The organism is Delftia sp. WSY_10 (assembly GCF_043104705.1).
In the GTDB taxonomy this organism is placed as follows: Bacteria; Pseudomonadota; Gammaproteobacteria; order Burkholderiales; family Burkholderiaceae_C; genus Comamonas; species Comamonas tsuruhatensis.
Map to the genome: position 1 here is coordinate 619,951 of NZ_JBICKY010000012.1, position 55,558 is coordinate 675,508.

Genomic DNA, 55,558 nt, shown 5'->3' on the forward strand with positions numbered 1-55,558 from the left:
CGATCTTCGCAGAAAGCTAAGGTCACGCGGTCCGCAACAACAGCGCGCGGGTCTGCCCGGGACACGCAGCGCAACGGGAGGAACCGTGCACGCTTTTCTTCACAGACCCCTTCGACGCCTCCGGCTTCTGGCAGTGCCTGGCGCGCTGTGCAGCCTGCTGGCACTCAATGGCCAGGCCGCGACCATCGTGGTCAATACCACGGACAACACGCCCGGTGCAGCGGACTGCAGCCTGAATGAGGCATTGACCAGTGCCCAGATGGATGACGGCAGTTGGGGCAACGGCGCATGCATATCGGGCAATGGCGCGGACACCATCGTATTCGACCCGGCCGTCTTTCCGGCAGGCAGCCTCACCGCCATTGCATTGGCAGGCCATTCCATCGACCTCAACTTCAGCACCTCGGACATCACGATCGACGGGGACCAGCGGGTGGCGCTCGATGGGGGCAATGCCTCCCGCCTGGTGTCGGCCCAGGGCAGCGGTGTCCAGCTCACGCTGCGCGGCCTGACACTGCGCGGCGGGCAGACTGCCGCCGGTGAAGACGGCGGCGCCATCTACCTGGACAACGGCGTCACCCTGCGCCTGGAGCGCAGCGTGGTGCAGGACAGCACGGCCGGCATCAACGGCGGGGGACTGTACAGCCGCGACAGCACGGTGACCATCGTGGACAGTGTGTTCAGCGGCAACCAGGCAGGGGGACAGGGCGGTGCCATCTACAGCACGGGCAGCGGCTCGCTGACGGTGGAGCGCAGCCGCCTGTCCGGCAACACGGCCCGCACGCTGGGCGGGGGCCTGCGCAGCGGGGTGCCGACCACCATGACCGACAGCACCGTCACCGGCAACGTGCTGGTGTCTCCGGGCTCGGGTGCCGGCGTCTCGTTCACGCTCACCCGCCCCCGCACACTCCACGGCAACCAGATCACGAACAACGCGCCCGGCAACAACTGTGGCGGCGAAACGTTCACGGGGACGGGCAACCGCTACTGGCCGGCCAGCGATACCAGTTGCCCGGCGGCGGCAGGTGCCATCGCCAAAGCGCCGCAGGCCATCACCTTCACCACGGCACCACCGGTCGGCGCACGGGTGGGGGATACCTATGACGTGGCCGCCGTCGGAGGCGCCTCGGGAAACCCCGTCATGTTCGCCGTGGATGCATTGACCGCGGCGATCTGCAGCGCCTCCGGCAGCACCATCCGCTTCCAGGCCGCAGGGACATGCACGATCAACGCCAGCCAGCTCGGCGATGTGGACCATGACGCGGCTCCGCAGGCGGTGCAGATGGCGGCGGTGGGACAGGGCCCCTCCCGTGTCACGCTGACCTCCAGCGCCAATCCCTCGCGCTCCGGGCAGTCGCTGTCCTTCTCCGTGGTGGTCGCACCCGATGTCTCCCTGGGCACCGCCGCCGTCCCCACGGGAACGGTCGAAATCCTGGCTGGCGGCCTATCGCTGGGCACGGCGGGTTTGTCCAATGCCAGGGCCATCATCGCCACCACCCAACTGACGGTGGCCGGCCCGCATGCCATCGTGGCCCGGTACGGCGGCGATGCGAACTATCTCGCCGCGGACAGCGGCGCATGGACCCAGACCGTGGAGCCCGCAGCTCCGGCCCCGGCCGCAACCACCCCCGTGCCCGCGCTGGGCCCCTGGGGAGTGCTGCTGTGCGCCGTGCTGACGGGATGGGCAGGACTGCGGCTGCGCCGCGTGCACGGCACCTGATGCGGCACCTGATGCCACCGCCTGCCCGCAGGCCTCAGGCCGAATGCATCCAGCGCTGGTGCAGCCACCGAGCCGCATGGTCCAGCGCATAGCCCAGGGCGCCGATCAGCACCACGGCAGCCATCAGCTCCGAATACGCCAGGCGGTCGCGCGTGTCGAGGATGAAGTAGCCCAGGCCGGCCGACACGCCCAGCATTTCCGCGGGCACCAGCACGATCCAGATGATGCCGATGGCCAGGCGCACGCCCGTGAGGATCTGGGCCGTGATGCCGGGCAGCACCACGCGCAGCACGGTCTCGGTGCGCGTGGCCGACAGGCTGCGCGCCAGCAGCAGCCAGTTGCGGTCCAGCTGGGCCACGCCGGCCGCCGTGCTCAGCAGGATGGGCCAGACGGCGGCGAAGGCCAGCAGGAAGTACACGGGCGCGTCGCCCACGCCCAGCACCATCACGGCAATGGGCATCCACGACAGCGGCGAGATCATGCGCAGGAACTGGAACACGGGCGAGAACGCCTGCGAGAACCCGCGCGACAGGCCCACCAGCACGCCCAGCGGCACGCCGACCACAAAGGCCAGCAGCAGGCCCACGGCCACGCGCTGCAGGCTCAGCAGGGTGTGCATCCAGATGTCGGCGCCCGTCAGCAGCTGGCCCAGCGCCTGCAGCGAAGGCCAGGGCGCGAAGGCCGCAGCCACGGGCGTGCTGCGCGCCAGCAGCGCGCCGCCCACCCACCACAGGGCCAGGACCAGGGCCGCGCCCAGCAGCGGCAATCCAATACGTCGCAACACCTGGATCACACCACGATGGTTTCGCGGCGCGAGAAATCGGCCGGAACGCCGAAGACCTGCGGGCCGCCCACGGCCTGGATGGCCTTGCGCACGAAGCGGTCGTCCACCAGGTCGGTGGCCGCGAACCTGGGCTCCAGCTTGTCGAGGAAGCGCGTGTCGCCCTCGACCTTGGTGGCCTTGATGGCGCGCACCAGCTGCTCGGTGTACGAGGGATAGGGATAGGGCTGGAAGTCGATGCGCCGCTGGTGCCAGCCCTTGTTGACGACCACGCCGCTGGCCTCGTAGCTGGCGTAGTCGGTGGCGGCCAGCACCTTGGACAGCGTCTGCTGCGGATGCGGCGTGTAGCGGCGCTCGCCGGTGCTCGACAGCAGGCGCGCGGCGGCCAGGCGGTTGTCGCGCGTCCACAGCTGGGCCTTGACCACGGCATTGGTCACGCGCTGGGCCCATTCGGGCTTGTCGGCGATATCGCGCTCGGCCAGGAAGGTGACGCAGCAGGCGTGGTCCTTCCAGACATCGCCCGAGAAGCGCAGCATCTTGCCCACGCCCGCGATCTCGGCGGCGGCATTGAAGGGCTCGGCCACGATGAAGCCAGCAATCGACTTGCCGGCCAGGGCCGAGACCATTTCGGCCGGTGCCAGCACGACGAGGTTGACCTCGTTGGCCGCAATGGCGCCGCCGCGCGCCCGCGTCACGGCCGTGAGGCCGGCCTTGCGCAGCACGTCCTGCAGCAGGATGTTGTGGATGGAGTACCAGAACGGGATCGCAACGGTCTTGCCGCCCAGGTCCTGCACCTTCTGGATCTCGGGCAGCACGGTCAGGCCCGAGCCGTTGACGTGGTTCCAGGCCACGATCTTGGCGGGGAACTTGGCGCCGTAGCGCACCCACAGCGTGGAGGGCGTGAGCAGGTGGATGACGTTGACCTGGCCCGAGACGAAGGCCTCGACGATCTGGGCCCAGGAGCGGAACAGGCGCGGCGCCTCGGCCTTGAGGCCTTCGGCCTCGAACAGGCCGTTGCCGTGGGCCACCAGCAGCGGCGTGGCGTCGGTGATGGGCAGGTAGCCGATCTTCACGGGCTGGTCATCGCCCTTGAAGGCCTGGGCGCGCGCATCGCCTGCGGCCAGCAGCGGCGCGGCCACCGAGGCCGTGGCCAGCGCGCCCAGGCGCAGCATGTCGCGCCGCGTGAGGCCGCAGCCGCAGTCCGACGAAGCGCAGATGTGGGTGTAGGAAGGGTGGTCCTGGAAGCTCATGCGAAAGACCTTTCAGAAGAGCATGGTTGAAGTCGAAGAGATGGCGGATCTGCAGGCGGATCGGCAGGCGGGCAGGCAGGCAGGCGAGCCGGATCAGGCCTGGGCCGCATGGCGCACGCCGTGCAGGGCCGAGAGGATGTCCAGCCGCAGCGCGGTCACGGCGGCGGCCTGGTCCTCGCGCGGGCGCGCTATGTCCACGCGCCATTCGCGCACGATGTGGCCGGGCCGCCCGCCCATCAGCAGGATGCGGTCGCCCACGAGGATGGCCTCGTCGATGTCATGCGTGACCAGCAGCGCCGCCGTGTGCCAGCGGTGGACCACGTCCACCATCAGCTCCTGCATCTCGGCGCGCGTGATGGCGTCCAGGGCCGAGAACGGCTCGTCGGCCAGCAGCAGCTGCGGCTCGCGCGCCAGGGCGCGCGCCAGGGCCACGCGCTGGGCCATGCCGCCCGACAGCTGCGAGGGATAGAGCGCGCCGCTGCCGCCCAGGCCCACGGCCTGCAGCGCCTGCTCCACGCGCTGGCGGCGGGCCTCGGCCTCCAGCTTCGGCTGGCGCTCGAAGTCCAGGCCGAAGCCCACGTTGCGCCGCGCGTCCAGCCAGGGCAGCAGGCTGGGCTGCTGGAACACGAAGCCCGCGCGCGGGTGCGGCGCGGTCAGCGGCTGGCCGAGGAACTGGAGCTCGCCCCGGCTCCAGGCGCCGCCGTCCGGCGATTCGAGGCCGCCGAGCACGCGCAGCAGCGAGGACTTGCCGCAGCCGCTGCCGCCGAGCAGGCAGACGATCTCGCGCGGGGCAATGCTCAGGGAGATGTCCTCGAACACGGCCTTGCCGGGCGCATAGCCAAAGCCCGCGCCGCGTGCCTGCAGCACGGGCGCGGGAGCGTCAGGGGAGAAAGCTTCCGTCTGGGTCATGAACTGGTGGTTGCCAGGGCCGCGCCAGCCAGCGCGCCCTGTAGCTGCGTGACGCTGGGCGTCACGATGGGGATGAAGGCCGCCTCGCGCCAACGGCGCGCAAATCCCAGCGGCTGGTCGCGATGATAAGCGCGCCCGCCGCTGGCGTGCAGCTCCAGCTGCAGGGACTGCTGCACGATGTCGTTCAATTCCAGGCGCAGGCGGAACAGGGCTTGAGGTCGGTCAAGAAAACGCCCGTCGGACAGGCCCGCATGCAGCGTGGCCGTGGCCAGTTCCAGCGCGTGGCGCTGCTGCTGCAGCGGGCCGCCCAGCACATCGCGCCCGGCGCCGGCACGGGCCGAGGCCGCCGCCAGCGAGGCGCGCGCCAGCCCGATGCACAGCCCCAGCTGCAGGCCCATGAAGGCGGGCCGCACGCGTGGCAGGAAATGGTTGGCGTCGGCATGGATCACATCGGCCGGACCGATCTGCAGCCCCTCGATGGACAGCGCCGCCGTATGGCTGCCGCGCAGCGCGATCAGGTCCAGGTCGGCGCTGCGCTGCAGGCCCGCCGCATCGCCGGGCAGCGCGGCCACGAAGGGCTTTGCACCGTCGCTGCGCGAGACGGCAACGGCCACCACGAAGCGACCCGGCGGCACCAGGTTGGTGGCCCAGGGCACGCGCCCGCGCAGTGCAAGGCCGTCGGCGTTGCCGGAGCCGACGGGCGTGGCCTCGACCTGCAGGGCCTCGATGCCGCCCAGGTACTTCATGGCGTTGGACAGGCCCGTGGCGCCCGCCTGCGTGCCCTGCAGCAGGCCCGGCAGCCAGCGCTGGCGCAGCGCCGCGTTGGGCGACTGCAGCAGGTATTCGACAAAGGCGCGCTGCGCCCAGAACACGAAGCCCGCCGTCAGCGAATGCCCGGCCACACCGGCAATGGCCTCCAGCGCATCGCCCAGGCTGCCGCCCTGCCCGCCCTCGGCCACGGGCACGCCCAGGCCGAACAGGCCGTGCTGCGCCAGCCGGGGCAGCACTTCGTGCGCATGCGCAGGGCCTTCGTCCAGGGAGTCGGCATGGGCGTCCAGCCACTGCCGCAGCGAATCAGCCAGCATGTGCGCTCTCCTGCGGTTGTCGGAACTGTTCGGGCAGATAGGGCTGCAGCTGCGAGTTGACGGGGCTTTGGGCCAGGCTGTTGGCAAAGTTGCACAGCGTGGCCAGGCTGATGCCCAGCACCACCTCCAGCGCCTGCTGCTCGCTCAGGCCGGCCGCATGGAAGGCGGCCAGGGCCTCGTCGGCGACGGCGCCGCGCGTGGCGATCACGGCTTCGGCAAAGCGGCGCACGGCGTCCAGGCGGGGCTGGCCCGTGTCCCGGCCGTCCTGCAGCGCCACCACCTCGGCCTGGGTCAGGCTGGCCTGCTTGAAGGCCAGCTTGGTGTGGCCGGCCACGCAGAAGTCGCAGCCATGGATGCGCGCCGCCGTGATCTGCACCACCTCGCGCTCGGCCAGCGTGAGCTGGGCGCGCGCGTTGATCTGGCCCACGGTCACATAGGTCTCCAGCGCCTGGGGCGAGTTGGCCAGGATGGCGATCAGGTTGGGCAGGAATCCGTTGCCGGCCAGGGCGCGCTCCACGAAGGGGCGGCTGGCTTCAGGGGCGGTTTGCGGGGTGTGCAGGGTCAGGCGTGCCATGGTGTTTTGCAGGAATGAAGGAATGCCTTCATGATCGGCCGCGCCCCCCTTGCCATCAATGCCGCCGCGTCGCGGATTTATGCCCGAACGTGTCAACCCGCAGGCAGATGCGGCGGGCCCGGATGGCGGCTCAGCAGCAGCGTGCCTGCGCGCGCTGCCAGGCGCCGGGCTGCTCGCCCATCACGCGCTTGAAGGCGCGCGAGAAAGCCGCGTAGGACTCGTAGCCCACGGCCTCGGCCACCTGGCCTATCGCCTCGCCCTGGGCCAGCCGGCGCGCGGCCAGCTGCATGCGCAGCAGCAGCAGGAATTGCTGGGGCGGCTGGCCGCAGGCCTCGGCGAACTGCCGAAAGAACGTGGCGCGCGACAGGCACACGCGCGCGGCCATGTCGGCCACGCTCCAGTTGCGGGCCGGCTCGCGCAGCAGCTCGGCCACCAGCGGCGCAAAGCCCGGCCGGCGCAGCAGGCTCCAGATGCCGCGCGCCCGCGCATCGCCATGCGCGAGCTGGCGCAGGCCGTAGAAGAACAGCAGGCCCACCAGCCGGTCCATCACGGCCGAGGGCTCGGTGCCCGTGCGCAGCGCCTCGGCGCGCATCAGGTCGAACAGCATGGAGGCGCCGCTCATCGCATGGTCGTCGCCGCGCAGCACCAGATGGTCGGGGAAGGCATCGACCAGCAGGCCGCGCATGGGCCCCTCGAAGGTGAAGAAGCCGCAGGCCAGCGCCGTCTCTCCGATGCCGGCACCGCCAGTGGCGGGGCGCATGGCCTGCGGAGCGCAGGCCATGTCCGGGTCGGCATAGGGCGAGATGAAATGCGGCACGTCGCGCGAGAGGAACACGCCGTCGCGCGGCTGCAGCTCCACCGAGGGCTGGCCCGGCAGGTGCAGCCAGCAGCGCCCGTCCAGGATCAGGTGAAAGCTGGCCCGCGCGCGCCCCGCCGTGGAGGCCCGCCAGCGCCCGCAGTACTGCCCCACATGGAACACGCTGGCGCGCCATTGCAGGCCGTTGAGCAGGCCGTCGATGACGCGATCGACCTGCGCTTCGGCCGCGCTGTCGGGGACTGGGTCGGGTAGCACGGTGGTACAGGCAAGGCAGTGGAGGGAATGCGGCCGGCCAGTATCGCCACGATGCAGGCGCGGGGGAACGAATCTTTGGGCATATGCTTGTGCCGCAATCGATATCTGGATCTGCATCAAGTCCGCGCGGCCCGACCTTGGTCCGGTCGTGCCTCAGCGCTGGAAGCCCGAAGGCGGCACTCCGAAATGCCTTTTGAACATGGCCGTGAACGCGCTCTGGCTGGCGTAGCCGCAATCGAGGGCGATGTCGATGATGCGCTCGCCCGCCGCAATGCGGCCCAGCGCGAACATCAGCCGCGCCTGCTCGCGCCACTGGGCGAAGGGCATGCCGGTTTCCTTCACGAACAGGCGCTGCAGCGTCTTGGCGCTCACGCCCAGGCGCTGCGCCCAGTGTTCGGCGGTGGCGGTGTCGGCAGGCTCGCGCATCAGGGCCTCGCAGACCTGGCGCAGCCGCGCATCGGCGGACAGGGGCAGGTGCAGGGGCAGGACCTCGGCGGCGCGCAGTTCATCGACCAGCAGGTGCATCAGGCGCTCGTCGCGGCTGCCTTCGGCATAGTCCAGCGGCACGCCGACGGCGGCCACCACCAGCTCGCGCAACAGGGGCGACACATTGACCACGCAGGTGCGCGCGGGCAGGTCCGCAAAGGCCGAGGCGTCGATGTAGGCCGTGCGCATCTTCACGTCGCCCGACATGCGCACATCGTGCTCGGCGTCGGCCTCTATCCACAGCCCCCGGTTGGGCGGCACCAGCCAGGAGCCGGAATGCAGCTGCACCGACATCACGCCTTCGATCGCATACAGCAGCTGGCCGCGCGGGTGGGAGTGCCAGCCCGTGCTGGTGCCATGCGCCCAGTTGGCCTCCATGGCAGCCATGGGGCGCCCGGTCTGGTGGTACTTGAGGTATATGCGCGGCAGTTCTGCGGCCATGGGGCTTCCCGTCCTGTGCGGTTCTATGCGGCTCTCTGTCCCGATCTCGACAATTGAAGTCAGTATAGAGAGAGACAGACGGGCACCAAACGCCTATCTTCGGTCCCACGGCCCATTGACCTTCGTCAACGCCGGACCCTGACCGTGCCGCCCTGCGGGGCCCTTTCCTCCATGACAAGCAACACCACCACTCTTGGCGCCCCGGGCGAGCTGGGCGCGCCTGCAACGCACGCCCATCCAGCACCCAGCCATGCCGCGCAGGGCTTTTTGCTGCGCATCGTCGGCGCCGCCGCCTTTGCCCACCTGCTCAACGACCTGATCCAGGCCGTGCTGCCGGCCGTCTATCCCATGCTCAAGACGGAGTTCTCGCTGAGCTTCGCGCAGATCGGCTGGATCTCCCTGGTCTACCAGGTCACGGCCTCGCTGCTGCAGCCCTGGATCGGCCTGTACACCGACAAGCATCCCAAGCCCTACCTGCTGCCGCTGGGCATGGTGGTGACGCTGGTGGGCGTGGGCCTGCTGGCCCTGTCCACCAGCTACCCCATGCTGCTGGCCGCCGCGTCGCTGATCGGCGTGGGCTCGTCCACCTTCCACCCCGAGGCCTCGCGCGTGGCGCGGCTGGCCTCGGGCGGGCGCTTCGGCACGGCGCAATCGACCTTCCAGGTGGGCGGCAACACGGGCTCGGCCATCGGCCCGCTGATGGTGGCGGCCATCGTCATTCCGTTTGGCCAGCATGCGATCGCCTGGTTCATGCTGGTGGCGCTGCTGGCCATCTGGGTGCTGCTGCGCATCACGCACTGGCGCCTGCACCATGCGCCGGCCAAGGTGGTGGCGGCCGGCCAGCATGCGCTGACGGCGCTGAACCGCTCGCAGGTCATCCGCGCGGTGACCGTGATCTGCGTGCTGATGTTCGCCAAGTTCGTCTACATCGCGGCCTTTGCCAACTACTTCACCTTCTATCTGATCGAGCGTTTTGCCCTGCCCGTGCAGCAGTCGCAGCTGTACCTGTTCGCCTTCCTGGCGGCCGTGGCGGCGGGCACCTTCGCGGGCGGCCCGGTGGGCGACCGCATAGGGCGCAAGGCCGTGATCTGGGTGTCCTTCCTGGGCGTGGCGCCGTTTGCGCTGCTGCTGCCGCATGCCGACCTGTTCTGGACGGCCGTGCTGTCCATCGTCATCGGCCTGGTCATGTCCTCGGCCTTTGCGGCGCTGGTGGTCTATGCGCAGGAGGCCGTGCCCGGCCGCGTGGGCCTGGTCTCGGGGCTGATGTTTGGCCTCATGTTCGGCATCGGCGGCCTGGGGGCCGCCGGCATGGGCAACCTGGCCGACACCCACGGCATCGTCTGGGTGTACCGCCTGGTGGCCTACCTGCCGCTGCTGGGGCTGGCAACGGCCTTTCTGCCGGAAACGCGGGCCCGGCGACGCTGAGGCGCAGCCTCAATCCGGCTGTATGCCCGCCTGCCGGATCACGGCGGACCAGCGCGCCACCTCCTCGGCGATCTGGGCTCGCGCCTCGGCAGGCGTGGTGAACGTGGGCATGGCGCCCTGTGCGACCAGGGCGTCCTTCACTTCCTGCTGCCCCATCACCTCCTTGAGCGCGCCGCTGAGCCGGGCGACGATGGGCGCGGGCGTGCCCGCAGGCGCCAGCAGGCCGAACATCGACGTCACCTCGAAGCCCGACAGCCCGGCCTCGGCCGTGGTGGGAATGTCGGCAATGGAGGGCACGCGCTGCGCCGTGGTCACGGCCAGGCCGCGCAGCCGCCCGCCCTTGATGAAGCCCTGCGTGGCGGGCAGGGTGTCGAACACCACATCCACCTGGCCGCCCATCAAATCGTTGAGCGCGGGCGTGCTGCCCTTGTAGGGCACATGCGTCAGCGGCACGCCGGCCTGCCGCTTGAACAGCTCGGCCGCCAGATGCTGGGGTGAGCCATTGCCCGAGGAGCCGTAGTTCAGCCCGCCCGGCTTCGCTTTGGCCAGCGCGATGAACTCCGCCAGATTGGCCGACGTCACCGACGGCCCCACGGTGATCACCAGCGGCACGCGGCCCACCACGGCTATGGGCGCGAAGCTCTTGTCCATGGTGAAGCCCGCCGTGGCAGGCATGAGCACGCTGTTGATGGAATGGCTGGTCAGCGCGCCCAGCAGCAGCGTATAGCCATCGGGCCTTTCCTTGGCCACGGCTGCGGCGCCCAGGTTGCCGGCCGCGCCGGCCCGGTTCTCCACCACCACGGGCTGGCCCAGCGCCAGCGAGAGCCTTTGCCCCACCACGCGGCCGATCACGTCGGTGGCGCCCCCGGGCGTGTACGGAACGACCAGCTTGATGGGCCGGGCCGGATAGGCGCCGTCGGCCAGCGCGGGCGTGGCCAGGCCTGGGCCCAGCGCCAGCGCGGCCAGCAGCGCCGCAGCCAGGGCGGCGCGCCGGTTGGGCGCATGAATGCGACGGATGCGGGATGCAGCAACAACCATGGGTGTCTCCTCCTTTTGTCTTGTGTCGGAAAAACATGCCCGGCACGCACTCCGGGCACGGCTGCATGGTTGGCCAGATAGATTATTAATAATATAGGTGATAACGACGATAATAATCCGTGGCATCCGCCGCTATCCTGCCCCACGACAAGGCAGCGCCTGCCTTCCGACCCCGCCAAGACCCTCTGCAAAGCACCCCACCCATGACCGACCCCAAGACTCCCGATGGCGCTCCAGGCCATGACATCGCCCCCGCCGATGCGGCCACGGGCATCTCCAAGGGCCTGACCAACTACGGCGACCGCGGCTTTTCGCTGTTCCTGCGCAAGGCCTTCATCAAGGGCGCGGGCTACACGGACTCGGCGCTGCAGCGGCCCGTCATAGGCATCACCAACACGGGCAGCAGCTACAACCCCTGCCACGGCAATGCGCCCCAGCTCATCGAGGCAGTCAAGCGCGGCATCCTCATGGCGGGCGGCCTGCCCATGGACTTCCCCACCATCTCGGTGCACGAAAGCTTCTCGGCGCCGACCAGCATGTACCTGCGCAACCTCATGTCCATGGACACCGAGGAGATGATCCGCGCCCAGCCCATGGACGCCATCGTGCTCATCGGCGGCTGCGACAAGACGGTGCCGGCCCAGTTGATGGGAGCGGCCTCGGCGGGCATTCCGGCCATCCAGCTGATCACCGGGTCGATGCTCACCGGCTCGCACCGCAGCGAGCGCGTGGGCGCCTGCACGGACTGCCGCCGCTACTGGGGCAAGTTCCGCGCCGAAGAGATCGACGCCGAAGAGATCGCCGATGTGAACAACCAGCTGGTGGCCAGCGTGGGTACCTGCTCGGTCATGGGCACGGCCAGCACCATGGCCTGCATTGCCGAGGCGCTGGGCATGACCGTGCCCGGCGGCGCCTCGCCCCCCGCCGTCACGGCCGACCGCATCCGCATTGCCGAGCAGACCGGCACCGAGGCCGTGCGCATGGCGCGCGAGCGCCTGACCATCGACAAAATCCTCACGCCCGCCGCCTTCGAAAACGCCATGCGCGTGCTGCTGGCCATCGGCGGCTCCACCAACGGCATCGTCCACCTGGCCGCCATTGCGGGGCGCATGGGCTATGACATCGACCTCAAGGCCCTGGACCGCATGGGCCGCGACACGCCCGTGCTGCTGGACCTCAAGCCCTCGGGCGATCACTACATGGAGGACTTCCACCACGCGGGCGGCATGGCCACGCTGCTGCGCGAGCTCAAGCCCCTGCTGAACCTGGACGCCCTCACCGTCACCGGCCGCACGCTGGGCGAAGAGATCGATCGCGCCGGCCCCGGCTTTGCGCAGGACGTGGTGCGCCCGCGCTCCAACCCCATCTACCCGCAGGGCGGCATCGCCGTGCTGCAGGGCAACCTGGCGCCGGACGGCGCCATCATCAAGCAGTCGGCCGCCCATCCCAGGCTCATGGAGCACGAAGGCCGCGCCGTGGTCTTCGAGAACGCGGCCGACCTGGCCCACCGCATCGACAGCGACGACCTGGACGTGACGGCCGACGACATCCTCGTGCTCAAGAACATCGGCCCCAAGGGCGCGCCCGGCATGCCCGAGGCCGGCTACATCCCCATCCCGCGCAAGCTGGCGCGGGCCGGCGTCAAGGACATCGTGCGCATCTCCGACGGGCGCATGAGCGGCACGGCCTTCGGCACCATCGTGCTGCACGTCACGCCCGAATCGGCCGTGGGAGGGCCGCTGGCCCATGTGAGGAATGGCGACCGCATCACGCTATCGGTGGCGCGCCGCGAGCTGACGCTGCAGGTCGGCGACGAGGAACTGGCCCGCCGCGCCCGCGAGCAGCCGGTGGCCGTGCCCACGGCCGAGCGCGGCTACCGCAAGCTCTTCCTCACCACCGTGAACCAGGCCGACCAGGGCGTGGACTTCGACTTCCTGCGCTGCGCCACCGAACGCGGCACCATTCCCGGCCCGCGTGAATAGTCGGCGCAGGCGGTCAATTCGGACAAAATGGCGTCTTTGTCCCAACCGCTTGTCTTGATGGTCGTTGCCGCCCCATTGCCGATTTCCCTGGATGCAGAACCCGCGCCGGCACCGGACGCCCTGGGCGCCATGGTGGCCGCGCTGGAAGAGGACGTGGTCTTCGGCCGGCTGCACCCGCGCGAGCGCCTGGTGGAGGACGACCTCATGGCCCGCTTCGACGTCAAGCGCCATGTGGCCCGCGAGGCCCTGGCCGCGCTGGACCGCATGGGCCTCATCGAGCGCCGCAAGAACGTGGGCGCCCTGGTGCGCTCCTTCTCCACCCAGGAAGTGCAGGAGCTGTACGAGCTGCGCGGCATGCTCGAAGTGGAGGCCGCGCGCAAGATCCCCCTGCCCGTTCCCCCCGAAAGCCTGGACCGCCTGACCGCCATCCAGCAGCAGCACGACGCCGCCGTGGCCGAAGGCAACGCGCGCCTGGTGTTCCGCATCAACCTGGCCTTTCACCAGGAACTGTTTGCGCTGGCGGGCAACGACACGCTGCACAAGGCCATCACCGAATACGCGCGCCAGACCCACCCCATCCGCTTCGCCTCCCTGGTCTCGGCCGACTACCGCGAGCGCGCACGCCAGGAACACTGGCAGATGATCGAAGCCCTGCACGCCCAGGACCGCGACGCCCTGGTGCGCCTGTGCGCCGAGCACCTGCTGCCCTCGCGCGATGCGTATCTGAATGCGCAGTTGCAGCGGTTGTAGGCGAAGTCACCCAGGAGCGACGCGGGCAGCGTCACGCGCCGTTGCCGCCGCTGCGCTCGGCAGCCAGACGCTCCCGCAACTGGCCGAGGGTGACGGTGCTGGAGGGATCAGCCCTCAAGGCGTCATAAGCAGGGCCTACCTCCAGGTGCAGCCAGCTATCCAGGCCGCGATCCTTGTCCATCAGCGCTTTCAACCCCGCGCAGATCACCTCGCTTTCGCTGGCGTACTCACCGGCCCTGACTTTGGCCCTGACCGCATCGGCGATGTCATTGGGCAAGGTGATGCTCATTTGCTGAGTGGTCTGCATGGGAGGCTCCCTGTAGGCAAGTGAGTGATCCTACTTTCATGTGGCAATCCAGTCGCCGACCCCGCCTCAGCTTGCACTCGCCCCCAACCTCCCCCGGTACGCCGCAGGCGTCTCCCCGAACGTGCGCCGGAACAAGCCGATGAAGGCGCTGGCCGTGGCGTAGCCCAGGTCCAGCGCGATGTTCGTTACAGGCGCGCCGGCGGCCAGCATCTCCAGCGAGCGCATCAGCCGCGCGCGCTGGCGCCAGGCGGTGAAGCTGAAGCCCGTCTCCGACACAAAGCGCCGGCTCAGCGTGCGCGAGCTGACCGCGGCCCAGCGCGCCCAGGCCTCCAGGTCGCGGGCATCGGCCGGGTCGGCGATCAGTGCGCGGGCGATGCGCTGCAGGCGCGGGTCGGCGGGCAGGGGCAGGCCCAGGGGCTCCACGGGCAGGGTGCGGATCTCGTCCAGGATCACCGCCATCACATGGGCGCGGGCCTGGTCCGCCGAAGGGCCTGGTTGCACGGGCTGCGTTGTGGGCACGCCTTGCTGCCATCCCCAGCCGGCGGCGCGCAGCACGGCCTCGCGCAGCAGGCCCGAGGTGCGGATGGCGCAGGGCCGCTGCGGCAGGTCGGCGCAGGCCGGCTCCGCCACGTAGACGCTCCAGCCGTGGAAGGGACCATGGGAGCGGCCCGAATGCAGCTGGTGCGGCGGCAGCCACACGGCATGGATGGCGGGCACCACCCAGACCGCGTCTTCCACGCCCACCGACAGCAGCCCGCGCAGCGAGCCGAACAGCTGGCCGCGCGCGTGGCGGTGCGGCTCGGAGGCCAGCTCCTCGTCCTGGTTGCCCACGGCCGCGATCAGCACGGGGCCATCGGCACGGTTCACATGGCTGACCAGTTCAAGAATGGCATCGGGCATGGCGTCTTCGAGCTATTTGTTGGCTGATCCAGTCTACAGCCGCCAACGCCTTTGTTCTTACGCTTGTGCCATGCACACAGACAACACCGCCCTTGCAGACCCGCCAGGCCCGGCCATCGACCTGGATTCGCTCTACGCCGCCCCGGCAGAAAGAATCCAGAAGGCCGTGCGCGACCGCCTGTCCGACTTCCACGAGGCCTATCTGCGCCAGGCCAGCTTCTTTTGCCTGGCCACGGCCGGCGAACGCGGCCTGGACGCCTCGCCGCGCGGCGGGCCGCCCGGCTTTGTGCAGGTGCTGGACGAGCGCACCGTGGCCTTTGCCGACTGGCCCGGCAACAACCGCATCGAATCCCTGCGCAACCTGCAGGCCGATGACCGCCTGGCCATGCTCTTCCTGTTCCCGGGGCTGGACATCTTCCTGCGCATCAACGGGCGCGGCCGCATCTCCACCGACCCCCATCTACTGCAGGAGCTGAGCGAAGGCCGGGGCACGCCCAAGACCGCCACCGTGGTCCTGGTCGACGAGGTGCTGCTGCACTGCGGCAAGGCCATCCACCGCTCCGGCCTCTGGAACCCGTCAAGCCAGCTGGACCGCTCCGCCCTGCCCACCGTGGGCCAGATGATGGCCGCCCTCACGCAGTTGGCCGACGCCACGGCGCCCGCCATGGATGCCGCGCAACAGGAACAGGCCAACGCCCACTACGCCCATGCGGTCAGGCACGACCTGTACTGATGCCCTGCTTTTCCCCAGGAACCATGACATGCTGATCGATACCTCCCGCTTTCCCCTGGTCTACCTGCGCGAACCCGAAGCGCAGGCACCTGCAGACGCAGGCAACGGCAATGACGCATCGGCCGAAGCCCAGATCGAATCCCTGCTCGACCAGGGCCGGCACTTCGTGCTGCTCACCGACCACCTGCCCGGCGACCACCCCGAGGAAAGCCACGAAGAACGCAAGCAGCGCGCCCTGTTCTTCAAGCGCAACCGCGAGCGCATGCGCCAGCTGTGCCGGGGCATGGTCGTCATCACGGGCGACCGCGCCGTGCCCGCCGCCCTGCGCCTGGCCGTGCAGGGCATGGGCAAGGCGCTGGGCATGCGGGTTGCGTTCGTGCAGGGGGAGGATGAGGCGCAGGTCTGCTCGTGGGAGCTGCTTGGACAGGCGTGAAGGCGGGCCAGGAGGAGTGTGGGCACAAACAGACACATCTCCCTACAAGCTCCATACGGGGGAGTCGCATCGATAAAATTATTGGGAATCATTCTCATCCCGCATTCTCATCCCGTTTTCTCCATGCACTCCCCCCTCCACACGCTGACCCCGATCGCCGGGGCCCTGGCCCTTCTTTTGTCTGCTGGCGCCGCATGGGCCCAGCCCGCCCCTTCCACGGCAACGGCCGCACCCGAGCTGGGCACCGTCACCGTGGAGGCCAGCGCCGATGCGTCGGCTGAAGGCCTGTCCAAGCCCTACGCGGGTGGCCAGGTGGCGCGCGGCGGGCGGGCCGGGATTCTGGGCACGCGCGACAACATGGAGACGCCGTTCTCCATCACCAGCTACACCAGCGAGCTGATCCAGGACCGCCAGGCCAAGAGCGTGGGCGATGTGCTGCAGAACGATCCTTCCGTGCGCGTGGCGCGCGGCTTCGGCAATTTCCAGGAGTCCTACTTCGTGCGCGGCTTCGTGCTGGGCTCGGACGACGTGGCCTACAACGGCCTGTACGCCCTGCTGCCGCGCCAGTACATCGCCACCGAGCTGTTCGAGCGCGTGGAGCTGCTGCGCGGCGCATCGGCTTTTCTGATGGGCGCCAGCCCCAATGGCGGTGGCCTGGGCGGCAACATCAACCTGCTGCCCAAGCGCGCGGGCAGCGATCCGCTGTCGCGCGTGACGGCAGGCATTGCCAGCGGCGGCCAGGCCTTTGTGGCGGCCGACGTGAGCCGGCGCTTCGGCCCCGACCAGGCCACGGGCATCCGCCTCAATGCCGCGCACCGGGGCGGCGATACCGCCATCGACCAGGAAAGCTCCAAGCTCGATCTGTTGTCCGTGGGCATGGACTGGCGCAGCCGCAATGTGCGCCTGTCGGGCGACATCGGCTGGCAGGACAACCGCCTCAAGCGCACGCGCACCAATGTCACGCCGGGCGCAGGGCTGGCCGCCATTCCTGCGGCGCCCGATGCTTCCTCCAACTGGGCCCAGCCCTGGACCTATTCAGACGAGCGCGACCTGTTCGGCACGCTGCGCGGCGAATGGGACATCAACAGCAACGTGACGGCCTGGGCCGCCTACGGCCTGCGCCGCAGCTCCGAGAACAACTCGCTGGCCAACATCACGCTGGCGGCGGCCGGCAATGGCGCGGCCACCACCAGCCGCTTCGACAACGCGCGCAAGGACCGCGTGAGCACAGGCGAGCTGGGCGTGCGCGCACGCCTGAACACGGGCAGCGTGGGCCATGAGATCGTGGCCAGCTACTCGGCCTTCGACCTCAAGGTCTACAACGCCTACGGCATGAGCACCGGCGGGGGCAGCAACACGCTGGCCACCAATCTCTACGACCCGCGCTACTACGCGATCACGCCGCTCAACTACCTGGGCAACGACCTGTCCAACCCCGCCTACAACCGGGGCACGCGCCTGAACAGCTTTGCCTTGGGCGACACGCTGTCGCTGATGGACGGCCGCATGCTGGTGACGGCCGGCGTGCGCCGCCAGACCATAGAGACCGATTCGGTGAGCTATCGCATCGTCAGCAACGGCGCGGTCACCAGCCAGGGCGGCGTGCGCACGGCCTACGACCAGAGCCGTACCAGCCCGGTGCTGGGCGCGGTGTTCAAGCTCACGCCCCAGGTATCGCTGTACGGCAACTACATCGAGGGACTGGCCCAGGGCGACACGGCGCCGGCCAAGTCGGGCGACACCATCATCGCCAACGCGGGCCAGCAGATGTCGCCCTACGTCACCAAGCAAAAGGAAGTGGGCGTCAAGTACGACGGCGGCAAGCTGGGCGGCGGCCTGGCCTTCTTCTCCACCGACAAGCCGCGCTCGCTGATCGACGGCAACCTGTTCACCTCGGCCGGCAAGGACCGTCACCAGGGCGTGGAATTCAACGTCTTCGGCGAACCCATGCGCGGCCTGCGCCTGCTGGGCGGCGCCACCTGGCTGGACGCCAGGCAGCAAAGCACGGGCCGCGCCACCACCGACGGCAAGCGCGTCATCGGCGTGCCGCGCTTCCAGGCCACGGCGGGCGTGGAGTGGGATGTGCCGGGCATCAACGGCCTGGCGCTGGACGGCCGCCTGGTGCGCACCGGCGCCAGCTACGCCAACGATGTCAACACCCTGCGCGTGGCCGGATGGAACCGCCTGGACCTGGGCGTGCGCTACATGACCGAAGTGCAGGGCAAGCTGCTCACGCTGCGCCTGCGCGTGGACAACGCGACGGACCGCAACTACTGGGCCTCCGTGGGCGGCTACCCGGGTTCGGGCTACCTGACGGTGGGCGGTCCGCGCACGTTCTCGCTGAGTGCGAGTGTGGATTTCTGAGGCGCGAGGCGCGTGCTTTCCGGGAAGGAACCTTTCGCCCGGGCATGGTAATGCACCTGCATTACCATGCATGGCAGCCTATCAGGAGATGCCATCATGTTTTCGACACTTGAAGCCGAATCCACGCTCACTGACCGCTACCAGACCACCATTCCCGAAGCCGTTCGCCGCGCATTGCACCTGAGCAAGCGCGACAGAATCCACTACACCATCCTGCCCGGCGGGGAGGTCGTGCTCAGTCGCGCCGACTCCGCCGAGGATGCCGATCCCGTGCTGGGCCAGTTTCTCGGCTTTCTGGCCCAGGACATGGCAGCCCACCCCGAGCGCCTGCAGACCATGGATGCCCGTCTGGCGCAGCAGATCCAGGCGCTGACCGAAGGCATCGAGGTCGATCTGGATGCACCGCTTTCGGCAGACGACGAATGAGCGCCATACCGCCCGCCCCCTTGCGCATCCACGGCTGGACGGTATTCATGCACCCGCTTTTCCTGGCCCAGCTGCAGGCGTTGAGCCACGAAGTGGAGGGTCTGAAAACCAAGGACCCTGGCGGGTACACACGCAAGAACGCGACCAAGCGATTGGCGGCGATCCGCAAGCTGGCATTCGATGTCATCCCGCAGGATCCCACGCGGCCAGACTACCGCCAGGGCCATACCCTGGGCGAGGAGCACAAGCACTGGTTTCGGGCCAGGTTCTTCCAGCAGTACCGCCTGTTCTTCCGCTTTCACGCCCCCAGCAAAATCATCGTGTTCGCCTGGGTCAACGATGAGGACACCAAGCGAGCCTATGAGGGCAGCGACGATGCCTACAGGGTGTTCCGAAAAATGCTCGCCAACGGGCACCCTCCTGGCGATTGGGACAGTTTGCTGGCACAGGCGAAGTCCCCACCATCCCGCTAACCGCCGCACGCCTGAGCCGCAGCCCGCCCTCAGGTCTCCCGCGGCTTGGTATCCGGCTCCGCGTCCGCCTGCGGCGGCGGCGCACTGACCACATGCGGCAGCATCACGAGGATGACGATGGCCAGCAGCGTGGCCAGCAGCGCGATGGCTTCGCGCCCCAGGCCGCAGGCCACGCCGATGGCGGCCGTCATCCAGATGCCGGCGGCCGTGGTCAGGCCCTGTACCTGTTCCTCTGAGTGGCGCTTGATGATGGCGCCCGCGCCCAGGAAGCCTACGCCGGCCACCACGCCCTGGATCACGCGGCTCATGTCGGCAATGTCCATGCCGCCGCGCTCGGGCACCAGAACGAACAGCGCCGCGCCCATGGCCACCAGCATGTGGGTGCGCAGGCCTGCGGCCTTGCCCTTGTGCTCGCGCTCGTAGCCGACGATGCCGCCCAGCAGCGCCGCCAGCAGCAGGCGCACCATGACGCGCGTGACCTCGGCCGCATCGGGCAGGCTGGAAAATTCCTCGACCAGGGTGTTGGCCACTTCCTCCCACATGGCGCGTTCCTTTCCTTGGGTTTGCGTCCGGACTCAGGAAGGGAGCATGGCGTGGCGTGCAGCACACCCAGGCCATCGGCATTCGCCATTGGCTGTCAGCCAAGCGCGCCCGCTTCAGGCGCCTGCGGGCTTGTCCTGGTCCTTCGGGGGAGAGGCCTGCTCGGGCACCGGTGCGGGTGCCGACGCAGGAGCAGGAGCAGGTGCGACCACCATGCTCAGCATGTGCTGGGCCAGCGTCTCGTACAGCGGCCGGGCCAGCATGCGCGAGACCAGGCTGGCCAGCATGGCAGCGGCCATGAGGCTGAGCACCATGGAGTGGCCGTCCACCATCTCCATGACGATGATGAAGGCCGTCAGCGGCGCCTGCGTCACGGCGGCCAGGAAGGCGGCCATGCCCATGGCGATGAGGGCGGGCGCGATGTCTGCGCCCATGAGGCCGGCCACGTTGTGGCCCACGCCCGCGCCAATGGACAGCGACGGCGCGAAGATGCCGCCCGGCACGCCCACCCAGGCCGACAGCCAGGTGGCGATGAACTTCAGGGTGACGTAGAACGAAGGCACGTCAGCCTGGCCCGCCAGCATGTGCTTGACGGCTTCCGAGCCCGCGCCGAAGGTGGCGCCGCCCGTGACCATGCCGATGACGGCGATCACCAGCGCGACCGCCGCCGCGAAGCGGATGGGAAAGCGCGCGCGCAGCTGGTTGAGCCGCTCGGGCGCGCGGGTCAGCGAGGCGGCCAGCAGCTTGGCGAACAGGCCTCCCAGCACGCCGCAGGCCAGGGTCACGCACAGGCCCGGCAGCAGCGCGTCCCAGGTCAGGTGGGGCACCTGGATGCGCCCGAAATAACTGAGATTGCCGAAGGCCGACACGCCCATCAGGCCGGCCAGCACGATGGCCGCGATGATCAGGCCGCTGGAGCGCGACTCCAGCTTGCGCGACAGCTCCTCGATGGCGAAGACCACGCCCGCCAGCGGCGCGTTGAAGGCCGCCGCAATGCCGGCCGCGCCGCCGGCCACCAGCAGCGCATGGTGGCTGATGCCCGAATGCGGGCCGAACCAGCGCCGCGCATGGTGCATGACACCGGCCGCCACCTGCACCGAAGGCCCCTCGCGCCCGATCGACAGCCCCGCCGCAAAGCCCGCGCTGGCCAGGACCATCTTGGCGAAGGACAGCCACAGCGACACGAAGCGCCCGCGCTGCGCGGGGTCCAGCGCCGGGTCCAGCGTGGCGATCACCTGCGGAATGCCCGACCCCGCCGCGCCCGGCGCCCAGCGCCGCGTGAGCCACACGGCGCCCGCCGTGACGGCAGGCATCCACAGCAGAACGGCCCAGCCGCCCTGCCAGTGGTAGATGCTCTCGAAGAATTCGAAGCCCGCGTCCGCCATCAGCGTGAAGGCCACCACGCACAGCCCGGCGGCGGCGGCATAGGCCAGCACGATGGTGCGGTCCAGCCAGCGCCTGCCGTCCCGGAATTCCTGGTTCAGGTTGTGGAGGAAGTCGGGTTCTTGCTGCATCGCGTGAAGAGGCTGGGCGAAAGCTCTTCATTGTGCACAAGCCCGGCCACAGGGGCTGTCGCCATCGGCAATGCCTACTTCGCCGCTGAGTTGATGGCCGATGACTGTGTACCTGGAGAGCCGTCCGTCAGGCATTCCCCCCCCCCCGGCATGGGCACCCTGGCAACCCGTGCCGTACGCCACTCAATGACGGCACGTTTGCGCAGCTCTCGCCCGCGCCGGCGCGAACCTGTCGCAGACCTGCAGCGCGCTGCCGTGCCGATCGTGCCTGCAGGTTCAGTCCACCACGAAGAGCCTGGCGCCCTTGGGCGAGCGCGAGCGGTGCGGCTCGGCGTTGTCCGCCACCTGGTAGCTCATGCCGGGTGTCAGAGTGAAGCGGCGGCCGTCCGCCAGTTCGGTCTCCAGCTCCCCTTCCAGGCACAGCAGCACATGGCCCTTGGTGCACCAGTGGTCGGAGACATAGCCGGGCGTGTACTCCACCGTGCGCACGCGGATGTTGCCGAAGTTCTGCGTGCGCCAGAACGCCTGGCCGGCCTCGGCCGAATGCTCGGTGGGCGCCACGGCGGCCCAGTCGGTGGTGTTGAAGGGGATGTTGTCCATCTGCATGGCGGGATTCCTTGATGAAGGGGGTGTACAGCGTGGGGACCGGCGTCGGCAGCAGCCTCGGCCTCATCCCCCGCGCCGCAGCAGGTAGATATCCATGATCCAGCCATGCCGCTCGCGCGCTGCGGCGCGGGCCTGCACGATGCGCGAGGCGGCCTCGGCCAGCGGGCCGCTGTCCAGCATCTGGCGGTCCATGCCCAGGTAGGCACCCCACCAGATGTGCAGGCCGTGGGAGGGCAGCTCGGTGAAGCTGCACTGCCCGTCCAGCATCACCACGGCCGTGTCCACGCCGGGCGGCCAGCCCTGCTCGCGCAGCTGGCGGCCCGTGGTCACCACGAAGGGCTGGCCTATGCCGTTGAGCGCAATCGCATGCGCGGCGCACAGCACCTGCATGGAGCTGATGCCCGCCACCACGCGCACGCTGTGCGGCGCCGGCTGCATGCGCGCGGCAATGCGCAGCGTGCTGTCGTACAGAGCCGGGTCCCCCCAGACCAGCAGGGCGACCTGCAAGGGCTGGCCGGGGCTGCGCGGCTGCAGCCCCTCGTCCAGGGACCGGGTGATGGCCGCCTGCCAGCAGCGCGTGATGGCCGCATGCCATTCATCGACCTGGGCCAGGTAGTCGTCGCCCACGCTGCGGCGCACGGGCATGTCGAAGCCTTCGATGCGCGGGCCGGGCGCAGTGAGCACGGCATCGCACAGGTCGCGGCGCAGGGCGGCGAGTTCGGCCTTGTCCTCGCCCTTGTGCGGCAGCAGGATCAGGTCGGCGGCCTGCATGGCGGCCTGGGCCTCGCGCGTGAGGTGGTCGGGGTTGCCCGTGCCGATGCCGATCAGGCTCAGCGCCACGGGCGGCAGGACCGCGCTCATGGGGCGGGGTTCCCGAGGGGCACGTCGATCACGGTGTCGCTCCCGGTGTCCCTCAAGGTATCCCTCGCGGTATCCAGCGCGGCGCCGCCGCGCACATCGGTGGCGGGAAAGCGCGGCTCGGTGCCCAGCGGGCGGTAGCGGCGGTCGTAGTCGGCCGCGTAGAGGCGGCTTTCACCGAAGTCCTCGGCCTGCAGGCTGCGGCCCACCAGGATCAGGGCCGTGCGCTCCATGTGGGTGGCCACCGCCTCGGCCAGGCTGCCCACCGTGGTGCGCACCACGGTTTCGTCAGGCCAGCTGGCACGCCAGACGATGGCCACGGGGCAGTCGGCGCCGTAGTGCGGCAGCAGCTCGGACTGCACCTTGGCGGCCACATGGATGGACAGATGGATGGCCAGCACGGCGCCCGTGGCCGCGAAGGCGGCCAGGTTCTCACCCTCGGGCATGGCCGTGGCGCGGCCCGAGGTGCGCGTCAGCACCACGGACTGGCACAGGCCGGGCAGGGTCAGCTCCGCGCCCAGCGTGGCAGCGGCGGCCGCGAACGAGGGCACGCCGGGCGTGACGGTGTAGGCAATGCCGGCCTCGCGCAGGCGGCGCAGTTGCTCGCCCATGGCCGACCAGACGGACAGGTCGCCCGAGTGCAGGCGCGCCACGTCTTCGCCACGCGCCTCGGCGGCCTGGATCTCGGCCACGATGTCGTCCAGGCTCATGGATGCGGTGTTGACGATGCGCGCGCCCGGCGGGCAGTGCGCCAGCAGCTCGCGCGGTATCAGCGAGCCTGCGTACAGGCAGACCGGGCAGGCCGCCATGAGGTCGCGCCCGCGCACGGTGATCAGGTCGGCGGCGCCGGGGCCGGCGCCGATGAAATGCACGGTCATGCCGTTGCTCCTTGGTTCTTGGCCTGGCTGGCGTGGGCCAGGCAACAGTTCAGAGGTCCGCCCTGGCCCACGGCCAGGGCCAGGGTGGCGCTGCCATCGTCCGCCACCAGGCGGGTCACGCTCAGGGCGGAGTGCGGGCCTGCGGCGGCCAGTGCCGCCGCCTCGGCCACGCTGCCGGTGCCGTAGCGCGCCAGCATGCGCGGCGATTGGGTGACCACCGGCTGGCCCGGCAATTGCGCGGACGGCACACGGACCAGGACGGCCGAGGGCACGACCGCCGACATCCAGGCCTCCAGCGCCGGATGGCCGGCCTTGGTGTCCAGCACGGCCACGGCGCAGACGGGCTGCGGCGCGCAGGCTTGCTGCAGCAGGTGCGCCTGGGCCCGCTGCCACAGCGCCTGCAGCGCATCGGGCAGTGCGTCCGTGTGCAGGCCCAGGCCCAGCACGCCGCAGCGGTGGGGGATGGCTTGGTCCGGGTTCACCGCTGCCAGCTCCACTGCACCAGCGGCCGCGCAGCCTTCCAGCTGCGCATGCGGCCCAGCGGCTCGGCGCTGGAGATCTCCAGCCGCAGCAGCTGGCCGCCGTGCTGGGCCTGCAGTTGCACCAGCAGGGCCTCGGTCTCCAGCGTCACGGCATTGACCACCAGGCGGCAGCCTGCGGGCATGAGGGCCTGCAGGCGATCGAACAATTCGGCGTCAAAGCCCCCGCCCACGAACACGGCCTGGGGCCGGGCCAGCGCCTGCAGTTCGGCCAGCGCCTCGGGCGCCACGCCCTGCACCACGCGCAGGCGCGCCTGCAGTCCGAAGCGCCGGGCGTTGAGGCGGATGTTGTCCGCACGCGCCGCATGCTGCTCCAGGCTGATGGCCGAGCCACCGGCCAGGCACCACTCCACGGCCACCGAGCCCGAGCCGCCGCCCACATCCCACAGGCATTCGCCGTGGCGCGGCGCAAGAGCCGCCAGGGTCAGCGCGCGCGCCGGGGCCTTGGTGATCTGGCCGTCGTTGGCGTACCAGTGGTTGGGCCGGCCCGGCACCAGCGGCAGGGCCGCGCCGCCCTGGGCGAGCACGGCCACGGCTACGGGCGCGCAGGCAGGGTCGGCGGCCAGGGCCTGGGCGGCTTCGGCGGCGCGCCATGTGCGGCGGCGCTCGCGCGGGCCGCCCACGGATTCCATGACCTCCAGGCGGCTGTCGCCCCAGCCTTCCTGCACCAGCCAGTCCGCCAATGCGGCCACGGCGGCGCCATCGCGCAGCAGCACCAGCGACTGGCGGCCTGGCGACAGGTGCGGCAGCAGCTGCTCCACGTGGCCGGCGTGCAGGCCCAGGCAGACCGTGTCTTCCAGCTTCCAGCCCAGGCGGGACGCCAGCAGCGAAAATGTCGAGGGTTGGGCGTGGCAGCGCCACTCCTGCGGCGCCAGATGCGCCGCCAGGCTGCCGCCCGCCCCGAACCAGAACGGATCGCCCGACGCCAGCACCACCGTGGGCCGGCCACGGCAGGCCAGCACGGGCGCCACGTCAAAGGGCACGGGCCAAGGCTGTCCACGCTCGCCGGCACCGGCCAGCGCCAGGTGGCGCGGCCCGCCAAAAACGGTCTCGGCCGCGTCCAGCGCGCGCAGCGCGGCGGGCGAGAGGCCGTCCAGGCCGTCTTCGTTCAGGCCCACCAATGTCAACCAGGGATCAGTCATGCCCCATGTTCTCCTGCTGGGCGGCACCAGCGGCGCCAGCCAGCTGGCCCAGGCCCTGCACCGCGCCGGCATTGCCGCCGTGTTCTCGTATGCGGGCGTCACGCAGTCGCCCGTGGCCCAGCCCCTGCCCACGCGCGTGGGAGGCTTTGGCGGTGCCCAGGGCCTGGCGCAGTTCCTGCGCGGGCAGGCCATCAGCCATGTGGTCGATGCCACCCATCCGTTTGCCGCGCAGATGAGCCGCAATGCCTGCGAGGCCTGCGCCGCCACCGGCACGCCGCTGCTGGCGCTGGAGCGCGAGCCCTGGCAGGCCAGTGCCGGCGATGCCTGGATCGACGTGCCCGACATGCAAGCCGCCGCTGCCGCCCTGCCCCAGGCAGCCGCCCGGGTGTTTCTGGCCGTGGGCCGCAAGCAGCTTGCGGCCTTTGCGGGCCAGCCGCAGCACCACTACCTGCTGCGCCTGGTCGATGCGCCCGAGCCCGGCAGCCTGCCCCTGCCCCACACCACGGTGGTTCTGGGGCGTGGGCCTTTCAGCGCGGAAGACGATGAAGCCTTGCTGCGCACGCACGGCATCGAATGGCTGGTGGCCAAGAACGCGGGCGGCGAGGCCACGCGCGGCAAGCTCGATGCCGCACGCGCCCTGGGCCTGCCCGTGGTGATGGTGCAGCGCCCGGCGCTGCCGCAGCGCCAGCGCACCGGGTCGGTGGCTGCGGTGCTGCACTGGATTGCTCATGGCGTGCTGCCGACAGCGCAGCCCGCACCGCCATCCATGCCGTAGTGGCGTGGCGTGTAGACCCAGCGGCCCACGCGGCGCGTGGCGCTGTTGCCCACCAGGACCACGGTGCGCATGTCGGCCATCTCGGGCGTGGCCTCGGCCAGCGTGCATACGTGCAAGTGTTCCTTGGGCGTGGACACGGCGCGCGCGAACACCAGCAGGCGCTGCGGCTCGCAGCGGGTGCGCAGCAGCTGCAGCAGGCGCACAAAGCCTTCGGGCCGGCTCTTGGAGCGCGGGTTGTAGAAGGCCATGGCGAAGTCGGCCTGGGCCGCCAGTTCCACGCGCCGCGCGATCACCGGCCAGGGCTTGAGGTTGTCCGAGAGATTGATGCAGCAAAAGTCATGGCCCAGCGGCGCGCCAGCGCGCGCGGCGGCGGCCAGCATGGCGGTGATGCCGGGCAGCACCTGGATATCGAGCGCCTGCCAGGCGGCGGCCTGCGCCGCATCGGCCGATTCCATGGCCTCGAACACAGCCGACGCCATGGCGAACACGCCCGGGTCGCCCGAGGACACCACGACCACCTGCCGCCCCTGCGCGGCCAGCGCCAGCGCCTGGCGCGCGCGCTCCAGCTCCACGCGGTTGTCCGAGGCATGCCAGGCCACGGCCTGGCCCTGACCCGCCTGCGCCAGCAGGGCCTGCGCGCGGGACACATAGGGCAGGTAGCCGACCACATCGTCGGCCGCGTGCAAGGCGGCTGCGGCTTCGGGCGTGATCTGGTCCAGTGCGCCCGGGCCCAGCCCCACCACCGTCAGGCGGCCGGCGCTCACCATGCGGCCTCCGGGCGGCGGCCCTGGCCGTGCACGAGCACGATGGCGAAATAGGGGCAGGCGTCGTCGGAAACATCGCCCAGGCGCGCGACCTGCTCGCTGTCCGTGGTGCCGTTCTGTACCAGCCAGGCGGCGTCAAGCCGGCCCGTGCGCTGCAGGGCGCGGCGGATGCGCGGCAGGTTGCGGCCGACCTTCATGACCACCAGGGCCTCGGCGGACTGCATGCGGCGCACCAGCTCGTCTTCCGACAGGGTGCCGGTCATCACGCTGAGCACGTCGTCGCCCCAGGTGATGGGCTCGCCCGTGGCGTGCCAGCAGCCCACCATGCCGGGGATGCCGGGCACCACGTCCAGCGGCACCTGGCCGCGTTCGCGCAGCCGGGTATACAGATGCATGAAGGAGCCGTAGAGGAAGGGGTCGCCCTCGCACAGCACCACCACCTGCTCGGTCTGAGCCAGCGCTTCCAGGCGCAGGCACCAGTCGTCGTAGAAGCGCGCCAGCAGGTCCACATAGGCGGGGCTGTCCACGGGCAGCTCGGTGGTCACGGGGTATTCCATGGCGTGCTCGGCAGCGCCTTGGGCCAGCAGGCCGTCCACCAGCTGGCGGGCCTTGCCGGGCCGGCCCTTCTTGCGGAAGAACGCGACCTGGCGCGCGCCGCGCACCAGGCGGTCGGCCTTGACGCTCATGAGTTCGGGGTCGCCCGGGCCCAGGCCCACGCAGACAATGCCGGGCCCGCCCTGGCCGGGACGCGGCTGCCTACTCGACATGGCTGGCCAGTGCATTGATGGCGGCCACGGTGATGGCCGAGCCGCCCAGGCGGCCGTGCACGGCCATGCAGGGCACGGGCAGGTCCTGCATCAGCGCCTGCTTGGATTCCATGGCACCCACAAAGCCCACGGGGCAGCCGATGATGGCGGCCGGCCGGGGGCAGGCCGGGTCCTGCAGCATGTTGAGCAGGTGGAACAGGGCCGTGGGCGCATTGCCGATGGCCACCACGGCGCCGGCCAGGTGCGGGCGCCACAGCTCCAGCGCGGCGGCGCTGCGCGTGTTGCCCATGTCACGGGCCAGCGCGGGCACGCGCTCGTCCTGCAGCGTGCAGATGATGGGGTTGGCGGCGGGCAGGCGCGAGCGCGTGATGCCCTCGCTGACCATGCGCACGTCGCACAGCACGGGCGCGCCGTTTTGCAGGGCCTGCGCGGCGGCCTCGGCCATGCCCGGCGAGAAGGCCACGTGCGGGGCCAGCTCCACCAGGCCGGCGGCGTGGATCATGCGCACCACCACGCGTTCCTCGACGGGCGTGAAGCGTTCCAGCGCCGCCTCGCGGCGGATGGTGGCAAAGGACTGCCGGTAGATCTCGGCGCCATCGGTTTCGTAGCGGTGCAGCATTATTCTTTTGAAAACAGCAATCCCGGATTGTCTCGCACCGAGGCCAGGGTCCGCTGCTCCTGCCCCCTATCCCCGGCACGGCCTTGGCGCACTACGGAATAGAAAGGGCCTTCGCCCTCGTCTTCACCTTCTGCCCGCAGCACCACCGTGGCCGGCGCCTGCCGCGCGCAGCCCTTGGCGCATCCGGTCACATGCAGGTGCGCGCCGGGCGGCACCTGCGGCGCCAGCTCCAGCGCCAATGTCTGCGTGGGACCCAGGGCCTGGGTGCAGCCCGGCGCGCCGGTACAGGCGGATACGCGCAGGCGCGGGTCATGGGCGTGGGTGATCCAGTCAGCGGCGCTGTCCAGCCCTGCAGCCGCCCACCAGCGGGGCATGGCGGCGCCAGCTTCCGCGTCTTGGTCTTCCACCAGCAGCATGCGCCAGGGCGTCACACGCAAAAAGGCCTGCTCAGGCAAGGCGCGCAGCAGCCGCGCCAGCGCCACGGCCGGCAAGCGGCCCAGCGGCGCGCCCAGCAGCCAGCCCACACCGGGCACGGCACCGGGCGCCGGTCCTTCGCCGTGGGCCGGGGTTTCTGTCTCCACCCAGTCCAGCCCGGGGGGCGGCTGCAGTTGCGCCGCCACCGCGGCCATGCGCCCGGGCCGCAAGCCCTGGGCGCGGCGAAGGACGGCCTGACCGGCAAACCAGCGCGCCAACGCCAGGCCTGCGGCCACGGCCTGGTCCGCGTCGGCCACGGCCAGCGCGTGGTTGCGTCCATCGGGCTGCACCAGCCATCCGGTGGCTGTGCGCTGCAGGCGGATATCGGCGGACACGCCGGCCAGCCGGCCCGGCGCGCCCTCCACCGACCAGCCGAACTTGGCCGGCAGGCCGGCCAGATCCTCGGCCGCATCCAGCGCCTGCTGCAGGGCCTGGCCCAGCGCATGGACAGCCTCCTGCGGCCGGCACAGCGGGTCGATCACCAGGTTGCGGCGGCGCTCGCGGCCCGCGTCGGCGTCCAGCAGGCCCACGGCCGCCAGGGCGCGCAGCACGGCGGCGTGCCGACCGGGTGCAATGCCGCGCAGCTGCACATTGGCGCGGCTGGACAGCTCCAGCACGCCACTGCCATGCACCAGGGCCAGGCGCGCCAGGCGCCGCGCCTGGACCACCGTCAACCGCCCCAGCGGCGGGCGCACGCGCACCACCAGCCCATCGCCGGAGGCCATGGGCTGCCAGGCGCCGGGGCACCAGCCTTGGATGTGGGGAGGGGTATGCATGGGATGGGGACCGACTGTAGCGCCGACGCAGCCTGTCCCGCAGGGGCAGCACCCGCAGGCGGTCAAGAAATGCGGGCTTTGTTGATCCAGCCTGCATGGGAAGCGCAGCGGTGACGCTGAACCGATGCCTCGTCTGAATTTGTCACTTCTCATGGAAATTTAACAATTTTCAAAGGGCTTTTATCAAATTAATCACTTATTCTTTGATAAAAACTGATACTTGCACCATCTACCTGGAAAGCGCCATGAATCTCCGCACCTGGACCGTCAAGACCAAGCTCTACGCCGCCTTCACCGCCCTGGCTCTGCTGGTCGCGCTGGTTTCCGTATCCGCCCTGCAGGCGCTGGACGATGCCAACCGCAACCTGACCCGGTTCGTCGATGGCGTGAACGCCCGTGCCCAACTGGCCGAACAGGTGCGCGCAGCCGTGGACAGCCGTGCCATCGCGGCGCGCAACCTGGTGCTGGTGAACACGCCTGCCGACCTGGAGCTGGAAAAAGCGGCCGTGTACGCCGCCCATGCCGAGGTCAAGACCCGGCTGGACCAGCTCAAGGCCCTGGTGGCCGCGCCCGGGGTGGGTGAGGAGGCACGCGCCCTGGTCGCCCGCATCGACCAGATAGAGCAGCGCTACGGCCCGGTGGCGCTGGACATCGTCGCGCTGGCGCTGCGCCAGCAACGGGACGAGGCCATTGCCAAGATGAACAGCGAGTGCCGGCCGCTGTTGGCCCAGCTGATCGCGGCCACCGACGAGTACAGCCGGCTCACGCGCCAGCACGCCCAGGACATGGTGGAGCAGGCCACGCAGTCCTATGTGCAGCAACGCAACATGCAGATCGGCATGAGCGCGGTCGCCTTCGTGCTGGCCCTGCTCATGGGCCGGCTGATCGCACGCGGCCTGACACGCGCGCTGGGCGCCGAGCCTGCCCAGCTCGGTGAAGTCGCCCGCCAGATCGCCGACGGCAACCTCGACCCCGGACTGCTGCGCAGCGAAGCGCCCGCCGGCAGCGTGCAGGCCTCGCTCAACGCCATGCACCAGAGCCTGGCCAGCGTGGTCAGCGATGTGCGCAACAACGCCGACAGCGTGGCCGTGGCCAGCGAGCAGATCGCCAAGGGCAATGCCGACCTGAGCCGCCGCACCGAGCAGCAGGCCAGCGCGCTGCAGGAAACCGCAGCCTCCATGGACGAGCTGTCTTCCACCGTGCAGCAGAACGCGGACAACGCACGCCAGGTCAACCAGCTCGCGCGCGGCGCCAGCCAGATCGCGGCCAAGGGCGGCACCGTGGTGCAGGAAGTAGTGGGCGCCATGCAGGACATCCATGCCAGCTCGCGCCAGATCGGCGACATCGTGGGCGTGATCGACTCCATCGCCTTCCAGACCAACATCCTGGCCCTGAACGCCGCCGTCGAGGCCGCACGCGCCGGCGAACAGGGCAAGGGCTTCGCCGTGGTGGCCGCCGAGGTACGCACCCTGGCCCAGCGCAGCGCGCAGGCCGCCCGCGAGATCAAGCAGCTCATCACTGACAGCGCCACGCGCGTCAGCCAGGGCGCGGAGCTGGCCGACCAGGCCGGCGCCACCATGGCCGAGGTGCTGCAATCCATACAGCGCGTGACCGACCTCATGGGCGAGATCAGCAATGCCAGCGACGAGCAAAGCGCCGGCGTGGCCCAGGTCGGGCAGGCCATGAGCCAGATGGACCAGGTCACGCAGCAAAACGCCGCCCTGGTGGAGGAAAGCGCGGCGGCGGCCTCCAGCCTCAAGTCCCAAGCCCAGCGCCTGGTGCAGGCCGTGGCCATCTTCCGCCTGGGCGACCAGGACGGCGCGGCACAGCAGCCGCGTTTGCAGGCGCCGCTGCCGGCGTCAGTGCCCACGCGCACGGCCACGGCATCTGCGCTGGCGCCGGCCAGGCCGGCACCGGCACGACCCGCAGCTGGCGCGCGCCCTGCAAGCCCTGCACGCCTGGCTGCGGCCAAGCCATCCGCCGAATCGCAGGACTGGACCAGCTTCTGAAACCGGCAAGCCGCACGCATGCGCCGCCACCGCTCCTGCACCGCGCCCCTGGACAAGGCTGCGCAGGTGCGCGAACTGGAAGAGTTCTTCCGCGGGCAAAACCCCATCGACCTCGCTGCGGCCGACTGGCACACGCGCATGGAGCAAGGCCTGACTGCCGAGGAAGAAGCCGAATTCACCGAATGGCTGGCGGCCAGCACGGCGCACGAGGCCGCCTTGCGCCACCTGGGCCAGAGCCTGGCGGCCGCGCGGTCCATTCCCCCCGAACAGGTGGCGCGCCTGCGCGCGGAGCAGGCACGCCGGCGCTCGCAGTCAGTGCCTCACGCACACCCGGAACCGGCCTCGCAGCGCCCGTCCTCCGAAGAGCGCCAAGGCTGGAGCTGGTCCCGCCTGCTGCCGCGACCTGCCCTGGCGGCCCTGTGCTGCACGGTGGCCCTGGCCGTGGGCATGGGCGTGGGCGTGGGCGTGGGCTGGCACCAGTGGCAGCAGCAGCCCACCTTCACCAGCAGCCACCTGACCCCACGCGGCCAGGCCAGGACCATCACCTTGCCGGATGGCACCGCACTGTCCCTGGATGCCGATACCCAGGCGCAGGTAACTCTGTACCGCGACCGGCGCGAGGTGCGCATCACGCAAGGGCAGATCCTGTTCGCCGTGGCACCCGACAGCGCCAGGCCCTTTCATGTGCTGGCCGGCCCGGCGCGCGTCACCGTGGGCGGCACGCGGTTTTCCGTGCGCTATCGCGCCACGGGCATGGAGGCGGGCAGCGCCCAGGTGGCCGTGCAGGAAGGCCATGTGCGCGTGGCCGGTGCGCAAGGCGCGGCAACGCCTGCCGACCTGGTCGCTGGCCAGGCCCTGAGCGTGTCGCCTGCAGGCGTGCTCGGTCCGGTGTCGGCTGTGGCGCCCGGCAGCATTGCGCTGTGGCGCAAGGGACTGATCCGCGTCGAGAACACGCCCCTGGCCGACGCCCTGGTGGAACTGGAGCGCTACGGGCCGACCGGCCTGGTAGTGCACGACCCGGCCGTGGCGGCTCTGCGCATTGGCGGCACCTACCAGGCCAGCCGCCCCGCCGAGTTCGCACGCATGCTGGCCCAGATCCTGCCTGTCACTCTGGTGGCCGGGCCCGATGGCCAGACCGAGATTGCCGCTGCGCCTTGAGCACGTAGGCGGGGCGCCGGGGCCGCGCGGCGGTCTATCGAAACAGCTCGGTCGTCAGCTTCCCCGCAGCCGGCGCCGGTGTTCGATCACCGTGCCCAGCAGAACCAGTCGGTTCCTGTCGCTGCGCAGCACGGCATGGTCTTCGTTGAGCGGTACCAGATCAAAGACCTCGATGCCGTCCTCTCCCACACCGCGCACGCGGTACTTTCTGAGCAGCACCTGCCGCTTGCCATTCCTGGCCAGCACATGGTCGCCGGGCCGGGGGCTGGCCTGGGGATCGATCAGCACACGGTCGCCCTCGCGCAATTCGGGCGACATGGCATCGCCCTCCAGCGCAAGAAAAAACGCACCGGGCGATGCGTTGTCCTTGCCGAATTCGATGTCCAGGGTTTCAGCGGGATCGGGGAATGCGCCGTCATCTGCCAGGGCTGCAGCCTGGGCATGCGAGAGAACGGGATATTGCCGCAATCCTTTGGGGAACTCGGGCAGATTGGTGCCGGGCGTGTCCCCATCTGGAAGCAGGGGCGGCAAATCGGAAACCATCTTCACCAGCCTGGGACTGATTTCGAAAAGCGAAACCTTCAAGCCCTTGGCATATGCAATGCCCGCCTCCAGGCTGATGGGCCGGTTGCCGCTTTGGTGCTGGGAGACCATGGAGGAGCCGCCAGGAATGCCTGCCTTCTCTGCGAACTCGGCCTTGCTTTTCACAGTAGAGAGCAGGCGCTTGAGGTTCGCCGCCTCTTGCTCGGTGGTCCAAACTTTCATGTAGCGATGCTAATAATCAAAACCATTAGCAATGCTTTTCATTTTTCGATAGCTATGCTAAATTTTTCCCATGAAGAACGCAGCCAGCAAAACCCTGTTCCACCGTTTCATCCCCGGCCTGCGCTTCCACTCGTTCTGGTACTACCAGGCACGCGGCTCCACGGGCAGGGTGCGCTGGGCGCGGCTGCCCATGGTCTCCGACGCCTGTGCGCAGGCCGATCCCCATGGTGCATGGTGGTGTGCGCAGCGGTGCGCCGCCGTTCTGGCGCAGCGGCCATGGCGGCTCATGCAACTGCCGCCCGGCCTGCCCGCGCAGCCGGATGCCCGCCAGATGGCGCATGTCCTGCAGCAATGGCTGCCGGGCTGGAGCGCTGCGCCGGCCAGCGTGCAGGTCTGTACCCACGCGCTTGAGAACGGCGGCAGCGCGCTGCTGCAGTTGCATGTCTGGGCCAGGAGCGCGCCCAGCATTCTTTGGGCATGGGTGGTTGGGGTGGAGGTCCAGGCGCGCCAATCCCTTCAGGGGCTGGCGCCTGCGCCAGGCAACCTGCAAGCCGGGCACCTGTCGCCGCGAGCCCTGCTGATCGTTCCCTTCGGCCAGGACATGCCCTGGGCCACCGGCCATACCGCCCGGGTACGCCTGCATGCAAAGGGACCTCAACCGCACGGGCCGCATGAAGTGGTTGCGCAGGATGGCTGCTGGTTCCAGGACAGCGGGCTGGACGCCGTGGTTCTGGAGCCGGAGCCACGGCACGGTGCCGTCCCACCCATGTAAAGCGCCCCCGCACCCGCGCCAATGAGAATCAATCTCAGTACAATCGCCGCTGTTTTCAGCCAGCCCAGGCCCGGCAGCCGCTCCGGACCGCTGGCAAGCTGCCGCGCGCCGTGCCCCTGCACTCCCCGACCACCGCCTGCCTGACCGCCGCCCGCGCCCTGCCCCGGGTGGCCGCGCCATGGCTGCCTGATGCGGGGCGGCGGCCGTGAAACGGGACCCCTTCGCCACGCAGGGCGGCATGGCACCACCCTCCGCACTGGCCGCGCTGTATGCGCGCTGGCGCCAGCCGCTGGTGCGGCTGCTGCAGGGGCGCCTGGGCAGCCGCGCGCAGGCCGAGGACACGGCCCAGCAGGTGTTCACGCAGATGGCGGCCTCGGGCCGCCTGCCCGAAGAGGGCAAGGAGCAGGCCTACCTGAGCCGCGCCGCCAGCAATCTCGCCGTGGACCAGTGGCGCCGGCAGGGCGGAGCCCAGGCCCTGGCCACGGTGTCGGCCGACAACTGCGGTGATGAACTGCAGGGCCTGGCGGCCGATGACAGCCATGACCCCGTGCGCCAGGCCCAGAACCGCCAGTACCTGGCCCGCCTGGACGATGCGTTGGGCGAGCTGCCCGAGCGCCAGCGCGAGGCGTTCACGCTGCACATCATGGAAGGATTCACGCAGGAGGAAGTGGCGCAGCGCATGGACATCTCGCTGCGCATGGTGTCCAGGCATGTGAGCCGGGCCTACGCCTACTGCGAACTGCGGCTGCAATACGGGAGCCTGGAACAGATGCAGCGCCTGCGCACCAATGCCGCAGCCCCTTCCGAACACGCCCCAGGACGCGGCCCCACGCCATGAACAAGACACCGCCCCCAGGAATGGCGCCAGACACGCTGGTGGACCTGCACGAAGCCGCCGCCCAGTGGTTCACGCGCCGCCAGACGGCGGGCTGGACGGGCGCGGACGAGCGCGCGCTGGACGCTTGGCTGCAGGCGGACCCCTTTCACCGCGAGATCTTCGACAGCATGGGCCGCACGCGCCAGCTGTTCGGCCAGCTGCAGCAGGAGCGCGTGCAGGCACAGGCACAGGCACAGAAGCAGGTAAAGGCACAGCGCCCGCCGGCCCATGAGCCTGCGCGTCGGCGCACAGCGCCGTCTGCCATGCAGACCTGGCCTGGCCGCTGGCGGGCCGCCTTCGCCACGGCAGGCGTTGCCCTGTGCTGCGCCCTGCTGGTGGGCGGCTGGCATGCCTGGGACAACACCGCGCGCTACACGCTGGAGATGGCGACCGGGCCCGGCGAGCGGCGCGAGGTGGACCTGCCCGACGGCAGCCATGTGGCCGTGAATTTCAGCAGCACGCTGCAGGTACGCTACTACCCGCGCCGCCGCGAGGTGGTGCTGGACAGCGGCGAGGCCTTCTTCGAGGTGGCGCCGGATGCATCGCGGCCCTTCACCGTGGACTCGGGCCGCAGCCGCGTGAAGGTGGTGGGCACGGCCTTCAACGTGCGGGCTGCGCCGCCGCGCCTGGTGGTGAAGGTGCTGCGCGGCAAGGTCGAGGTGCGCGCCGACCGCGATGCCGCAGACGGGCCGGTGATGCTGCTGGGCCCGGCAAGCGGCGTGTCCATCGACCCCGTGACGGGCGGCCATGACACGGTGGCCGCGCCTGCGGACACGGTGGGCGACTGGCGCACCGGGCAGCTGCGGTTCAGGCGCACGCCGCTGGACGAGGTGGCCCGGGAGCTGTCGCGCTACCTGGGCCAGCCCGTGGTGCTGGCTTCCGAGGAGCTGGGCAGCCTGCCGGTCTCGGCTTTTTTCTCCACGGCCTCGCCCGAGCCCTTCATCGAGCTGCTGCCGGACCTGATTCCCGTGCGCGTGCGCAGGCAGGCCTCGGGCGGCTGGCTGATTGCCAGGCGCTGAGCCGACCGGCGAAACCACTCTGTTTACAAATTGTTTCAATCAACCACGGCAACACAGGTTCGTGGTCTTCGCCAAAACCTCGTCTTGAACAGATAGGGACCGGATTTTTCCGGCACTCCCTCGGCTGCCAGCCAGCAGGGCCGAAGCAGGACTTCGCCCCCCAGCCAACGGCCGCAAACGCGGTGCGCCGCGCGCGCAGACCGGCGGGCTGGGCCTGGTGGCCGGGCCGGCATGGACTGGTGGGTATGCCGGGCAAGGGCCCGGGCCTGCGCGCACGGTGCGATGGGGCGCATGGGCGCCGTGCAGACATGACGCAGGATTCAAACGTGAAGCGGGCAAGACAACTGAGAGGGGCCCTGGGGGGCCAGGGACTGACGGCGCAGACGCGCCACGACCAAGCGGGAGCACAGATGTGCACGGCACGCCAGGGCGCCATGGCGCTGCTGGTGGCCGGCGCGGTGGCAGCGATGGCGCTGCCTGTTCCATCGCAAGCGCAGGTACCGGCACAGGAGGCGCGTGCGCAGCAGTTGCCGTTCGACATTGCGGCCCAGCCGCTGGCCACGGCGCTGGGTGCGTTCGGCAAGCAGTCCGGGCAGCAGGTGCTGTTCGACGAGGCCGATCTGGCCGGGCGCAGCGCCCAGGCCGTCAAGGGCCGGTTCACGCCACGCCAGGCGCTGGAGCAGCTGCTGGGCGGCTCGGGCATGGCCGTGGCCACGGAGCGCAGCGGCGGCTTCACGCTCAAGCCCGCACCCCGGCCCGCGGCCGGCGCGCTGACGCTGGGCGAGGTCCACGTGACCGCGCAGGCCCTGCGCAGCACGGCCACCGAAGGCACGGGCGCCTATGCGGCGCGGGCCGTGAGCATCGGCAAGAGCGAGCAGGCGCTCAAGGACACGCCCCAATCCGTCAGCGTGGTCACCGACCAGTTGATGAGGGAGCAGAACATCACCTCGGTCTACGAGGCCCTGGCCAGCACCACGGGTATCACGCAGCTGCAAAGCCCGCAGGGCGGCAAGTACATCTATTCGCGCGGCCTGGACGTGACGGGCATGCAGTACGACGGCATTCCCGTGGAGCGCCTGTACGGCCGCGCCAGCAACTACGCAGGCAGCTCGGTCATCTATGACCGCGTGGAAGTGCTGCGCGGCGCTACGGGCCTGGTGCAGGGCGGCGGCGACCCCAGCGGCGCCGTCAACCTGGTGCGCAAGCGCCCTCTGACCGAGCCAGGCGTCAGCGTCATGGCCAAGGCCGGCTCCTGGGACCGCTATGGCGCGCAGATCGATGCCAGCGGCTCCCTCAACCAGGACGGCACGCTGCGCGGCCGCGCCGTGCTGGACCGACAGGACGAGCACTCCTTCATCGACTACGTGAACAGCAAGAACACCACGCTGTACGGCACGCTGGACTACCGGCTGTCGGCCGACACGCAGGTCAGCGTGGGCGCCAGCATCGAGAGCATGAAGGGCCGGCCCTTCATCTCGGGCCTGCCGCGCTACTCCACGGGCGCCGACATCGGCCTGCCGCGCTCCACCTTCCTGGGCGCCGACTGGAACCGCCAGGACAACAGCAACAAGGCCTTGTACGCAGACCTGTCTCACCAGTTCAACGACCGCTGGCGCGCCAAGGTCTCGGCCATCCACGTGCGCGAGGAGCTGGACATGAAGTACGCGGCCTCGCTGCGCGCGGTCAATCCCTCCACCATGCTGGGGGGCAACATCGCGGCCATGACCCAGGCGCGCATGAACGCCTCCGGCCTGGATGCCCACGTGACTGGCGACATCGATGCCTTCGGCCGCCAGCACGAGCTGGTGCTGGGCGCCACCTACAGCCGCTCGCACGCCAACCCCACCTACAACGCATTGACGGCGGCCAACCCCATCGATGTGACGGCGCCCAACGCCCACATTCCCGAGCCCAGCGATGCCGCCCTGGCAGCCGTGTTCAACGAACAACGCAGGGCCATGGTGCAGCAGGCCGGCGTCTACGGCGCGCTGCGCCTGCAGGTCAGCGATCCGCTCAAGCTGGTGGTGGGCGGACGGCTGAGCAACTACAAGAGCGACTGGGACACCTACCTGCGCAGCGCCGGCGTGCCCAGCTTCAACAGCACCCATCAGGGCAATACCCGGTTCATGCCGTTCGCGGGCGCCATCTACGCCATCAATCCGCAGTGGAACGCCTATGCCAGCTACGCCAGCATCTTCAAGCCCCAGACGCTGCTGAACGCGGCCGGCGAGAACCTCAAGCCCATCATGGGCGACACCTACGAGGTCGGCATCAAGGGCGAGCTGATGGACGGCAGGCTGAACACGTCGCTTGCGCTGTACCGCGTGAACCAGAACCACCGCGCCCAGGAGGACCTGAGCACCAGCCCCACCTGCCGCGACGGCTACTACTGCTACACCGACACCGGCAAGGTCACCAGCCAGGGGCTGGATGCCGAGGTCAGCGGCGAGCTGGCGCGCGGCTGGAAGCTGTTCACGGGCTACACCTACAACAGCAACAAGTACGCCCAGGACCTGAACAACCAGGGCAAGAGCTTCAACACCTACACGCCGCGCCATCTGCTGCGCGCCTGGACCACCTACCAGCTGCCCGGTGAGTGGAATGCCTTCACCATAGGTGGCGGCGTCAATGCCCAAAGCTCCAACTACCGCCAAGTCGGCGCCGTGGCCGTGCATGTGCCCGGCCGCGCGGTCTGGAGCAGCTATGTGCGCTATCGCATCAATCGCCAGTGGGAAGCGTCGCTGAACTTCAACAACATGTTCGACAAGACCTACTACGTCTCCGTGGGCAATCTGCTCAACAGCAGTCACTACGGCGATCCGCGCAATGTGATGCTGACGCTGCGTGGCTCGTTCTGACGATCGGCCAGGGGGATGCGGCGGGCAGGACGTGCGGGCAATAGACTAGCCACCCTGCGAAACCCGCTGCCCCCTATTCAACCGTTTCAAGGAGTTCCCATGCATCTTCAACGCACCGTCCTTTTTGCAGGCATGGCTGCCAGCCTCTTTCTGGCGGCGGGATGGGCCACGGCCGCAGAAGGCCCTGCCACGGCCCAGGCCCCCCAGGCCCAGGCCCAGGCCGCCAAGCCGGCGGGCGACACCGTGCAGGCGCAGCTGGAGACCTCCACCTGGGTGCCCGACGGCAAGGCCGATGCGCCGCGCGTGATCTATACCTTCACCGACCCCAACTGCAAGTACTGCCACAAGTTCTGGGAGGCCGCGCGTCCCTGGGTGGATGCGGGCAAGGTGCAGCTGCGCCACATCCTGGTCGGCGTGATCCGGGACGACAGCCCGGCCAAGGCCGCCGCCATCCTGCAGGCCCCGGACCGCGCGGCCGCACTGATGGAGCACGAGAAAAAGTCCGCCCAGGGCGGCATAGCGCCCGCCTTCAGCGTCAGCCCCGACGTGCGCAAGACGCTGGAGGCCCACCGCAAGCTGATGATGTCCCTGGGCTTCCGTGGCACGCCGGGCATCGTGGTGATCGACAGCCGGGGCGGCACCAAGAGCTATGGCGGCATGCCGCGCGATGCCTCCCTGCCCGAGGTGTTCGGGGCGCTGTGAACGGGCTGCCGTGAACGGGACGCCAGGTGATGTCCTCACCTCGGCAGCCACGAGTAGCATGGCCGGCAGGATCACCACTGCGGAGAACGCCACCATGCTCAAGCTCTATGGTTTTTCCAGGGTCAATGCCGGCGCGCGCGGCCGCACGCGCGATCTGCGCGTGCTGTGGGCACTCGAAGAGATGCAGCTGCCCTTCGAGATCGCGGGCATGGACCATCCCGCGCACGACCTGAACACCGAGGCCTACCGCCGGCTCAGCCCCTTCGAGCAGATTCCGGCGCTGGACGATGACGGGCAGGTGATTTCGGAGTCGGCCGCCATCGTGCTGCATCTGGCCAGGAAGTGCGGCCGGCTGATGCCCTCCGATGCAACCGGCGAGGCCCAGGTGCTGCGCTGGTGCTTTGCAGCCATGAACACGGTGGAGCCGCCGCTGCTCAGCCTGATGGTGCTGGACTGGACGGCCGATGGCAGCTGCGGCAAGCACCGCGAATTCCTGGTGGGCTGGGCGCATCGCATGCTGGGCAACCTGGAGCGCTGGCTGGACGGGCGCCGCTTCATTGCCACCGACGAATTCACGGTGGCCGACATCCTGATGGCGCATGTGCTCGCCTGCATCCCGGACAGCACGCTGACCGCGCCCTGCCCCGCCGTGGTGGCCTACCGCGACAGATGCCTGGCCCGGCCCGCCTGGCAGCGGACCCTGGCGGCCTACAACGCGCGGGTGGAGGCGGCGTAGCCGGGGCGCAGGGCTGCTCGGTGCTCAGGGCTGCTGGACGGCCGCCACAGGCTGGGACTGCGGTGGCGGTGGCGGCGGCGCAGTCCAGCTGCCGCCCAGCACGCGGAACAGCTGGGCCAGCGCCAGCTGCCGCTGGGTCACGGTATCGATGTAGGCGCTTTCATTGGCGAAGGCGTTGCGCTGTGCGTCCAGGTAGCGCAGATGGTCGTCCACCCCCGCCTGGTAACGGGCCTGCGCCAGACGCAGGCTTTCGCGGCTGCTGTCGCGCAGCGCCAGGCGCGCGGTCTCCTCGCGGCGCAGCGTGTCGGTGGCGGCCAGGGCGTCGGCCACTTCGCGGAAGGCGGTCTGGATGGCCTGCTCGTAGGCTGCCACGGCCATGTCCTTGCGCAGCACGGCCAGGTCGAGGTTGGCGCGGTTGCGCCCGCCGTCGAAGAGGGGCAGCGTGACCTGGGGAGTGAACGACCAGGCGCGCTGGCCCGAGCGGAACAGGTCGGAAAGATCGGCGCTGGACGATCCCAGGAAGCCGGTGAGCGAGATGCGCGGGAAGAAGGCCGCGCGCGCCGCACCAATGTCCGCGCTGCGCGCGCGCAGCCGGTGCTCGGCCGCCTGGATGTCCGGGCGGTGGATGAGCAGTTCGGAAGGCGTGCCGGCCGACAGGTCCTGCAGCAGTAGGGGTACGTCGGACGACTTTGCCGACTGTGCAGACCCTGCGGACTGTGCGGACTGTGCGGACAGGTACGGCGCCAGATCCTCCACGCCCGTCAGCAGCAGCAGGGCGTTGCCGGCCTGGCGCAGCTCACGTTCACTGCGCTCCACGTCGGCGCGGGCCTGGGCGGCCAGGCCCAGGGCGTCCTGGTGGTCCAGGGCGGTGGCCGTGCCCGCCTGGCGCCGCTGCGCAGTCAGGCGCAGCGAGGATTCACGGCTTTGCAGCGTGCGCTGCGCCAGTTGCAGCCGGCGCAGGGCCCCATCGCGGGACAGGTAGGCCTGCACCACTTCGGCACCCAGGCTGATGCGGGCGGCGCGCGCGACCTCTTCGGTGGCCAGGTACTCGCCCAGGGCGGCTTCGGACAGGTTGCGCACGCGGCCGAACAGGTCCAGCTCGAAGGCGGCCAGCCCCAGGCCGGCCTGCCAGCTGCCCTGCACCTGCGGCTGGCCCGTGGCATTCATGTCGCCCGGCAGGCGCTGGCGCGTGCCGCCGCCCTGCAGGCCCACGCCCGGCAGGCGGTCGGCGCGCTGCACCTGGTACAGGGCGCGTGCCGCCTCCACGTTGAGCAGGGTCTGGCGCAGGTCGCGGTTGTGGGCCTGGGCCAGGTCCACCAGCTGGCGCAGCTGGCGGTCGGCGATGAAGCTGTTCCAGTCCAGCGTGGCCGCCGACGAGGACAGCACGGGTGCGGAATCCTGTTGCGGCCAGTGCGCGGGAATGGGCGCCTGCGGACGCTGGTGGACCGGGGCGAGGGAGCAGCCGGCCAGCACCAGGCTGGCGGCCAGCGCACACAGGGCGCGTGGGAAGAAGTGCATGGACATGGCGCTTACTCGATGGGGGTTGCCGGGGCCTGCAGGGCAGGCGGGGTGCCGGCCGGCGCCTTGCGCCGGAACAGGGACAGCACCCAGACGAAGAAGACGGGAACGAAGACCACCCCCAGCAGCGTGGCCGACAGCATGCCGCCGATCACGCCGAAGCCGATGGCGGCCTGGCTGGACGCGCCCGCGCCCGAGGCCAGCGCCAGCGGCACCACGCCCAGGATGAAGGCCAGCGAGGTCATGACGATGGGCCGAAAGCGCAGCCGCGCCGCCTGCAGCGCGGCCTGCGCCAGGCTGTGCCCCTGGGCATGCAGGTCCCTGGCGAACTCCACGATCAGGATGGCGTTCTTGGCCGCCAGGCCGATGATGGTGATCAGGCCCACCTTGAAGTACACGTCGTTGGACAGGCCCACGGCCGAGGTGGCCAGCACCGATCCCAGCGCGCCTATGGGCACGATCAGCATCACGGCGGCGGGAATGCTCCAGCTCTCGTACAGGGCCACCAGCAGCAGGAACACCACCACGATGGCCAGCGCGAACAGCTTGGGCGCCTGGGCACCGGCGGCTTTCTCCTGGAAGGACAGGGCGGTCCACTCGTAGCCTATGCCGCGCGGCATGTCGGCCATGATGCGTTCCAGCTCGGCCATGGCCTCGCCCGTGGTGTGGCCGGGCCTGGCGTCGCCCGAGATGCGGAAGGCCGGATAGCCGTTGTAGCGCGAGATCTGCACCGGCCCGCTTTCCCAGCGCACCGTGGCAAAGGCCGACAGCGGCACCTGCTGGCCGGCGGCGTTGGGCACGTGCAGGCGCAGGATGTCCTCGGGCCGCGCGCGGGCCTGCGCATCGGCCTGCACCACCACGCGCTGCAGGCGGCCCGCGTTGGGAAACTCGTTGATCACGGCCGAGCCGTAGGCGGTGGACAGGGCCGTGTTGATGGCGCTGAAATCCACGCCCTGGGCCTGCGCCTTGCGCCGGTCGATGTCCAGCCGCAGCTGGGGCGCATCCTCCAGGTTTTCCATCATGGCGTAGGCAATGATGGGCGAGGCATTGGCCTTGGCCAGCAGCTGGTCGCGCGCGGCGATCAGCGCCTCGCGGCCCAGGCTGGCGCGGTCCTGCAGGCGCAGCGCAAAGCCGCCGGAGTTGCCCAGGCCGTCGATGGGCGGCGGGTCCACGGCCATGACGGTGCCGTCGGACAGGCTGGCAAAGCGCTGGTTGAAGGCCTGCACCTCGTCCCAGGACGCCTGCCCGGCGCCGCGCACCGACCAGTCCTTGAGCGTGACGAAGGCCAGGGCCGCGTTCTGCCCCATGCCCGAGAAGCTGTAGCCCATCAGGAACTCCGCCTGGGCCGTGGCGGGGCGGCCCTGGATGTAGTCCTCCATGTCCTTGACCATGGCCTTGGTGCGCTCCGTGGTGGCGCCCGGCGGCAGCTGCACGCCGACGATGTAGTAGCCCATGTCCTCGTAGGGCACGAAGGATTCGGGCATGCGCGTGTACGCCACGCCCAGCCCGGCCACGATGGCGGCATACACCAGCATGCAGCGACCGGCGCGGCGCACCAGCCGCTGGTTGAGCAGGTCGAAGCGCTCGGTCAGCGCCGCGAAGCGGCGGTTGAACCAGCCGAAGAAGCCTTTGCGCTCGGCGTGGTGGCCCTTGGCAACGGGCTTGAGCAGCGTGGCGCACAGCGCCGGCGTAAAGGTCAGCGCCAGCAGGCCCGAGAACAGGATGGACACGGCCAGCGACAGCGAGAACTGCCGGTAGATCACGCCCACCGAGCCGCTCATGAAGGCCAGCGGCAGGAACACGGCCACCAGCACCAGGGTGATGCCGACGATGGCGCCCGAGACCTGCTGCATGGCCTTGACCGTGGCCGCCAGCGGCGACAGCCCCTCCTCGGCCATGAGGCGCTCCACGTTCTCCACCACCACGATGGCGTCGTCCACCAGGATGCCGATGGCCAGCACCATGCCGAACATGGTCATCATGTTCACCGAAAAGCCCAGCGCATACATCACGCCCAGGGTGCCGGCCAGGCACACGGGCACGACGATGGTGGGAATCAGCGTGTAGCGCAGGTTCTGCAGGAACAGCCACATCACCAGGAACACCAGCGCCACGGCCTCCACCAGGGTCTGGATGACCTTGCCGATGGCCACCTCCACGAAGCGCGAGGTGTCATAGGGCACGGCGTACTGGATGCCGGCAGGGAAGTTCTGCGACAGCTCGGCCAGGCGCGCCTTGACGGCCTTGGCGGTCTGCATGGCGTTGGCCCCGGGCGCCAGCTGCACGGCGGCGGCCACGCCCTGGCGGCCGTCCTCGCGCGAGGAAAAGCTGTAGTCCAGCTGACCGACCTCCAGCCGCGCCACATCGGCCAGGCGCACGGCCGAGCCATCGGCCCTGGCACGCAGCACGATCTGGCCGAACTCCTCGGGCGAGGCCAGCGTGCCCTTGACGGCAATGGTGGCGCTCAGCTCCTGGCCGGGCCCTGCGGGCGAGGCGCCAAAGCTGCCGGCCGGCACCTGCGCGTTCTGGGCGGCGATGGCCGCGTTCACGTCCGCCACCGACAGGCCGTAGCCCAGCAGCTTGTTCGGATCGACCCACACGCGCATGGCCACATCGGCCGCGAAAAACTGCACCTTGCCCACGCCGGGCACGCGGCGGATCTCGTTGTTGATGTTGCGCACGGCGTAGTCGGACAGGGCCACCTCGCTGTTGCCGCTGCCGCCGCTGCCGTCCTTGTAGGTCAGCGAGTAGATCATCAGGAAGTTGGCGCTGGCCTGCTCGACCTGCAGGCCCATCTGCATCACGGACGCGGGCAGGCGCGCCTCGGCCTTCTTGATGCGGTTTTGCACCTCCACCTGGGCCAGCGCGGGCTCGGTGCCCGGGGCGAAGGTGGCCGTGATCTCGGCCAGGCCCGTGGAGCCGCTGGAGGAGTCGAAGTACAGCAGCCCCTTGGTGCCGTTGAGCTCCTCCTCGATGACGCTGGTCACCGACTCCATCACCGTGGTGGCGGAGGCGCCCGGATAGTTGGCGGTGATCGAGATCTGCGGCGGCGCCACGTTGGGAAACTGGGAGACGGGCAGCGCCGGTATGGCCAGCAGCCCGGCGAGCATGATGAAGATGGCCACCACCCAGGCGAAGTTGGGGCGGTTGATGAAGAACTTGGACATGGTCTATTCCTTGGGCAGGCGCCGGCTCAGTCGCTGGACGTGGCGGAGCTGCCGGAGGCGCTGAAGGTGCCGGACAGCCCCGCCGTAGGGGAGGCCGCGGCATCGGAAAGGGCCGTGACCTGAACCCGCGCCCCGGGCTGCAGGCCTGCCATGCGGCCCACCACCACGCGCTCGCCGCCCTTGAGGCCTGCGCTGATCTGCCACTGCGCGCCATGCATGGTCGCGGTCTGCACGGGGCGCATCTGCAGCGTGTCCTGGCCATCCACCACCAGCACGTGGGCCTGCCCGTCGGTGCTGCGCTGCACGGCCCGCTGCGGCACCAGGATGGCGGCAGGGTCCACGCCTTGGCCCACGGTCACGCGCACATACATGCCGGGCAGCAGCATGCCGTCGCGGTTGTCGAAGCGCCCGCGCAGCGCCATCTGGCCGGTGCCACGGTCCACCGTCACATCCGAGAACAGCAGTTGCCCCGTGCGCTGCAGGCCCGTGCCGTCCACCTTCAGGGAAACCGGCGTGCCGTCCTTGCCCGCCGTCTGTGCCAGGCGGCCCTCGGCCAGGGCCGCGCGCAGGCGCTGGGCTTCGGCCACGGGCTGCTGGAAGTCGGCATAGACCGGGTCGAGCTGCTGGACCAGCGCCATGGGCGTGGCCTCGCCCTGGCCCACCAGGGCGCCCTCGGTGACCAGTGCACGGCCGATGCGGCCCGCGATCGGCGCCCTGACCGTGGCGTATTCCAGGTTCAGGGCGGCCGCCTGCACCTCGGCCTGGGCGGACTGCCGCGCGGCCTGGGCCGCCTGCAGGCGGGCCTGCATGGCCTCGAAGTCCTGGCGGCTGACTGCCTCCTGCGCCACCAGCGGCGCGTTGCGGCCGACCACGGCACGCGCTTCGATCAGGGCCGCCTCGGCGCTGGCCAGCTGGCCCTGGGCGCGGGACAGGGCGGCGCGCAGGGGCGCCGGGTCGATCTGGAAAAGCACCTGGCCGGCCCGGACGTCGGCGCCTTCCTCGAAATGGCGGCGCAGCACGATGCCGGCCACCCGCGCACGCACCTCGGCCACGCGCACGGGCTCGATACGGCCCGGCAGCTCGCTGGACAGGGCCAGCGGCGCGGGCTGCACGGTGACGGCCTGCACCACGGGCAGCGCGTCACCCGCTGCGGCCGGAGCCTCGTTGCGGCCGCAGCCCGCTGCCAGGGCGGCCAGCACCAGGGCCGCCAGCGGCAGGCCACGTCGCTTGTTCAGACGCATGCTCATGTTCACAACCTGATTGAGTTCGATACGAAGGCCGCGATGGTACATATCAGAATCAAATGAGTCAACATCGATTCATTTGATTCTTTAAAACATCAACAGATAAAATCCCCGCACTTTCCAAGGAGGCATGACAAGCGATGACGAGCACCAAGCAAGAGGACGAAGGCAAGCTGCTGGGCGCACTGGCACTGGCGCTGCTGGACGATCCCAAGGCCAATCTGCAGGAGCTGGCACGCGCCATCGGCATCAGCAAGGCCACGCTCTACCGCTTCTGCCCCACGCGCGACCAGCTCATCGACCGGCTCATAGGGCATGCGGCCGACACCCTGTCGCGCGCCATGCGCGCGGCCGAGCTGGAGCGCCACGCGCCGCTGGAGGCGCTGCGCCGCCTCACCGCCCACTGCCAGGACCACCAGACGCTGCTGCTGTTCCTGATGTATTTCTGGCGCTCCGACATCTCGGTGGTCGGCCAGATAGAGAGCGAATGGGTGGCGGCCATGGATGCCTTTTTCCTGCGCGGCCAGCAGGCCGGCGTGTTCCGCATAGACATCACGGCTGCGGCCATGACCGAGCTGTGGCTGTCCATGGTCGTGGGGCTGCTGGATGCGGAGCGGCGCGGCCGTGTTGCGCGGGCCAGCGTGGCGGCCGTGATGGAGCAGTCCTTCCTGCACGGCGCCCTGCAGCCCGGCGCACCGGCCGCGTAGCACGCCGGGCGCCGATGGGGGAAACCGAGGTGATGAATGATGGTCATGCACTGCTTTCAATCGATGAAGGCAGCCATGGAATGGATCCACATCAATGAACTAGAATTTTTCTAGTTCAAAAATCCATGAATTTTTCTCACCAAAATGCTCGAACGCACCCACCTCGCCATCGTCCGTGAAGTCGAAAAACAGGGCTCGCTGACGGCGGCGGCCGGCGTGCTGTGCGTGACGCAGTCGGCGTTGAGCCACAGCATGAAGAAGCTGGAGCAGCAGCTGGGCACGGACATCTGGCTGCGCGAAGGCCGCAGCCTGCGCCTGACGCAGGCCGGCCAGTACCTGCTGGCCGTGGCCCAGCGCGTGCTGCCCCAGCTGGACCTGGCCGAGGAGCGGCTGCGCCAGTTCGCCCAGGGCGAGCGCGGCGCGCTGCGCATCGGCATGGAGTGCCATCCCTGCTACCAGTGGCTGCTCAAGATCGTCGCGCCCTATCTGGCGAGCTGGCCCGATGTGGATGTGGATGTGAAGCAGAAATTCCAGTTCGGCGGCATCGGCGCGCTGTTCGGCTACGAGATCGACCTGCTGGTCACGCCCGATCCGCTGTTCAAGACGGGCCTGGAGTTCGTGCCCGTGTTCGACTACGAGCAGGTGCTGGTGGTCTCCAGCGCGCATGCGCTGGCAGGGGCCGATTTCGTGGAGGCCGCCCAGCTCGCGCCCGAGGTGCTGATCACCTATCCCGTTCCCATGGACCGGCTGGACATCTACAACCAGTTCCTCATGCCGGCCGGCATCACGCCGCGCCGCCAGAAGGCCATAGAGACCACGGACATCATGATGCAGATGGTGGCCAGCGGCCGGGGCGTGGCGGCCCTGCCGCGCTGGCTGGTGCAGGAGTACGCGGGCAAGCTGGACGTGGTGCCCGTGCGCCTGGGCGCCCAGGGCATTGCCAAGCAGATCTTCCTGGGCGCGCGGGTGGCGGACCTGCAGACCGACTATCTGCAGGCCTTCATCGAGCTGGCGCGCCAGCCGCTGGCCGCTGGCACGCTCCCTGCTCAGGCGGCCTGAGCCTGCGCCAGGAAGTCCTGCGCAAACCGCTGCAGCACGCCGCCCGCTTCGTAGACCGATACCTCCTCGGCCGTGTCCAGCCGGCAGGTCACGGGCACGCGCAGCGTCTGGCCGTCTCTGCGCTCGACCACCAGCGTGAGTTGGGTGCCCGGCGTGCGCTCGCCTTCCACGCCATAGATCTCCGTGCCGTCCAGCCCCAGGGTCTTGCGGTCGGTGCCCGGCACGAACTGCAGCGGCAGCACGCCCATGCCGATGAGGTTGGTACGGTGGATGCGCTCGAAGCCTTCGGCCACCACCGCCTCCACGCCCGCCAGGCGCACTCCCTTGGCCGCCCAGTCGCGTGAGCTGCCCTGGCCGTAGTCGGCGCCCGCGATGATGATCAGCGGCTGGCGGCGGTTCAGGTAGGTTTCCATGGCCTCCCACATGCGCACCACGCGCCCTTCGGGCTCGATGCGCGCCAGCGAGCCCTTGTGCTGCACGCCGTCGATGACGGCCATCTCGTTGACCAGCTGCGGGTTGGCGAAGGTGGCCCGCATGGCCGTCAGGTGATCGCCGCGGTGGGTGGCGTAGGAGTTGAAGTCTTCCTCGGGCAGGCCCATGCGCGCCAGGTATTCGCCCGCCGCGCTGTCGGCCAGGATGGCGTTGGAGGGCGACAGGTGGTCGGTGGTGATGTTGTCGGGCAGCAGGGCCAGCGGCCGCATGTTGCGCAGCGTGCGCGGGAAGGCCGCCAGCGCGCCCACGCCTTCGGTATCCCAGTAGGGCGGGCGGCGGATGTAGGTGGACTGGGGGCGCCAGTCGTACTGTGGCCGGGCCCGGTCTCCATCGTCCTTGCGGATGGCGAACATGGGTTCGTAGACGGCGCGGAATTGCTCGGGGCGCACGGCCTGGGCAACGATGGCGTCGATCTCCTCGTCGGCGGGCCACAGGTCCTTGAGGCGGATCTCGCGGCCTTCCACCACGCCCAGCACGTCCTGCTCGATGTCGAAGCGGATGGTGCCCGCCAGCGCATAGGCCACGACCAGCGGCGGCGAGGCCAGGAAGGCCTGTTTGGCATACGGATGGATGCGCCCGTCGAAGTTGCGGTTGCCCGAGAGCACGGCCGTGGCGTAGAGGTCGCGCTCGACGATTTCCTGCTGGATCCTGGGGTCCAGCGCGCCGCTCATGCCGTTGCAGGTGGTGCAGGCAAAGGCGACGATGCCAAAGCCCAGCTGCTGCAGCTCGCTGAGCAGCCCGGCCTCCTTCAGGTACAGCTCCACGGCCTTGGAGCCCGGCGCCAGCGAGGACTTGACCCAGGGCTTGCGCGTGAGACCCAGGCGATTGGCATTGCGCGCCAGCAGCGCCGCGGCGATGACATTGCGCGGGTTGCTGGTGTTGGTGCAGCTGGTGATGGCCGCGATGATGACGGCCCCATCGGGCATCAGGCCCTGGCGCTCCTGGGCGCGGGCGGCCTGCAGCTTGGCCGCATCGGCAATGCCGCGCTCGGCCAGGGCCGAGGTGGGCAGGCGCCGGTGCGGATTCGAGGGACCGGCCATGTTGCGCACCACGGTGGACAGGTCGAACTGCAGCACGCGGTCGTACTGGGCATCGGCCAGGCTGTCGCTCCAGAAACCTGCGGTGCGCGCATAGGCCTCGACCAGGCGCACCTGGGCCTCGTCGCGGCCGGTCAGGCGCAGGTAGGCCAGGGTCTGGTCGTCAATGGAGAACATGGCCGCCGTGGCGCCGTATTCGGGGCACATGTTGGAGATGGTGGCGCGGTCGCCGATGCTCAGGCTGTCGGCGCCCTCGCCAAAGAATTCCACATAGGCGCCCACCACCTTTTGCTGGCGCAGGAATTCGGTCAGGGCCAGCACGATGTCGGTGGCGGTGATGCCGCCCTGGCGCCGGCCCGTGAGGCGCACGCCCACGATCTCGGGCATGCGCATCCAGGAGGCGCGGCCCAGCATGACGTTCTCGGCCTCAAGGCCGCCCACGCCCACGGCGATCACGCCCAGGGCATCGACATGGGGCGTGTGCGAGTCGGTGCCGACACAGGTATCCGGGAAGGCCAGGCCATCCTGCACTGTCACCACGGGGGACATCTTCTCCAGATTGATCTGGTGCATGATCCCGTTCCCTGCGGGGATCACGTCCACGTTGGCGAAGGCTTTTTTTGTCCACTCGATGAAGTGGAAGCGGTCCTCGTTGCGGCGGTCCTCGATGGCGCGGTTCTTCACGAAGGCATCGGGATCGAAGCCGCCGCACTCCACGGCCAGCGAGTGGTCCACGATGAGCTGCACGGGAACGACGGGGTTGACCTGGGCGGGGTCGCCGCCTTCGGCCGCGATGGCGTCGCGCAGGCCGGCCAGGTCCACCAGGGCGGTCTGGCCCAGGATGTCGTGGCAGACCACGCGCACGGGGTACCAGGGAAAGTCGATGTCGCGCCGGCGCTCGATGAGCTGCAGCAGGTAGCCGTCCAGCTGCGCGGGATCGGCGCGGCGCACGAGGTTCTCGGCGTGGACGCGGGCGGTGTAGGGCAGGCGTGCCCAGGCGCCGGGCGAGAGCGCATCGACGGCGGCGCGGGCATCGATGTAGTGCACCGTGGTGCCGGGCAGGGGTTTCTTGTGGTCGTTGTTCATGGGGCGGATGCAATGCGGGCAGGCCTGCAGCCCGCCCGCCAGGTTCAGGACAGCGGCGGCTCAGGCGCGCGCATCGAGGGGCACGAACTTCTGGTCATCCGGCCCCGTGTAGTTGGCGCTGGGGCGGATGATCTTGTTGTCCTGGCGCTGCTCGATCACGTGCGCTGCCCAGCCGCTGGTGCGCGCGATCACGAACAGCGGCGTGAACATGGCCGTGGGCACGCCCATCATGTGGTAGCTGACGGCGCTGAACCAGTCCAGGTTGGGGAACATCTTCTTGACCTCCCACATCACCGATTCCAGCCGGTCGGCAATGTCGTACATGCGGGTGGTTCCGGCCTCGTCGGACAGGCGCTTGGCCACGCCCTTGATGACCACGTTGCGCGGGTCGCTGACGGTGTAGACGGGGTGGCCGAAGCCGATCACCACTTCCTTGGCATCGACGCGGCGGCGGATGTCGGCCTCGGCCTCGTCGGGCGTGTCGTAGCGCTTCTGGATCTCGAAGGCCACCTCGTTGGCGCCGCCATGCTTGGGCCCGCGCAGCGCGCCGATGGCGCCCGCGATGGAGGAATACATATCGCTGCCCGTGCCCGCGATCACGCGCGCCGTGAAGGTGGAGGCGTTGAACTCATGCTCTGCATAGAGGTTGAGCGAGGTGTGCATGGCGCGCACCCAGCCTTCGGACGGCCGGTGGCCGTGCAGCAGGTGCAGGAAGTGGCCGCCGATGGAGTCGTCGTCGGTCTCCACCTCGATGCGCCGGCCCGAATTGCTCCAGTGGTACCAGTACAGCAGCATGGAGCCCAGGCTGGCCATGAGCCGGTCGGCAATGTCGCGGGCACCCGCCAGGTTGTGGTCGTCCTTTTCCGGCAGCACGCAGCCCAGGGCCGAGACGCCGGTGCGCATCACGTCCATCGGATGGGCGCCGGCAGGCAGTTGCTCCAGCGCCTGCCTGACGCTGGCCGGCAGGCCGCGCAGCGCCTGCAATTTGGTCTTGTAGGCCTGCAGTTCGGGGCGCGTGGGCAGCTTGCCGTGCACCAGCAGATGGGCGATCTCCTCGAACTCGCAGACCTCGGCAATGTCCAGGATGTCGTAGCCGCGATAGTGCAGGTCGTTGCCCGAGCGGCCCACGGTGCACAGCGCTGTGTTGCCGGCGGTCACGCCCGACAGCGCGACGGATTTCTTGGGCTTGAATGCGGACGCAGATGGCGCGTCGATGGTCGTGGTACTCATGAAAGGGTCTCCTGGTTCAGATAGGAATGGGCAATGGCCGCAGGAAGGCCGTTGTGGTCGACAGCCACCATCTCGAACAGGCCCTTGAGCACGTCCTCGCAGGCAATGCCCGGCGCCTGGGCCGACGCGGTGACGCAGACCGTCATGGAGCTGCGCCCCACGCGGCTGACCCAGCCGCGCAGGACGATCTCATGGCCCACGGGCACGGGCGCCAGGAAGTCCACGCCGGTGACGGCGGCCATCACGACCTCGCGCTGTGCCAGGCTGCGCGCAGCGAGAAAGGCCGCCTTGGCCATGAGCTGCAGGCCCTGGCCCGCGAACAGCGTGCCGTGGTGGTTGGCCAGCGCGGGCAATACCAGTTCATGCAACTCGGCGGTTCCGGTGGGTGTTGTCATGTTTCGCAATTTACGCAAAATAGCGCCCCTGCCATAGTGCTGAAAAGGCAAATTCTTGCGAAACGAAGTCCGCGAATTTGCAAATTCTGCGAATAACAGCCACCCGAGGAAACAGCCATGAAGAAGACGTTCATGGGCGTCAAGCTGCGCAAACTGCGCGCGGAGCACGGCCTGTCCCAGATCGCCCTGGCCCACGCGCTGGGCCTGTCGCCCAGCTACCTGAACCAGCTGGAGCAGAACCAGCGGCCGCTGACGGTGTCGGTGCTGCTCAAGCTCAACCGCGTGCTGGGCGTCGATATCCAGCAGTTCTCGGAGGACGAGGAAGCGCGCCTGGTCGCCGGCCTGCGCGAGGCCCTTGCCGAGGCGCCCGAATCCATTGCCCTGCCCGAGCTGCAGGAAGTCGCCGCGCAGATGCCCGCCCTGGGACGTGCGGTGATGGCGCTGCACCGCCGCCATCTGGAAGCCCTGGAGCGCATCGAGAGCATGTCGCTCAGGCTGGGCGATGACCGCTCGGACATGCCGGTGGCGCGCACCATGCCGTTCGAGGCCGTGCGCGATTTCTTCTTTGCGCACCAGAACTACTTCGATGAAGTGGACCGCGCGGCCCAGGCCCTGGCCGGCGAGGCGCGTGCGGACCCGGGCCATCTGGCGGACTGGCTGGTCCGGCGGCTGCAGCAGCGCCACGGCGTGCAGGTGCATCGCTCGGAAGACTCCCGGCAAAGCCAGCGCCGCTTCGACCCGGCCACGCGCTCGCTGTGGCTGTCCTCGGCGCTGGAGCCTGCGCAACAGGCCTTCCAGCTGGGCACGCAGCTGGCCTTGCTGGAGATGGGCGACACGCTGGACCGGCTGATCGCCACCGCCGCCTTCCAGGGCGACCCGGCCTCAAGCAAGCTCGCCCGCGTGGGCCTTGCCAACTACTTTGCGGGCGCGCTGTTGCTGCCCTACGACCTGTTCCTGGAATCGGCCGAGCAGCTGCGCTATGACATCGACCTGCTGGGCCAGCGCTTTGGCGTGGGCTTTGAAACCGTCTGCCACCGGCTGAGCACGCTGCAGCGGCCCGGCGCGCCCGGCGTGCCCTTCTTCTTTGTGCGCGTGGACCGCGCGGGCAATATCTCCAAGCGCCAGTCGGCCACGCATTTCCACTTCAGCCGCACCGGCGGCACCTGCCCGCTGTGGACGGTGTACGAGGCCTTCGGCCAGCCCGACCAGGTGCTGCGCCAGCTCGCCAGCATGCCCGACGGGCGGCGCTACCTGTGGATTGCACGCTCGGTCTCGCACGGTCAGCGCGGCTATGGTTCGCCGCGCAAGACCTTCTCCATCGGCCTGGGCTGCGACATACGCCATGCCGCGCGCCTGGTCTATGCCAAGGGGCTAGACCTGGGCGATCCGGAATCGGCCACGCCCATCGGCATGGGCTGCAAGGTCTGCGAGCGTGACCAGTGCACGCAGCGCGCCTTTCCCTATGTGGGAAAGGCGCTGCATGTGGATGAGAACGCCAGCCGCTTTGCGCCGTACGGCGTAGGCGGCTAGCAACCCCCAGGCATCCTGTGCCGGGTCAGGAGGCTGCGCGCATGCGGTCGCGCAGATCGCGCACTTCGTCGTGGTTGCGCTGCGCGCCCTGGGCCTGGCGCTCCACCATCACGCGGATGGCCGGAGGCAGCGGCTGCTTGAGCGCCTTGCGGTACTGGGCCACGGCGGAATCCTCGCCGCGCTCGCACTCCTCCAGCACGGCCTTGTCGTCCTGCGAGGTCAGCGCCGTCTTCACCGACACCCAGCCCCGGTGCAGCGCGCCGGCCACCGTGCCGCCCGATGCTGGCTCGCGGCCCAGCTTGCGGATCTCGGCCTCCAGCTCCAGCGCGGCGGCGCCGCACTCGGCGCTATGGCGCAGGAACAGGGTCTTGAGGTCCGGCGAGTCGGCGTTCTCGGCCGAGGTGCGAAAGCCGTACTCGCCATCGCGGCAGGATTCGAGCAGGTCGTTGAGCACGTCGGCCACATCGTCGTTGTCGATGTCGCCGGTGTAGGCCGGTGCCACGATGGTCCCCGTGTCATCACGGACATCGCGAACGCCTGCGCGCTCCCAGGCTGCGCGCGCTGCGGGCCGGGCCTGGTCCCAGTCCAGATGGCTGGCGCCACGGCGCGTGGTCCATTCGCGCTCCCATTCGGCGTCGAAGGCATCGAAATCGGCATCGCGGCGCGCGGCGGCCGCGTTCCAGCCCAGCTCGTAGGCGGGGCGGTACTCCTCGTAGCTGCGGCCGGCCACGTAGTAGGGCTCGTTCTGGTAGGCGTCGCGCCAGTAGGCGTCCTCGACCGTGGGATTGACGGCTTCGGCCGCGCCCTTGCCGGCCAGCCCGCCGACCACGGCACCGGCCACACCGCCCACGGCAGCACCGATGGGGCCGCCCATTGCGCCGAATGCAGCGCCGGTCACGGCACCGCCTGCAGCGCCTATGCCGGTGCCCACGGGATGTGCGCCGGGCGCGTCAGACAGCGGGTCACGGTTTGCGGGATTCGATTGCGTCATGGAATGTGCTCCTTGGCAGTTGAAAGTGATGTCTATCGTGATCGCCGTGGCGCGCCGCCGGCGTGCGCGCTTGCGGCCATGTGCCGTAGGAACGCGGCGACCGGGCCTTGCGGACATCGCGCCAGTGGCCTGTGGCCATTTTTCGCACCCCGGCACAGGGCAATCGGCGTGCCTGAGAACGGCGTTCATGCGCGAGGCATCTTTTCGTTCCTGCGCTTTCGGCGTGGTCCCACGGCGGCTGCGAAAGGGCCAAGAGACCATGGCCCAAGCGCCGCCTGCGCAGGCCCGCGAATGAAAGGAAGACGCCATGAAAGACAAGACCCCATCCGCATCCAAGTCCTCTGCACCCACACAGGCGAAGCCGTCGGGCGATGGCCAGACCAAGCTGCCCGGACAGGTCGGCAAGGCGCCCCATGCGCCCGGTGAATCCGATGCATCCGACGCATCCGAACAGGGCCTGCGCCTTCCGCACGAGCGCGACCAGAGCCTGGACGCTACCAGCGATGCGCCCGATCCGGTGATGCGCCAGGCCCATGACGACCTCGCCTCCGGCCAGGTCGATACCGACATGCGCCAGACGCCGGGCCTGGATGCCGAACGGCGCAAGAAGATGGTGCGCAAGCAGCCTTGATTGCACCTGAAGCGCAACGAGCTGCTGGCAGCCAACAAGATCGCCAGCAACCGCATGACCGGCATCGAAGGGCTCTGGACGGGGAGCAGCTGCAGCAAGGGGCGGCCTTCCACGTCAATCTGGCCGCCCGCGCGCACGAAAGCGGAGCCTGCAAGGAATGCCACTCCATCGACG

The 55,558-nt window shown here is 69.6% G+C and carries 51 protein-coding genes; 22 read left to right on the forward strand and 29 right to left on the reverse strand.

Features of this window, described 5'->3' with window-relative positions:
• The first annotated feature begins 133 nt into the window (after positions 1-133).
• Positions 134-1,720 (forward strand): Ig-like domain repeat protein, encoded by a 1,587-nt coding sequence (locus tag ACF8ML_RS04930; RefSeq protein ID WP_392406494.1) that lies wholly within the window; start codon positions 134-136, stop codon positions 1,718-1,720.
• Between the two features lie 34 nt (positions 1,721-1,754).
• Here the strand turns inward: ACF8ML_RS04930 and ACF8ML_RS04935 are convergent, their stop codons facing one another.
• The 7 genes from ACF8ML_RS04935 to ACF8ML_RS04965 form a co-directional block, all read right to left on the reverse strand.
• Positions 1,755-2,513 (reverse strand): ABC transporter permease, encoded by a 759-nt coding sequence (locus ACF8ML_RS04935; protein WP_016452684.1) that lies wholly within the window; start codon positions 2,511-2,513, stop codon positions 1,755-1,757.
• Entirely contained in the window at positions 2,510-3,751 is a 1,242-nt protein-coding gene (locus tag ACF8ML_RS04940; protein ID WP_392406497.1) for an ABC transporter substrate-binding protein, read from the reverse strand. Before ACF8ML_RS04940 ends, ACF8ML_RS04935 begins: the two co-directional genes overlap by 4 nt.
• 93 nt (positions 3,752-3,844) lie before the next feature.
• Positions 3,845-4,660 (reverse strand): ABC transporter ATP-binding protein, encoded by an 816-nt coding sequence (locus tag ACF8ML_RS04945; protein WP_013800535.1) that lies wholly within the window; start codon positions 4,658-4,660, stop codon positions 3,845-3,847.
• Positions 4,657-5,745, reverse strand: a complete 1,089-nt coding sequence (locus ACF8ML_RS04950) for an acyl-CoA dehydrogenase family protein (protein ID WP_016452686.1) — start codon at positions 5,743-5,745, stop codon at positions 4,657-4,659. The genes ACF8ML_RS04945 and ACF8ML_RS04950 overlap by 4 nt, the downstream gene beginning before the upstream one ends.
• Positions 5,735-6,319: a carboxymuconolactone decarboxylase family protein gene (locus ACF8ML_RS04955; RefSeq protein WP_392406499.1), complete on the reverse strand. Its 585-nt coding sequence runs from the start codon at positions 6,317-6,319 to the stop codon at positions 5,735-5,737. The genes ACF8ML_RS04950 and ACF8ML_RS04955 overlap by 11 nt, the downstream gene beginning before the upstream one ends.
• Positions 6,320-6,449: 130 nt before the next feature.
• A complete protein-coding gene (locus ACF8ML_RS04960; protein ID WP_392406501.1) occupies positions 6,450-7,391 on the reverse strand; it encodes an AraC family transcriptional regulator in 942 nt (313 codons plus the stop codon).
• Positions 7,392-7,544: 153 nt separating this feature from the next.
• Positions 7,545-8,318, reverse strand: a complete 774-nt coding sequence (locus ACF8ML_RS04965) for a helix-turn-helix domain-containing protein (protein ID WP_013800531.1) — start codon at positions 8,316-8,318, stop codon at positions 7,545-7,547.
• A gap of 171 nt (positions 8,319-8,489) precedes the next feature.
• On the opposite strand from ACF8ML_RS04965, the gene ACF8ML_RS04970 reads away from it, so the two are divergent.
• On the forward strand, positions 8,490-9,743 hold the full coding sequence (locus ACF8ML_RS04970; RefSeq protein WP_047219189.1) for an MFS transporter: 1,254 nt from the start codon (positions 8,490-8,492) through the stop codon (positions 9,741-9,743).
• Between the two features lie 9 nt (positions 9,744-9,752).
• On the opposite strand, the gene ACF8ML_RS04975 is transcribed toward ACF8ML_RS04970, so the two are convergent.
• Complete coding sequence (locus ACF8ML_RS04975; protein WP_047219188.1) at positions 9,753-10,781, reverse strand: tripartite tricarboxylate transporter substrate binding protein; 1,029 nt, start codon at positions 10,779-10,781, stop codon at positions 9,753-9,755.
• Between the two features lie 203 nt (positions 10,782-10,984).
• Between ACF8ML_RS04975 and ACF8ML_RS04980 the strand changes: the two genes are divergently transcribed.
• Positions 10,985-12,763 carry an IlvD/Edd family dehydratase gene (locus ACF8ML_RS04980; RefSeq protein ID WP_392406504.1) on the forward strand — a complete coding sequence of 593 codons (1,779 nt, stop codon included), beginning with the start codon at positions 10,985-10,987 and terminating at the stop codon, positions 12,761-12,763.
• A gap of 57 nt (positions 12,764-12,820) precedes the next feature.
• The gene (locus ACF8ML_RS04985; protein ID WP_047327870.1) at positions 12,821-13,513 is read left to right on the forward strand and encodes a GntR family transcriptional regulator; all 693 of its coding nucleotides are present in this window, start codon (positions 12,821-12,823) and stop codon (positions 13,511-13,513) included.
• Positions 13,514-13,544: 31 nt separating this feature from the next.
• Here ACF8ML_RS04985 and ACF8ML_RS04990 read toward each other — a convergent pair whose 3' ends face one another.
• Both ACF8ML_RS04990 and ACF8ML_RS04995 read right to left on the reverse strand, forming a co-directional pair.
• Positions 13,545-13,820 (reverse strand): type II toxin-antitoxin system ParD family antitoxin, encoded by a 276-nt coding sequence (locus ACF8ML_RS04990; RefSeq protein WP_047327871.1) that lies wholly within the window; start codon positions 13,818-13,820, stop codon positions 13,545-13,547.
• Between the two features lie 66 nt (positions 13,821-13,886).
• Positions 13,887-14,720, reverse strand: a complete 834-nt coding sequence (locus tag ACF8ML_RS04995) for a helix-turn-helix domain-containing protein (RefSeq protein ID WP_016448379.1) — start codon at positions 14,718-14,720, stop codon at positions 13,887-13,889.
• A 70-nt stretch (positions 14,721-14,790) separates the two neighbouring features.
• On the opposite strand from ACF8ML_RS04995, the gene ACF8ML_RS05000 reads away from it, so the two are divergent.
• The 5 genes from ACF8ML_RS05000 to ACF8ML_RS05020 all read left to right on the forward strand — a co-directional run bounded on the left by ACF8ML_RS05000 (position 14,791) and on the right by ACF8ML_RS05020 (position 19,149).
• The gene (locus ACF8ML_RS05000; protein ID WP_047327872.1) at positions 14,791-15,453 is read left to right on the forward strand and encodes an MSMEG_1061 family FMN-dependent PPOX-type flavoprotein; all 663 of its coding nucleotides are present in this window, start codon (positions 14,791-14,793) and stop codon (positions 15,451-15,453) included.
• A gap of 28 nt (positions 15,454-15,481) precedes the next feature.
• Positions 15,482-15,886: a hypothetical protein gene (locus ACF8ML_RS05005; RefSeq protein ID WP_202758849.1), complete on the forward strand. Its 405-nt coding sequence runs from the start codon at positions 15,482-15,484 to the stop codon at positions 15,884-15,886.
• Positions 15,887-16,009: 123 nt separating this feature from the next.
• The gene (locus ACF8ML_RS05010) at positions 16,010-18,250 is read left to right on the forward strand and encodes a TonB-dependent receptor (RefSeq protein ID WP_392406507.1); all 2,241 of its coding nucleotides are present in this window, start codon (positions 16,010-16,012) and stop codon (positions 18,248-18,250) included.
• Positions 18,251-18,346: 96 nt separating this feature from the next.
• Positions 18,347-18,676 carry a type II toxin-antitoxin system PrlF family antitoxin gene (locus tag ACF8ML_RS05015; RefSeq protein ID WP_016452695.1) on the forward strand — a complete coding sequence of 110 codons (330 nt, stop codon included), beginning with the start codon at positions 18,347-18,349 and terminating at the stop codon, positions 18,674-18,676.
• The gene (locus tag ACF8ML_RS05020; protein WP_392406509.1) at positions 18,673-19,149 is read left to right on the forward strand and encodes a type II toxin-antitoxin system YhaV family toxin; all 477 of its coding nucleotides are present in this window, start codon (positions 18,673-18,675) and stop codon (positions 19,147-19,149) included. Before ACF8ML_RS05015 ends, ACF8ML_RS05020 begins: the two co-directional genes overlap by 4 nt.
• Positions 19,150-19,178: 29 nt before the next feature.
• Here ACF8ML_RS05020 and ACF8ML_RS05025 read toward each other — a convergent pair whose 3' ends face one another.
• From ACF8ML_RS05025 to cbiE, 7 genes are all read right to left on the reverse strand, one after another.
• Positions 19,179-19,691, reverse strand: a complete 513-nt coding sequence (locus ACF8ML_RS05025) for an MgtC/SapB family protein (RefSeq protein ID WP_047327876.1) — start codon at positions 19,689-19,691, stop codon at positions 19,179-19,181.
• A gap of 114 nt (positions 19,692-19,805) precedes the next feature.
• Positions 19,806-21,203 (reverse strand): chloride channel protein, encoded by a 1,398-nt coding sequence (locus tag ACF8ML_RS05030; protein ID WP_392406511.1) that lies wholly within the window; start codon positions 21,201-21,203, stop codon positions 19,806-19,808.
• 276 nt (positions 21,204-21,479) lie between these two features.
• A complete protein-coding gene (locus tag ACF8ML_RS05035; RefSeq protein ID WP_013800515.1) occupies positions 21,480-21,809 on the reverse strand; it encodes a DHCW motif cupin fold protein in 330 nt (109 codons plus the stop codon).
• A gap of 63 nt (positions 21,810-21,872) precedes the next feature.
• Positions 21,873-22,670, reverse strand: a complete 798-nt coding sequence (cobF, locus tag ACF8ML_RS05040; protein WP_392406513.1) for a precorrin-6A synthase (deacetylating) — start codon at positions 22,668-22,670, stop codon at positions 21,873-21,875.
• The gene (gene cobM / locus ACF8ML_RS05045) at positions 22,667-23,545 is read right to left on the reverse strand and encodes a precorrin-4 C(11)-methyltransferase (RefSeq protein ID WP_392406515.1); all 879 of its coding nucleotides are present in this window, start codon (positions 23,543-23,545) and stop codon (positions 22,667-22,669) included. The genes cobF and cobM overlap by 4 nt, the downstream gene beginning before the upstream one ends.
• Complete coding sequence (locus ACF8ML_RS05050; protein ID WP_026062693.1) at positions 23,542-24,027, reverse strand: cobalamin biosynthesis protein; 486 nt, start codon at positions 24,025-24,027, stop codon at positions 23,542-23,544. Before ACF8ML_RS05050 ends, cobM begins: the two co-directional genes overlap by 4 nt.
• Positions 24,024-25,226 (reverse strand): precorrin-6y C5,15-methyltransferase (decarboxylating) subunit CbiE, encoded by a 1,203-nt coding sequence (gene cbiE, locus ACF8ML_RS05055; RefSeq protein ID WP_392406518.1) that lies wholly within the window; start codon positions 25,224-25,226, stop codon positions 24,024-24,026. Before cbiE ends, ACF8ML_RS05050 begins: the two co-directional genes overlap by 4 nt.
• Here cbiE and ACF8ML_RS05060 point away from each other — a divergent pair.
• Positions 25,225-26,001 (forward strand): cobalt-precorrin-6A reductase, encoded by a 777-nt coding sequence (locus ACF8ML_RS05060; RefSeq protein ID WP_392406520.1) that lies wholly within the window; start codon positions 25,225-25,227, stop codon positions 25,999-26,001. The two genes, cbiE and ACF8ML_RS05060, sit on opposite strands and share 2 nt — an antisense overlap.
• Here the strand turns inward: ACF8ML_RS05060 and cobJ are convergent.
• The 4 genes from cobJ to cobG are packed head-to-tail and all read right to left on the reverse strand — an operon-like array spanning position 25,953 to position 29,401.
• Positions 25,953-26,768: a precorrin-3B C(17)-methyltransferase gene (cobJ, locus tag ACF8ML_RS05065; RefSeq protein WP_392406522.1), complete on the reverse strand. Its 816-nt coding sequence runs from the start codon at positions 26,766-26,768 to the stop codon at positions 25,953-25,955. The two genes, ACF8ML_RS05060 and cobJ, sit on opposite strands and share 49 nt — an antisense overlap.
• Positions 26,762-27,532: a precorrin-2 C(20)-methyltransferase gene (gene cobI, locus ACF8ML_RS05070; protein WP_279494178.1), complete on the reverse strand. Its 771-nt coding sequence runs from the start codon at positions 27,530-27,532 to the stop codon at positions 26,762-26,764. The genes cobJ and cobI overlap by 7 nt, the downstream gene beginning before the upstream one ends.
• Positions 27,522-28,151, reverse strand: coding sequence for a precorrin-8X methylmutase (locus tag ACF8ML_RS05075; RefSeq protein ID WP_013800507.1), 630 nt, complete (start codon positions 28,149-28,151; stop codon positions 27,522-27,524). The genes cobI and ACF8ML_RS05075 overlap by 11 nt, the downstream gene beginning before the upstream one ends.
• The gene (cobG, locus tag ACF8ML_RS05080) at positions 28,151-29,401 is read right to left on the reverse strand and encodes a precorrin-3B synthase (RefSeq protein ID WP_392406525.1); all 1,251 of its coding nucleotides are present in this window, start codon (positions 29,399-29,401) and stop codon (positions 28,151-28,153) included. Before cobG ends, ACF8ML_RS05075 begins: the two co-directional genes overlap by 1 nt.
• A 245-nt stretch (positions 29,402-29,646) precedes the next feature.
• Here cobG and ACF8ML_RS05085 point away from each other — a divergent pair, with 245 nt between their 5' ends.
• Positions 29,647-31,410: a methyl-accepting chemotaxis protein gene (locus ACF8ML_RS05085; RefSeq protein WP_392406527.1), complete on the forward strand. Its 1,764-nt coding sequence runs from the start codon at positions 29,647-29,649 to the stop codon at positions 31,408-31,410.
• 18 nt (positions 31,411-31,428) lie between these two features.
• Positions 31,429-32,568: a FecR family protein gene (locus ACF8ML_RS05090; protein WP_392406529.1), complete on the forward strand. Its 1,140-nt coding sequence runs from the start codon at positions 31,429-31,431 to the stop codon at positions 32,566-32,568.
• A gap of 54 nt (positions 32,569-32,622) precedes the next feature.
• Here the strand turns inward: ACF8ML_RS05090 and ACF8ML_RS05095 are convergent, their stop codons facing one another.
• Positions 32,623-33,333 (reverse strand): S24 family peptidase, encoded by a 711-nt coding sequence (locus tag ACF8ML_RS05095; RefSeq protein WP_333905655.1) that lies wholly within the window; start codon positions 33,331-33,333, stop codon positions 32,623-32,625.
• 70 nt (positions 33,334-33,403) lie between these two features.
• Between ACF8ML_RS05095 and ACF8ML_RS05100 the strand changes: the two genes are divergently transcribed.
• The 6 genes from ACF8ML_RS05100 (at position 33,404) to ACF8ML_RS05125 (ending at position 40,297) form a co-directional block, all read left to right on the forward strand.
• Entirely contained in the window at positions 33,404-34,105 is a 702-nt protein-coding gene (locus ACF8ML_RS05100; RefSeq protein ID WP_392406531.1) for a hypothetical protein, read from the forward strand.
• A 238-nt stretch (positions 34,106-34,343) separates the two neighbouring features.
• Positions 34,344-34,943 carry an RNA polymerase sigma factor gene (locus tag ACF8ML_RS05105; protein WP_071957237.1) on the forward strand — a complete coding sequence of 200 codons (600 nt, stop codon included), beginning with the start codon at positions 34,344-34,346 and terminating at the stop codon, positions 34,941-34,943.
• The gene (locus ACF8ML_RS05110) at positions 34,940-36,001 is read left to right on the forward strand and encodes a FecR domain-containing protein (RefSeq protein ID WP_071956924.1); all 1,062 of its coding nucleotides are present in this window, start codon (positions 34,940-34,942) and stop codon (positions 35,999-36,001) included. Before ACF8ML_RS05105 ends, ACF8ML_RS05110 begins: the two co-directional genes overlap by 4 nt.
• Positions 36,002-36,327: 326 nt before the next feature.
• Positions 36,328-38,859 (forward strand): TonB-dependent siderophore receptor, encoded by a 2,532-nt coding sequence (locus ACF8ML_RS05115; protein ID WP_392406533.1) that lies wholly within the window; start codon positions 36,328-36,330, stop codon positions 38,857-38,859.
• Between the two features lie 99 nt (positions 38,860-38,958).
• Positions 38,959-39,561: a thiol:disulfide interchange protein DsbG gene (gene dsbG / locus ACF8ML_RS05120; RefSeq protein WP_392406535.1), complete on the forward strand. Its 603-nt coding sequence runs from the start codon at positions 38,959-38,961 to the stop codon at positions 39,559-39,561.
• A gap of 58 nt (positions 39,562-39,619) precedes the next feature.
• Positions 39,620-40,297: a glutathione S-transferase family protein gene (locus ACF8ML_RS05125; protein WP_232240429.1), complete on the forward strand. Its 678-nt coding sequence runs from the start codon at positions 39,620-39,622 to the stop codon at positions 40,295-40,297.
• 24 nt (positions 40,298-40,321) lie between these two features.
• Here ACF8ML_RS05125 and ACF8ML_RS05130 read toward each other — a convergent pair whose 3' ends face one another.
• From ACF8ML_RS05130 to ACF8ML_RS05140, 3 genes are read right to left on the reverse strand one after another with little or no spacing between them, the layout of a single operon-like run.
• A complete protein-coding gene (locus ACF8ML_RS05130; RefSeq protein ID WP_392406539.1) occupies positions 40,322-41,821 on the reverse strand; it encodes an efflux transporter outer membrane subunit in 1,500 nt (499 codons plus the stop codon).
• Between the two features lie 5 nt (positions 41,822-41,826).
• A complete protein-coding gene (locus ACF8ML_RS05135) occupies positions 41,827-44,982 on the reverse strand; it encodes a multidrug efflux RND transporter permease subunit (protein ID WP_392406540.1) in 3,156 nt (1,051 codons plus the stop codon).
• Between the two features lie 26 nt (positions 44,983-45,008).
• Positions 45,009-46,229: an efflux RND transporter periplasmic adaptor subunit gene (locus ACF8ML_RS05140; RefSeq protein ID WP_392406541.1), complete on the reverse strand. Its 1,221-nt coding sequence runs from the start codon at positions 46,227-46,229 to the stop codon at positions 45,009-45,011.
• A gap of 137 nt (positions 46,230-46,366) precedes the next feature.
• Here ACF8ML_RS05140 and ACF8ML_RS05145 point away from each other — a divergent pair, with 137 nt between their 5' ends.
• The gene (locus ACF8ML_RS05145; RefSeq protein ID WP_016448405.1) at positions 46,367-46,933 is read left to right on the forward strand and encodes a TetR/AcrR family transcriptional regulator; all 567 of its coding nucleotides are present in this window, start codon (positions 46,367-46,369) and stop codon (positions 46,931-46,933) included.
• A gap of 144 nt (positions 46,934-47,077) precedes the next feature.
• Positions 47,078-47,992 carry a LysR substrate-binding domain-containing protein gene (locus ACF8ML_RS05150; protein WP_392406543.1) on the forward strand — a complete coding sequence of 305 codons (915 nt, stop codon included), beginning with the start codon at positions 47,078-47,080 and terminating at the stop codon, positions 47,990-47,992.
• Here ACF8ML_RS05150 and acnD read toward each other — a convergent pair.
• Genes acnD through ACF8ML_RS05165 form a run of 3 tightly spaced genes read right to left on the reverse strand, consistent with a single transcriptional unit; the run spans position 47,980 to position 52,232 of the window.
• Complete coding sequence (gene acnD / locus ACF8ML_RS05155) at positions 47,980-50,607, reverse strand: Fe/S-dependent 2-methylisocitrate dehydratase AcnD (protein WP_392406545.1); 2,628 nt, start codon at positions 50,605-50,607, stop codon at positions 47,980-47,982. The two genes, ACF8ML_RS05150 and acnD, sit on opposite strands and share 13 nt — an antisense overlap.
• A gap of 60 nt (positions 50,608-50,667) precedes the next feature.
• Positions 50,668-51,837, reverse strand: a complete 1,170-nt coding sequence (prpC, locus tag ACF8ML_RS05160; RefSeq protein ID WP_133073241.1) for a 2-methylcitrate synthase — start codon at positions 51,835-51,837, stop codon at positions 50,668-50,670.
• A complete protein-coding gene (locus tag ACF8ML_RS05165; protein ID WP_160854293.1) occupies positions 51,834-52,232 on the reverse strand; it encodes an acyl-CoA thioesterase in 399 nt (132 codons plus the stop codon). Before ACF8ML_RS05165 ends, prpC begins: the two co-directional genes overlap by 4 nt.
• Positions 52,233-52,349: 117 nt before the next feature.
• Here ACF8ML_RS05165 and ACF8ML_RS05170 point away from each other — a divergent pair, with 117 nt between their 5' ends.
• Positions 52,350-53,762, forward strand: coding sequence for a short-chain fatty acyl-CoA regulator family protein (locus ACF8ML_RS05170; RefSeq protein WP_047327892.1), 1,413 nt, complete (start codon positions 52,350-52,352; stop codon positions 53,760-53,762).
• A 25-nt stretch (positions 53,763-53,787) separates the two neighbouring features.
• On the opposite strand, the gene ACF8ML_RS05175 is transcribed toward ACF8ML_RS05170, so the two are convergent.
• Positions 53,788-54,753, reverse strand: a complete 966-nt coding sequence (locus ACF8ML_RS05175) for a PA2169 family four-helix-bundle protein (RefSeq protein WP_016448410.1) — start codon at positions 54,751-54,753, stop codon at positions 53,788-53,790.
• A 307-nt stretch (positions 54,754-55,060) separates the two neighbouring features.
• Between ACF8ML_RS05175 and ACF8ML_RS05180 the strand changes: the two genes are divergently transcribed.
• Positions 55,061-55,384, forward strand: a complete 324-nt coding sequence (locus ACF8ML_RS05180; protein ID WP_016448411.1) for a hypothetical protein — start codon at positions 55,061-55,063, stop codon at positions 55,382-55,384.
• Positions 55,385-55,558 lie beyond the last annotated feature (174 nt).

Bases quoted from the DNA above. Each gene is read 5' to 3' on its own strand.
- ACF8ML_RS04940 (WP_392406497.1), bottom strand. From the start codon at position 3,751: ATGAGCTTCCAGGACCACCCTTCCTACACCCACATCTGCGCTTCGTCG.
- ACF8ML_RS04945 (WP_013800535.1), bottom strand. From the start codon at position 4,660: ATGACCCAGACGGAAGCTTTCTCCCCTGACGCTCCCGCGCCCGTGCTG.
- ACF8ML_RS04950 (WP_016452686.1), bottom strand. From the start codon at position 5,745: ATGCTGGCTGATTCGCTGCGGCAGTGGCTGGACGCCCATGCCGACTCC.
- ACF8ML_RS04955 (WP_392406499.1), bottom strand. From the start codon at position 6,319: ATGGCACGCCTGACCCTGCACACCCCGCAAACCGCCCCTGAAGCCAGC.
- ACF8ML_RS04965 (WP_013800531.1), bottom strand. From the start codon at position 8,318: ATGGCCGCAGAACTGCCGCGCATATACCTCAAGTACCACCAGACCGGG.
- ACF8ML_RS04970 (WP_047219189.1), top strand. From the start codon at position 8,490: ATGACAAGCAACACCACCACTCTTGGCGCCCCGGGCGAGCTGGGCGCG.
- ACF8ML_RS04975 (WP_047219188.1), bottom strand. From the start codon at position 10,781: ATGGTTGTTGCTGCATCCCGCATCCGTCGCATTCATGCGCCCAACCGG.
- ACF8ML_RS04980 (WP_392406504.1), top strand. From the start codon at position 10,985: ATGACCGACCCCAAGACTCCCGATGGCGCTCCAGGCCATGACATCGCC.
- ACF8ML_RS04985 (WP_047327870.1), top strand. From the start codon at position 12,821: ATGGTCGTTGCCGCCCCATTGCCGATTTCCCTGGATGCAGAACCCGCG.
- ACF8ML_RS04990 (WP_047327871.1), bottom strand. From the start codon at position 13,820: ATGCAGACCACTCAGCAAATGAGCATCACCTTGCCCAATGACATCGCC.
- ACF8ML_RS04995 (WP_016448379.1), bottom strand. From the start codon at position 14,720: ATGCCCGATGCCATTCTTGAACTGGTCAGCCATGTGAACCGTGCCGAT.
- ACF8ML_RS05000 (WP_047327872.1), top strand. From the start codon at position 14,791: ATGCACACAGACAACACCGCCCTTGCAGACCCGCCAGGCCCGGCCATC.
- ACF8ML_RS05005 (WP_202758849.1), top strand. From the start codon at position 15,482: ATGCTGATCGATACCTCCCGCTTTCCCCTGGTCTACCTGCGCGAACCC.
- ACF8ML_RS05010 (WP_392406507.1), top strand. From the start codon at position 16,010: ATGCACTCCCCCCTCCACACGCTGACCCCGATCGCCGGGGCCCTGGCC.
- ACF8ML_RS05015 (WP_016452695.1), top strand. From the start codon at position 18,347: ATGTTTTCGACACTTGAAGCCGAATCCACGCTCACTGACCGCTACCAG.
- ACF8ML_RS05020 (WP_392406509.1), top strand. From the start codon at position 18,673: ATGAGCGCCATACCGCCCGCCCCCTTGCGCATCCACGGCTGGACGGTA.
- ACF8ML_RS05025 (WP_047327876.1), bottom strand. From the start codon at position 19,691: ATGTGGGAGGAAGTGGCCAACACCCTGGTCGAGGAATTTTCCAGCCTG.
- ACF8ML_RS05030 (WP_392406511.1), bottom strand. From the start codon at position 21,203: ATGCAGCAAGAACCCGACTTCCTCCACAACCTGAACCAGGAATTCCGG.
- ACF8ML_RS05035 (WP_013800515.1), bottom strand. From the start codon at position 21,809: ATGCAGATGGACAACATCCCCTTCAACACCACCGACTGGGCCGCCGTG.
- cobF (WP_392406513.1), bottom strand. From the start codon at position 22,670: ATGAGCGCGGTCCTGCCGCCCGTGGCGCTGAGCCTGATCGGCATCGGC.
- cobM (WP_392406515.1), bottom strand. From the start codon at position 23,545: ATGACCGTGCATTTCATCGGCGCCGGCCCCGGCGCCGCCGACCTGATC.
- ACF8ML_RS05060 (WP_392406520.1), top strand. From the start codon at position 25,225: ATGCCCCATGTTCTCCTGCTGGGCGGCACCAGCGGCGCCAGCCAGCTG.
- cbiE (WP_392406518.1), bottom strand. From the start codon at position 25,226: ATGACTGATCCCTGGTTGACATTGGTGGGCCTGAACGAAGACGGCCTG.
- cobJ (WP_392406522.1), bottom strand. From the start codon at position 26,768: ATGGTGAGCGCCGGCCGCCTGACGGTGGTGGGGCTGGGCCCGGGCGCA.
- cobI (WP_279494178.1), bottom strand. From the start codon at position 27,532: ATGTCGAGTAGGCAGCCGCGTCCCGGCCAGGGCGGGCCCGGCATTGTC.
- ACF8ML_RS05075 (WP_013800507.1), bottom strand. From the start codon at position 28,151: ATGCTGCACCGCTACGAAACCGATGGCGCCGAGATCTACCGGCAGTCC.
- cobG (WP_392406525.1), bottom strand. From the start codon at position 29,401: ATGCATACCCCTCCCCACATCCAAGGCTGGTGCCCCGGCGCCTGGCAG.
- ACF8ML_RS05085 (WP_392406527.1), top strand. From the start codon at position 29,647: ATGAATCTCCGCACCTGGACCGTCAAGACCAAGCTCTACGCCGCCTTC.
- ACF8ML_RS05090 (WP_392406529.1), top strand. From the start codon at position 31,429: ATGCGCCGCCACCGCTCCTGCACCGCGCCCCTGGACAAGGCTGCGCAG.
- ACF8ML_RS05095 (WP_333905655.1), bottom strand. From the start codon at position 33,333: ATGAAAGTTTGGACCACCGAGCAAGAGGCGGCGAACCTCAAGCGCCTG.
- ACF8ML_RS05100 (WP_392406531.1), top strand. From the start codon at position 33,404: ATGAAGAACGCAGCCAGCAAAACCCTGTTCCACCGTTTCATCCCCGGC.
- ACF8ML_RS05105 (WP_071957237.1), top strand. From the start codon at position 34,344: ATGGCACCACCCTCCGCACTGGCCGCGCTGTATGCGCGCTGGCGCCAG.
- ACF8ML_RS05110 (WP_071956924.1), top strand. From the start codon at position 34,940: ATGAACAAGACACCGCCCCCAGGAATGGCGCCAGACACGCTGGTGGAC.
- dsbG (WP_392406535.1), top strand. From the start codon at position 38,959: ATGCATCTTCAACGCACCGTCCTTTTTGCAGGCATGGCTGCCAGCCTC.
- ACF8ML_RS05125 (WP_232240429.1), top strand. From the start codon at position 39,620: ATGGCCGGCAGGATCACCACTGCGGAGAACGCCACCATGCTCAAGCTC.
- ACF8ML_RS05130 (WP_392406539.1), bottom strand. From the start codon at position 41,821: ATGTCCATGCACTTCTTCCCACGCGCCCTGTGTGCGCTGGCCGCCAGC.
- ACF8ML_RS05135 (WP_392406540.1), bottom strand. From the start codon at position 44,982: ATGTCCAAGTTCTTCATCAACCGCCCCAACTTCGCCTGGGTGGTGGCC.
- ACF8ML_RS05140 (WP_392406541.1), bottom strand. From the start codon at position 46,229: ATGAGCATGCGTCTGAACAAGCGACGTGGCCTGCCGCTGGCGGCCCTG.
- ACF8ML_RS05145 (WP_016448405.1), top strand. From the start codon at position 46,367: ATGACGAGCACCAAGCAAGAGGACGAAGGCAAGCTGCTGGGCGCACTG.
- ACF8ML_RS05150 (WP_392406543.1), top strand. From the start codon at position 47,078: ATGCTCGAACGCACCCACCTCGCCATCGTCCGTGAAGTCGAAAAACAG.
- acnD (WP_392406545.1), bottom strand. From the start codon at position 50,607: ATGAACAACGACCACAAGAAACCCCTGCCCGGCACCACGGTGCACTAC.
- prpC (WP_133073241.1), bottom strand. From the start codon at position 51,837: ATGAGTACCACGACCATCGACGCGCCATCTGCGTCCGCATTCAAGCCC.
- ACF8ML_RS05165 (WP_160854293.1), bottom strand. From the start codon at position 52,232: ATGACAACACCCACCGGAACCGCCGAGTTGCATGAACTGGTATTGCCC.
- ACF8ML_RS05170 (WP_047327892.1), top strand. From the start codon at position 52,350: ATGAAGAAGACGTTCATGGGCGTCAAGCTGCGCAAACTGCGCGCGGAG.
- ACF8ML_RS05175 (WP_016448410.1), bottom strand. From the start codon at position 54,753: ATGACGCAATCGAATCCCGCAAACCGTGACCCGCTGTCTGACGCGCCC.
- ACF8ML_RS05180 (WP_016448411.1), top strand. From the start codon at position 55,061: ATGAAAGACAAGACCCCATCCGCATCCAAGTCCTCTGCACCCACACAG.